Source organism: Streptomyces sp. NPDC091377 (assembly GCF_044757045.1).
Lineage (GTDB): Bacteria > Actinomycetota > Actinomycetes > Streptomycetales > Streptomycetaceae > Streptomyces.
The window spans coordinates 113200-156311 of sequence record NZ_JBIVUE010000019.1 but is presented as its reverse complement, the minus strand read 5'-3'; the positions used below and the strand labels follow the sequence as shown (position 1 = coordinate 156311).

Genomic DNA, 43112 nt, shown 5'->3' with positions numbered 1-43112 from the left:
GGCGCCGTTGGGTCCGAGGAGTGCGAACACGGATCCGGCGGGGATGTGGAGGTCGATACCGTCCAGGACGGTCTTCTCGCCGTACGACTTACGCAACCCGAGAGCGGAAATGGCGGCCGGTGCCGTCGGGCCACCACCGGCTCGGCTGGGCGTGGGCATGACAGATGAAGGCATGGAGCCCTCCCGTTCGAAGGGTGGAGTGGTGAAGGGCGAAGGGTGTCGTGAAGAAGGGTGTCGTGAAGAAGGGTGAGGTGAAGAGGGCGCGGGAGTCGGCGGAGCCGTTGCTCAGGCCCGGAACGCGGCGCACCTCGACGGCGGCCGGTGAGGAGAGTGAGACGGGCGCTCGCGGCCCTGTCAGGCTCGATCGCGGCGGGCTCGCCGGAGAAGACGCCACCCGTGGAAGACGTCACTCACAAAGAGGTCAGTGACACAAGACGTCACTGACAAAGACGTCACGGACAAAGACGTCACGGACAAAAGACGTCAGTGACAAAGAGGCCAGCGGCAAAGACGTCAGCAGCAAAGACGTCAGCGGTAAAGAGACGTCACTCGCAGAAGACCTGCACCTTGCCGTCGGCGCTGTCGATGTCGACGGTGATGTCGTCCAGATGCTCGACCAGTTCCTCCAGGTGCTGCGGCTTCAGTTCGGTGAGGTCGATCGGGACCCCCGCCTTGCTCAGTTCCGCGTTGGCCCTGGTGAGCGCCTGCGGCGGCACGAGGCTCGCGAGCCGGACCCCGGCACGCAGGAGTTGGAGCGGGACCTGGATGTTGATGCGGGTCGGTGCGTCGCTGTCCTCCTCGGAGAACACCACCAGCCGCAGGTACTTGGGCCGTGCCTTCGGGCGGAGCGCGGCCCCCGGCGGCGGCTCGGGCTGGTCCCGTTCGAGGGCGCTGATCAGCCGCTCGGCCTCATCCGCGGTGATCTTGCCGTCGGCCAGCATCTGCAGGACCTGGCGGCGCTGCTCGTTCATGGTCGTTCCCCTTCCCTTGGATCCTCGGGTTTCTTCGATTCCGCTGCTTTCCCGGCCCCCGGCCCCGGGCCGATGCCGCCAGTGTCAGCGGACGCTCACCAGCACGGCCGTTCCCCCCTGCTCCAGCTCGAACCGGGTGCCGGGCAGCGCCCACAGCGCGCGTCCCGCCCCGCGCAGCGCGCCCCCCGGACTCACCTGGAAGACGCGGCAGGCGATCAGTCCGCCCAGTACGGCGAGCAGCAGCAGCGGTGACAGCACCAGCAGCACCGGCAGGACGGGGACGTACAGCCGCTTCCAGCGGCCGTCGGGACGGCGACGGCGTACCGTCACCAGTTGCGGCATCACCGGGACCTGTCCAGCTCGGTCAGCGCCTCCTCGGCGCTGATCTCCCCCCGTTGCAGGCGGTCGAGCACATCGGCGCCGGCGGGTGCCGGGTCGGTGTCGACGAAGTCGAGGTGCTCGGCGATGCGCTTGAGGCGGGACTTGACCGTCGGGTAGCTGACCCCGAAGATCCGCTCCATCTCCTTGATGGAGCCGTGGGACCGGACGAACGCGGCGACGAACACCTGGTCCTCGATGCCGAGCTGGGCCAACTGCGGCGGCTCGAACTGCCCCTCGATCGCGACACCGCTGTCGGCCAGGCGGACCCGCTCGACCACGAACGGCCGCCCTTGCGTCAGGTCGGTCAGCTCCTGCCAGTCCACCCTCGGCTCCTCACACTCGGCGACTGTCTACGATTCCTTTGTACCTTGAGATTTTTGAGATCTCAACTCCCAGTCCTTAATTTTTTCAAGGTAGACCTTGAAGTCGTGGGTTCGAGGTCGGATCACCCCCTCGCTCGTGGCGCCTTATGCCGCTTAACCGGACAAATTGCCCTAGCGTGTGAACCATGCCGTCGGAAGAGAACGCTCCGGGCGCCCTGCTGGTGTGCCGCGCCCCCGCCGACTCCGTCGCCCCCGTGGCCCATCTCCTCAACGAACCCATGCTGCTGACGGCGGCGGGGCAGGAGTGGAGTGTGCTCGTGCCCGAGGGGCGGCCCTGGTCCGACGGGGCGGAACCCGTCGACCGGGTGGCCACCGGCTGGGCCACCGCGCTGGCCGTGGGCGCCCCCTGGCCCGTTCTCGCGCTGTGGTGGGACGCGGACCGCGTCGGCTACACCCTCGCCGTCGGCTTCCGCCGCCCCGTCGGCTACGTCTGGCTCACCGACGGCACCCCGGTCGGCGAGGACGAGGCCATGCGCACCTTCGCCGCCCGGCTGGGCCTCGACCCGGTGCTCGACGTCCAGTCCCTCGACCGGCTCGCCGCGCCGGACTCCGAGGCCGACGCCCGCGCCCGGCTGCTCGGCCTGGTCGCGATCCTCTCCCGCACGGGCGTCGCCCTCCCCGCCGGTCTCACCCCGGGCGCGTCCAGTGCCGAGCTGAGCGTGGCGGCCCGCGCCCTGCCCGACGTACGGCAGATCGACTGGGCCACCCTGCGCCGGACGGCCCGTACGGAACTGGAGGCCGTCCAGGAGGGACCGCTCGGCCCCTATCTCCCCTGGTCCGGGCGGCCCGAGGCCCGGCTCCTCGCCCTCGCCGAGGTCGTCGCCGGGCTTCCCCTGGTCGTCCACGGCCTACGGCGGCGCAGGGCGGGCCTGCTCAGCGCGGGCGCCCTGCTGCTCGCCCACGGCGCGCTGGGACTGTCGTACGGCCTGACCCTCCCGCGGGACTGAACCGGCTACGCGTCGTCGTCCTCGTCGTCCAGCCGTGCCAGCCAGGTCGCGAGCCGCTCCACCGGCACCTCGAAGTCCGGGTTGAGGTCCACGAACGTCCGAAGCTGCTCGGCGAGCCACTCGAAGGTGATCTCCTCCTCGCCGCGCCGCTTCTCCAGCTCCTCGATACCGCGGTCGGTGAAGTACATGGGGTCGCTCTCCTGCGTGCTCTACGGGACGGTCGTGCCGTTCCCAGCCTACGGAAAGGCCCGGCCCCGGAAATCTCCGGGACCGGGCCTCACCCTGTCCATCGCGCTCAGCGGTCAGCAGCCAGCAGCCAGCGCCCAGCGCTCAGCAGCCAGCTGATCGCGGTCTCAGCGGTTCACGCCTCGAACACCTCGCGCACCAGCTGCTCCTGCTCGGCCTGGTGGCGCTTGGCGGAGCCGACCGCCGGGGACGAGCCGTGCGGGCGCGAGATCCGGCGCAGGCGCTCGCCGTGCGGGACGTCGGCGCCGACGGCCAGGTCCAGGTGGTCGATCAGGTTGAGGGCGATGAAGGGCCAGAAGCCCTGGTTCGCCGGCTCCTCCTGCACCCACAGGTACTTCTCGGCGTTCGCGTACTTCTTGATCTCCGCCTGCAGCTCGGCACCCGGCAGCGGGTACAGCCGCTCGATGCGGATGATCGCCGTGTCCGTGACCCCGCGCTTGCGGCGCTCGGCCTCCAGGTCGTAGAAGACCTTGCCCGCGCAGAAGACGACCTTCTTCACCGCCGCCGCGTCGACACTGTCGTCGCCGATGACCGGGCGGAAGTGACCCGTGGTGAACTCCTCCGCCTTCGAGGCAGCGGCCTTCAGACGCAGCATCGACTTCGGGGTGAAGACGACCAGCGGCTTGTGGTGCGGGTTGTGCACCTGCCACCGCAGGAGGTGGAAGTAGTTCGACGGGAGGGTCGGCATGGCGACCGTCATGTTGTTCTGGGCGCAGAGCTGGAGGAACCGCTCCGGGCGGGCCGAGGAGTGGTCCGGGCCCTGGCCCTCGTAGCCGTGCGGCAGCAGCAGGACCACACCGGAGGTCTGGGCCCACTTCTGCTCGGCCGACGAGATGAACTCGTCCACGACCGTCTGCGCGCCGTTGACGAAGTCGCCGAACTGCGCCTCCCACATCACCAGCGCGTCCGGGCGGGCCAGCGAGTAGCCGTACTCGAAGCCCATGGCCGCGTACTCGGAGAGCAGCGAGTTGTAGACGTTCAGCCGGGCCTGGTCCTCGGCGAGGTACTGGAGCGGGGTGTACTCCTCGCCGGTCTGCCGGTCGATGATCACCGCGTGGCGCTGGCCGAAGGTGCCGCGCTGGGAGTCCTGGCCGGCGATCCGGACCGGGACGTTGTCCAGCAGCAGCGAGCCGATCGCGAGGGTCTCGCCCATGCCCCAGTCGATGGTGCCGTCCTCGACCATGGCCGCCCGGCGCTGGAGCTGCGGAAGCAGCCGCGGGTGGACGGTGATGTGGTCGGGGACGTTGACCTGGGACTCGGCGATCCGCTTGACGACCTCGGTGGAGACGGCCGTGGAGACCTGGACCGGGAACTCGGCCTGCGGGTCCGGCGTCTCGACCGCGGCCGGCTGCGAGGTGGCCTCGCGGACCTCGGTGAAGACCTTCTCCAGCTGGCCCTGGTAGTCCTGGAGCGCCTGCTCGGCCTCTTCCAGGGTGATGTCGCCGCGACCGATCAGGGACTCGGTGTAGAGCTTGCGCACCGAGCGCTTCTTGTCGATCAGGTCGTACATCAGCGGCTGGGTGAAGGCCGGGTTGTCCGTCTCGTTGTGACCGCGGCGGCGGTAGCAGATGAGGTCGATCACCACGTCCTTGTTGAACGCCTGACGGAACTCGAAGGCGAGCCGCGCCACGCGGACCACGGCCTCCGGGTCGTCGCCGTTCACATGGAAGATCGGGGCCTCGATCATGCGGGCCACGTCCGTCGCGTACATCGAGGAGCGCGAGGACTCGGGGGCGGCGGTGAAGCCGACCTGGTTGTTGATGACGATGTGGACCGTGCCGCCGGTGCGGTAGCCGCGCAGCTGCGACATGTTCAGGGTCTCGGCCACCACGCCCTGGCCCGCGAAGGCCGCGTCGCCGTGGATCGCCACCGGCAGCACCGTGAAGTCGGTGCCGCCCTTGTTGATGATGTCCTGCTTGGCGCGCGAGACGCCCTCCAGGACCGGGTCCACGGCCTCCAGGTGGGAGGGGTTCGCGACCAGGGAGACCTTGATCTGCTCGCCGTCCAGGCCGGTGAAGGTGCCCTCGGCGCCCAGGTGGTACTTCACGTCGCCGGAGCCGTGCATCGACTTCGGGTCGAGGTTGCCCTCGAACTCACGGAAGATCTGCGCGTACGACTTGCCGACGATGTTGGCGAGGACGTTGAGCCGGCCGCGGTGGGCCATGCCGACGACGACCTCGTCCAGCCGGGACTCGGCGGCCGAGTCCAGGACCGCGTCCAGCAGCGGGATGACGGACTCGCCGCCCTCCAGGGAGAACCGCTTCTGTCCGACGTACTTCGTCTGGAGGAAGGTCTCGAAGGCTTCGGCGGCGTTCAGGCGGCGCAGGATGCGCAGCTGCTCCTCGCGCTCCGGCTTGGTGTGGCCGCGCTCGACCCGGTCCTGGATCCACTTGCGCTGCTTGGGGTCCTGGATGTGCATGAACTCGATGCCGGTGGTGCGGCAGTACGAGTCGCGCAGCACGCCGAGGATCTCGCGCAGCTTCATCAGGGACTTGCCCGAGAAGCCGCCGACGGCGAACTCGCGCTCCAGGTCCCACAGGGTCAGCCCGTGCTCGGTGATGTCGAGGTCGGGGTGCTTGCGCTGGCGGTACTCCAGCGGGTCGGTGTCGGCCATGACGTGGCCGCGGACCCGGTAGGAGTGGATCAGCTCGAAGACGCGGGCGGCCTTGGTGACGTCGTCGTCGTGGCTGGCGTCGATGTCCTTGAGCCAGCGGACCGGCTCGTAGGGGATGCGCAGGGCCTCGAAGATGGCGTCGTAGAAGTCGTTCTGGCCGAGGAGCAGGTTGGCGACCTGGCGCAGGAACTCGCCGGAGGCGGCGCCCTGGACGACCCGGTGGTCGTAGGTCGACGTGAGGGTCATGACCTTGGAGATGCCGAGCTTGTTCAGGGTGTCCTGGGAGGTGCCCTGGAACTCCGCCGGGTAGTCCATGGAGCCGACGCCCATGATCACCGACTGGTTCGGCATCAGACGCGGCACCGAGTGGACCGTGCCGAGGCCGCCGGGGTTGGTCAGGGAGACCGTGACACCGGTGAAGTCGGCCATGGTCAGCTTGCCGTCACGGGCGCGGCGGACGATGTCCTCGTAAGCCTGCCAGAACTCGAAGAAGTTCAGCGTCTCGGCCTTCTTGATCGCCGCGACGACGAGCTGGCGGTCGCCGTTGGGCTTGACCAGGTCGATGGCGAGACCGAGGTTGACGTGCTCCGGCTTGACCAGGGTGGGCTTGCCGTCCTTGAGCTGGTAGGACCAGTTCATCGACGGCATGGCCTTGATGGCCTGCACCATCGCGTACCCGATGATGTGCGTGAAGGAGATCTTCCCGCCGCGGGCGCGCTTGAGGTGGTTGTTGATGACGATGCGGTTGTCGAACAGCAGCTTCACCGGGACCGCGCGGACCGAGGTGGCCGTCGGCACCTCCAGCGAGGCGTCCATGTTCTTCACGACCGCGGCGGCCGGGCCGCGCAGCGTCTGCAGCTCGGGACCGGCCGGGGCCTCGGCGGCCGGCGCCGCGGCCTTGGCGGCCGGCTGGGCGGGCGCGGCGGGTGCCGCGGGCTTGGCCGGAGCCGGAGCCGGAGCGGCCTGCGTGGCCGGAGCGGCCGACGCGGGTGCGGCGGCAGCGGCGGCGGGCTGCTTGGGGGCGGCCTGAGCCGGAGCCGGGGCGGCGGGCGCGGCCGGGGGGGCCGCCTGCGGGGCGGGAGCCGGAGCCGGGGCCGTCGCTGTGGTGGGGGTCTCCGCGGCGGCCGGAGCCGCGGTACCCGCCGCGGCCGGGGCGGCAGGGGCCCCCGGCTTGTAGTCGGCGAAGAAGTCCCACCAGGCACGGTCTACCGAATTCGGGTCCTGGAGGTACTGCTGATAGATCTCGTCGACGAGCCACTCGTTCGGACCGAACGCGGCAGCGGGATTGTGGCCCGCTTGGTCGGCGTCGGTCGAGATGCTCGATGCGTTACTGGGGGACTGTGGCGACACGGCGGCAACCGCCCTCTTCCGCTTCACAAGGTGATGGGACAGCGGGAATTAAGGCTACGCCCCCAAGACCGCCAAGGTCAGGTCGGGCCCGTTCAACGTCGCGCAAGTCACATCCGAAGCCGTGTTTCGGGGCTGGAAATGGCGGGAAACAAACGTGATTCAGCTGGTGGAGGAAGGGGTGACCTCAGGTTCGGCGTCGTGTCGCGCGCGAACCTGCGACGGCTCTCGCGGGCCGCGGCCCCGTTCGTGACGGGGGCTCGGACCGGCCCTAGCGGGATCTTGGGCGTCCTGTATCGGACTTTGAACGTCCCGTACCGAACTTTACGTCAACTTGGCATGGCGTTGTCGCCCGAAGGGGCGAGTCGGAGGGGCGGGGTTCGGCCGGGGGGTGGGGGTGGGGTGGTGGGGGTGGCCGGGGTCTCCTGGAAGCCCGGGCCTGGACCGCGGCGGCGCTGTACGGTGGGCCCGCCCGGACCTGCGGTGGTCTCCCCGGAGGCCCGCCCGGACCCGCGGTGGTCTCCCCGGAGGCCCGCCCAGACCGGCGGCGACCTGCCAGGAGGGCCTGGCCTGGGCCGGCGGCGGTCCTCCCGGAACCCCCGCAAGGACGGTCGGCTGCCCCGGATCCCCGCCCCGGACCAGTGGGCGTCCGCCCTAAGGGCCGCCCCGGGACATTTGCCGGCCCCCCGACGGGCCCCCGGGCCCAGTGGCCGTCCGCCCGAAGGGTCGCCCCGGATCAGTGGCCGTCCGCCCGAAGGGCCGCCATGGACCCGTTGCCGCCCCCCGACGGGCCCCCGGACCAGCGTTCGTCCGCCCGAAGGGGCCCGGACCAGTTGCCGTCCCCCCCGGACGGGCCCCGGACCAGGGGTCGCCCACCGACGGCCCCCCCGGATCAGTGGCCGTCCGCCTCAAGGTCACCCCGGCCCCGTGGCCGACGCCCCCGCCCCCGAAGGTCAGCTCGGTAGCGGGTGGTCGCCCGGGAGGGTGACCAGGATTCGGCAGCCGCGTTCGGATTCGGCCACTCCGATCCTGCCGCCGTGCAGATCGACCGCCCAGCGTGCGATCGCCAGCCCCAGGCCGGTTCCGCCGTCGCTGCCCGGGCCGTGCGGTCGGTTGACCGCTCCCCGGTTGAACCGCTCGAAGACCCGGTGCCACTCCGAGCGCGGTATCCCAGGCCCCTCGTCCAGCACCTCCAGCTCCAGCGACTCCGGGCGCGTGCCCCGGCGGGCCTTCAGCGTCACCCGGCCGTGCGGTGGGCTGTGCTTGACCGCGTTGTCGATCAGGTTGGCCACCACCTGGTGGATCCGCTCCGGGTCCGCGTGCGCGGTCAGCTCCGGCGGCGAGACGTCCAGATGCAGATGGACGTCCGTCCGCGTGTGGCTGCCCGAGCCCGACGCCATGTCCGCGCGGGCCGAGGCCACCATGTTGGCCTCCTTCAGCACCCCCGACAGATACGGCCACACCTCGAACCGGCGCTGCTTGAGCGGGACGACCCCGTTGTCCAGCCGGGACAGGTCCAGCAGGGTCTCCACCAGCCGACCCAGCCGCTCGGTCTGCTTCAGCGCCGTACGCATGGTCTCCGGGTCGGCCTGGGTGACGCCGTCCACGATGTTCTCCAGCACCGCCCGCAGCCCCGCGATCGGGGTGCGCAGCTCGTGCGAGACATTGGCGACCAGCTCCTTGCGCTGCTGGTCCTGCGCCTCCAGCTCGTCGGCCATCAGATTGATGGTGACGGCGAGGTCGCCCAGCTCGTCCCGCCGGTTCTCCCGCACCCGGCGGGTGTAGTCGCCGTGCGAGATCGACCGGGCCACGGTGTTCATGTCGTCCAGCGGCGCGGTCAGCGAGTGCGCCACGAACTGGGTGATCAGCAAGGTGGCGATCATCGAGAAGACCGTGATGAACCGCAGCTCGGTCTGGGTGCGCACCGCGATCATCGAAAGACCGGTGGTGATCAGCACCGAGGTGACCACCAGCGCGCCCAGCTTGGTCTTGATCGAGAACGGTCGTACGCCGCCCCAGGGCTCCCCGGGGCTCTTTCTCGCGGCCGGCCGTTCCTCGCTCATGGCGTCGGCGTCTCCAGCGCGTACCCCACCCCGTGCACCGTACGGATCCGCTCCGCGCCGATCTTCCGCCGCAGCGCCTTGATGTGGCTGTCGACGGTCCGCGTCCCCGACGCGTCCGCCCAGTCCCACACCTCCGCGAGCAACTGCTCACGGGAGAGCACCGCGCGCGGGGTGTTCGCCAGGCACACCAGCAGATCGAACTCGGTCGGCGTCAGATGCACATCCTCCGAACGCACCCGAACCCGCCGCTGGGCGTGGTCGATCTCCAGCTCACCGAGGCGCAGAATGCCGCTCCTCGGCGTGGACGCCGCGATCGCCGCCCGCTCGACCCGGCGCAGCAGGACATGCACGCGGGCCGCCAACTCCCGCATCGAGAACGGCTTGGTCATGTAGTCGTCGGCGCCGACACCCAGCCCGACCAGCATGTCGGTCTCGTCGTCACGCGCCGTGAGCATCAGTACCGGTACCGGCCGCTGGGCCTGCACCCGGCGGCAGACCTCCAGACCGTCGAAGCCCGGCAGCATGATGTCGAGGATCAGCAGATCGGGCTGCCATGCCTCGGCGGTGTCGACCGCCGACGGGCCGTCGCCCGCGGTCTGCACGAGAAATCCCTCGGCGCGCAGCCGGGCCGCGATGGCGTCGACGATCGTCGCGTCGTCCTCGACGACCAGGACTCGCCGCTGCGCGCCGGGCGTGGCTGTCGCCGCGCCGCTCTGGGAGGTGTGTGTCTGCTCCATCGCCCGCCCCTGCTGAAGTGTGCTTTCCGGAATCCGTGGGGATGATCCGTCGACTGCGCCCGACGCGTCGAAGATCCGCGTCAGGTAGGCAGCGTACGGGCTGTCACCACGCATTTGCTATCCAGGCCGGACGGCGAGATGTACGACGTCCGGAACTCCCCGGGCAACCGGCACCTCTTCGGTACGCACACGCTGGAATCCGGCATTCCCCAAGGTTCCTTCGAATTCGGGAGAGGGTTTCGCGGACCATACGGCGAGTACCCCGCCGGGCCTCAAGGCCCTTGCGCAGCTTGCGATTCCGGCTTCCGAATAGAGCCCGTCATTGCCCTCGGTGACGGTCCAGCCCGGCCCGTTGTCGATGTCGAGGCAGAGCACGTCATACGTGGCGCACGTCTCATTGACGTGGTCGATCAGATCGGTTTCCAGAACTTCCGTGCGTGGATCGGCCAGTGCCTCACGGGAGTAGGGGCCGAGCGGTCCCCGGCGATGCCAGTCGATGACCGCCGTCTCGCGCTCCACCACGGTGATCCTGCCCCAGCGCGGGTCGGCGGCGGCGTGTGCGAGCGAGAAGCCGACGCCCAGGCCGCCGATGAGCAACCGGGGTTCGGGGCGGTCGTCCAGGGCGGTCAGCGCCGCGTCGACCAGCAGTCGCTCCGAGCGGCCGTCCGAGGTGTCCATCAGGAAACAGCCGTTGGCGATGATCTGGAGCAACTCCCCGTGCCTGCGCAGCACGACCTCGCCGTACGGGCCGTCACGGCGGTCGAGGACCACCGGACCCTCGGACACGGCCGCGTCAGACGCCCTCGGGTCGGCCAACCTCGCGTCGGACCCGGCCGGGTCGGACGCGCCCGGTTCGGACACGGCCGGGTCGGACGCGCCCGGTTTCGACACGGCCGAGGCGGGCGTGGCCCGTTCACGTGCGGCGGGCTCGGCGCCGGGATCGGCGGGCTCGGCGGTGGACGCGGGGGAGGAGGCGGGCATCCGCCCATCCTGGCAGTTCTCCGCCGCGCGGCTGAAGGGATTTCCTACGGCGGTTTGACGGGATGTGAACGCGGGGAGGCGGATGCTTCCACATCGCCCGCCCACGGCGGCCCGGTCCGCGAACGGAGACCTCACACCGGCAGCGGGGGTGCCGGGCCGGGCCTGCCCTCCTGGCGTGGGGCGTTCAGTCGACCCACACCACCACGGCCTGTCGGTAGCGGGCCGCGATCCTGAGGAACCGGGTCAGGTCCTGGTAATGGGCGATCACCCAGTCCAACGGCTCGTCCCGTTCCCAGACGGCGGTCGGGTAGACACCGGCGGCGGCCAGGTCCGCCGGTCGGGCCCCGGCGGGGAGCGCCTCGGGGGTCACGGCGGCGAGGGCCTCGGTGGCCCGGCGGACCTGGTCGGGGGTGAGGTAGCGGGGCGGTCCGTAGCCCCAGTCGTCGGCGCCGGGGAGGTCCTCCTCGCCGTGGACGACGTCCACCGGGACGGGGTGGCGCCCCAACAGGAAGTGCAGGGCGTGCCAGGTCTTGTCCGTGCTGTGGGAGCGGGGCTCGCGCGGCGGGGCCTCCTCCTCCCACTCGTCCTCCTCGTCCCTCAGTTCCTCCACGCGCAGCAGCGCCCAGGCGGGGTCGGCGAGCGCGCGGTCCAGCTCCGCGGCGGTCAGGCGGACGTATCTTCCGATCATGCTCATGGCCGGATGCTAGGAGGCGGCACTGACATCGCCGTCCCCTCCGTCCTTCCTTCCCCACGGACCCCCGCCCCGCTTCCCGTGTACTTCGCGCTGGTCAGCGGGGCCACCACCCGCCAGCCCAGGGAGGTGTAGAGGGCCCGGCCCTCGGACGTGGCGCCCAGGACGGCCGTACGGGCACCCTGCTCGGCCGCCGCCCGGTGCAGGGCACGCATGACGGTCCCGGCCAGCCCGCGGCGGCGATGGGCGGGGTCCGTCTCGATCTGGTCGACCACGGCGGTGGCGCCGGTCGGCGCGACCTGTCCGCGGGCCGCGAAGGAACCGTCCGCCCCGGTGATCAGCACCCGGGTCACCCCGGCCCGCGTCCAGGTCCGCAGCCGGTAGCCCTCGGGGAGCGGGCGGGGCGGATGGAACGGAGAGTGCGGGTGGAGTCGGCGGACCGCCGGTTCGGGGGCCGGTTCGGGGGCCGGGGCGGGGAGCCGTAGCGACATCAGGGACGACGGGTCCGGGTCGATCCACCAGTCGGGACCCAGCCAGGACCCGACCAGCTCGGGCGGCGCGAACGCCTTCAGCCACACCCCGGGGCCCCGCACCGGGCCCGCCACCGCGCGGACCGTCTCCTCGGTCACGCCCTCGTTCACGGCGCCGAGGACATGCCGACGGACCTCCTTCGGCAGGCCGACGTCGATCGTCCAGCCCCAGGGCTCCGCCGTCGGTGCCGCCGCCCCGCGCGACACGACCCATCCGTCGATCCACGCCCGTACCGTCTCGTCCATCCCATTCCCCGTGACTGTCCTCGGCTCGCCCGCAAGAGCCAACCTGTAATGGTCCTTCGGCTGATTGATCTATTACTTTACCTGGTCGCGGCGGGGTCGGAATCCCCGGGTCCCCCCGGTCGTTCTGGTTCGTCACCAGGGGTGTCGCCGCCGATCGCTCAGAGCGAACAGGGGTCGGGGAACAATGAGGGGCTCACAAGCATTGAGTCGGCATAACTCAACTTGACTGCCGAAGGGGAGATCATGGCTGCTGAGTCCGCTGGGTTCGGGGCGTCCACACCGCTCACCCTGCCCGTGCTGCCGATCGACGACGAGGTCGTGCTGCCCGGGATGGTGGTACCGCTGGACCTGAATGACACAGACGTACGCGCTGCCGTGGAGGCCGCGCAGGTCGCGGCGCGGTCGGAGCCCGGCAAGCCCAGGGTGCTCCTCGTGCCGAGGGTCGACGGGGTGTACGCGACGACCGGTGTGCTCGGCACGGTCGAGCAGGTCGGCCGTCTCGCCGACGGCGATCCCGGCGCGCTGATCCGCGGGCGCGGCCGGGTGCGGATCGGTGCCGGTACGACCGGTCCCGGTGCCGCCCTGTGGGTGGAGGGCACCCGGGTGGACGAGACCGTGCCGGAGCCGCTGCCCGGACATGTCACGGAGCTGGTGAAGGAGTACAAGGCGCTGGCCACCAGTTGGCTGCGCAAGCGCGGTGCCTGGCAGGTCGTGGACCGGGTGCAGGCCATCGAAGAGGTGTCGGCGCTGGCCGACAACTCCGGATACTCGCCGTTCCTGACCACCGAGCAGAAGATCGAACTGCTGGAGACCGGTGACCCGGTCGCCCGGCTGAAGCTGGCCACCCAGCAGCTCCGCGACCACCTCGCCGAGCAGGATGTCGCCGAGACCATCGCGAAGGACGTCCAGGAGGGTGTCGACAAGCAGCAGCGCGAGTTCCTGCTCCGCCGCCAGTTGGAGGCCGTCCGCAAGGAACTGCGCGAGCTGAACGGGGAGAGCGGCAAGGAGGGCGAGGAGTCCGACGACTACCGCTCCCGGGTCGAGGCCGCCGATCTGCCCGAGAAGGTCCGCGAGGCCGCCCTCAAGGAGGTCGACAAGCTGGAGCGGTCCAGCGACCAGTCGCCCGAGGGCTCCTGGATCCGGACCTGGCTGGACACCGTCCTCGAACTGCCGTGGAACGAACGGACCGAGGACGCCTACGACATCCAGGGCGCCAAGGACGTCCTGGACGCCGAGCACGCCGGTCTGGAGGACGTGAAGGAGCGGATCACCGAGTACCTGGCGGTGCGCAAGCGGCGCGGCGACCGGGGACTCGGCGTCGTCGGCGGGCGGCGCGGCGGTGCCGTGCTCGCGCTCGTCGGCCCGCCCGGCGTCGGCAAGACCAGCCTCGGCGAGTCCGTGGCGCACGCGATGGGCCGCAAGTTCGTCCGCGTGGCGCTCGGCGGTGTCCGGGACGAGGCGGAGATCCGCGGCCACCGGCGCACCTACGTCGGCGCGCTGCCCGGCCGGATCGTACGGGCCGTCAAGGAGGCCGGGTCGATGAACCCGGTGGTGCTGCTCGACGAGATCGACAAGGTCGGCTCCGACTTCCGCGGCGACCCCGCCGCGGCCCTCCTCGAAGTCCTGGACCCGGCGCAGAACCACACCTTCCGCGACCACTACCTGGAGGTGGAGCTGGACCTGTCCGACGTGGTCTTCCTCGCCACCGCCAACGTCCTCGAAGCCATTCCGGAGGCCCTGCTCGACCGTATGGAGCTGGTCCGCCTCGACGGCTACACCGAGGACGAGAAGGTCGTCATCGCCCGCGACCACCTGCTCCCGCGCCAGTTGGAGCGGGCCGGGCTCGGCAAGGACGAGGTGACCGTCGCGGAGAGCGCGCTGCGCAAGCTCGCCGGTGAGTACACGCGCGAGGCGGGCGTACGCAATCTGGAGCGCTCGGTGGCCCGGCTGCTGCGCAAGGTCGCGGCCCAGCACGAACTGGGCGAGCGCGAGCTGCCGTTCACCGTCACGGACGCCGAGCTGCGCGGACTGATCGGCCGGCCGCACCATGTGCCCGAGTCCGCGCAGGACCCGGCCGAGCGGCGTACCGCGGTGCCCGGCGTGGCGACCGGACTCGCGGTGACCGGCGCGGGCGGTGACGTGCTGTTCGTGGAGGCGTCCCTGGCCGATCCGGAGACCGGCGCGGCGGGGCTGACCCTCACAGGGCAGCTCGGCGACGTGATGAAGGAGAGCGCCCGGATCGCGCTGTCCTTCCTGCGCTCGCGCGGCGCCGAACTGGAGTTGCCGGTGGCCGACCTGAAGGACCGGGGTGTGCACATCCACTTCCCGGCGGGCGCGGTCCCCAAGGACGGCCCGAGCGCGGGCGTCACCATGACGACCGCACTGGCCTCGCTGCTCTCCGGGCGGCTGGTCCGCACGGACGTGGCGATGACCGGTGAGGTCTCGCTGACCGGGCGGGTGCTGCCGATCGGCGGGGTGAAGCAGAAGCTGCTCGCCGCGCACCGGGCCGGGGTGACCACCGTCATCATCCCCAAGCGCAACGAGGCCGACCTGGACGACGTCCCGGCCGAGGTGCTGGACACGCTCGACGTCCACGCCGTGACCGACGTCCGCCAGGTGCTGGAGCTGGCGCTGGCGCCGGCCAGGAACAGCGCGGCGCCGGAGGTTCCGGTCGCGGCGTGACGGACGTGGCCGGGAGGGCAGGGCCCGGGGTGCCCCCTGAGGGAGACCCCGGGCCCTCGTCGTAGGGCGACGACGTGCTCAGGTATGGCCACGACGGGCGGGCTCAGGTACGTACGGCTACGACGGGCGGCCTCAGGTACGTACGGCCACGACGGGCGTCCTCAGATACATACATACGGCTGCGACGGGCGCCCACAGGTACGGCCACGACGGCGTCTCTACCGGACAGGTGGCCGTACGGCCAGGCCGGTCGGTGTTCAGCCGTTGGCCAGGGCGATCACCCGGTCCAGCGCCCCGTTGAACCGGTTGTGGTCCCCGACGGTCGGGCCGGTGGAGGTGTACTGCCACATCGTGTAGTACGCCCAGCCGGCCGGCAGGGTGCCGACGGTCGCGGCGTAGCGGGCGATCCACAGCGGGTTGGCGGCGGCGAAGCCGGAGTGGTTGCCGGTGCACTGGGTCCACCAGCTGGTGGCCGTGTAGATGACGGCGTCCCGGCCGGTGCGGGCCCGGTAGGTGGTGAGGAAGTCGCGGATCCAGCCGACCATCTGGCTCGGTGTCTTGCCGTAGCAGGCGTCGCCGTACGGGTTCCACTCGATGTCGAGCGCGCCCGGCAGGGTCCTGCCGTCACGCGACCAGCCGCCGCCGTTGTCCACGAAGTAGTGGGCCTGCGCGGCGCCGCTCGTGGTGTCGGGGGTGGCGAAGTGGTAGGCGCCACGGATCATGCCGACGCCGTAGGAGCCGTTGTACTGCTGGGCGAAGTAGGGGTTGGTGTAGTACGTCCCCTCGGTCGCCTTGGCGTAGGCCCATCTGACGCCGCTGTTCCACAGCGTCGACCAGGCCACATTGCCCTGATGGCTGCTGACGTCGACGCCCTCGGTCTGGGCGGCCCGGCCGGGGGCGGGGGTGCCGTGCTGTCCGTCGTGAGGGATGACGCCCATGCCCATGTGGGCGGTGCCGCGGGCGGGGACGGGGTCCGACGCGGGGGTGGACGCGGCGGCTCGCGGGCCGGTGAGCAGCACGGCGAGGAGCGAACAGGCCGCGAGCAGGATCGCGGTGGGGGTGAGGTGCCGGGGGCGGGCCGTTCCGGATCTGTGCACGGGCATGGTGGACGTGCCTCCGAAGACTCGATGGTGCCCGGTGGGGGGAGTGGGAGGGGGGTGGGGAGAGAGAGGTGCGGGCAGGCCCGGGGGTGGACCGTGGGGGCAGGGCGTCGTCGGCCCGCCCCCGCGGATAGTGTTGAGGTGGGCATGCCAGTGAGGGTCTGCTCATGAAGCTACGCACGTAGAACACCGGGTGGGAAGGGGCGCCGGAGGCTGCCGTTGGTCTACGCCTGAGAAATACTGACGGAGCTGCGGAGATGACGGCTCCTGGCGGAAACTTTCACGAACGGGAAACCGGGCAGGGGTGCTGACGTGCACGAGGGCGGAAACGGCGACGGACATCGCGGCGAATCCGGCGTGGCGGTGAGTGGTGTGGACCAGGAGTTCCTCGCGCTGGAGCGGGAACTGACGATGTTCATGCGCCGGGCCCGGGCCAACCAGGGCGAGATGGCCCGCGAGGTCCACCCCGATCTGGAGTCGTCGGCGTACGGGCTGCTGGTCCGGCTGGACGAGGGCGGGCGGCAGCGGGCCACGGACCTCGCCGGGTACATCGGTGTCGGCAAGGCCACCATGTCCCGTCAGTTGCGCGCCCTGGAGGAGCTGGGTCTTGTGGCCCGCGAACCCGACCCGGCGGACGGCCGGGCCTGGCTGGTCCATCTCACCGAGGAGGGCCGCAGACGCGTCGGCCGGGTCCGCGAGGCCCGCCGCGCCCGCTACGTCAGCAAGCTCGCCCACTGGGACCGCAGCGAGGTGGCCGAACTCGCCCGGCTGCTCCAGCGGCTCAACCACGAGATGGAGAAGCAGCCCTGACGGGCGCCTCGGCAGGCGCCCGAAGCACCCCAAGCGCCCCGCCTGGGCACCCCGAGCACCCCAAGTGCCCCGCCCGGGCACCCCGGGCACCCCAAGCGCCCCGCCCCAAGCACCCCAGGCACCCCGGACACCCCAGGCGCCTCACGGCTCCACGTACACCACCGTCGCGTCGTCATGCGTCTTGCCGCGCCGCAGATACGTCCGCTCCTGCGCGTCGGCGTGCTCCAGCGTCCGCACCTGGTCGATCAGGGCCTGCGGGCCGTTCTTGCGGACGTAGGTGAACAGGGCGGTCCAGTCGCCCTCGCGGAACTTCTCGGTCCAGCGGGTCGCCCCGTCGGTCAGGGCGGCCAGGGCGCGCACCTCGGAGCGGGGCACGGTACCGGTCACCGCGCGCGCCGCCACGGTCGGGTCGGCGGCGGCGGTGAAGAAGCCGCCCTCCTTGTTGCGGACCGTCGCGTCGGCCAGCGCGTCCGAGGTCAGCGAGGTGCGCGGCAGCCGGTCGAGCCGGTCGTCCAGCACCGGGGTGACCAGGCCGTCGGGCGCTTGCAGCAGCAGTGCGGAGTCGGAGAGCACCAGGTACTCGACCTGCTCGGCGGTCCACCGGACCGTGACCACCGTGGCCTGTGGGGTGCGAGGGTGAGAAAGGTCACAGGTTTCGGAGTGAGCTGACGCGGTACGTGCGATGGCGAGCGACAAGGCTTCCACAAGAGGGATATCGGGGAGTGAAACGGTCAGTTCGGTCAGAGCGCCACCCAAGCGCGCGGTGTACCACGGGACGGAATGCAGACAACCCGTCCCGTCTCGCGGTGGTGTCACCCCGTCGAGCACGACGAGCGAACCACCCTGTCCCGCAGCGGGTAGTCCGACACTCGCGAAGTCCTCGTTGGGCCGCTCCCGGTCGCCGGGCTCCGAAACCAGTTCCGTACGCATCACGCCAGTCTGCACGACCCCTTCACAACGTGCGCGAACGGCTGGTAACCGGTGCCCGAACAGCGCCGCGCCGCAGGTCAGCCGCCGGTTTTGCGGGAGAATGCACGGGTCCGGGAACTGGTGACGGCGAATCCTGTCAAAGCAGGCCCCCGACGTCCAACTGGCGCGCTGTGGAAAGCCGTCAGCATGCGCCGGAGGAACTTGCCCGCCAACTCCCCTCCGATGTTCACTCCTTCGGGTGGCGGGTCCGATGATGCGCGACCACCACCCAACGGCACTGGGAGGGTCGGTCACCGAAACCGGGTGAGGTCGCACCAGTTGCACCGAATTGACGGAACGTCACCCGGCCCCTTACAGCGAGTCAGGAATGCGAGCACCGGTGCAGAAGACGCGGCTTCGGCGCAAAGACAAGCGGACGGCCTCCCAGGGAGGCCCGGAGCACACGCCCGGCACCACCCCCGGCATCACCCCAGGCGCTGTCCCCGGCGCCACACCCGGCACCACCCCGGGCACCCCGCCCGGCACCGGCACACCTGGCACACCTGGCACGCCAGGCGCACCCGGCACGCCAGGCACACCCGGCACGCCAGGCGCACCCAAGACGCCAGGCGCACCCGGCACTCCCGCGGGCGGCCCTCCCCCGGGAATCCCCACGGGACCCCTCGCCGGGATCCAGGCGGGCCCCCCGGTCGGCCGGGGCAGGCCCACCCATGTACGCAACCGGCTGATCATCGCCGTGGCCGTCGTCGCCGCGGCGATCGTCGGCGCGGGCGCCCCCTCGGTGCTCGCCGCCTCCCAGCAGCTCAGCGACACCCAGGACCTGGTCACCCTCTCCGAGCAGACCGGGAACGCCCTCACCCTCGCGCACTCCCTCGCCGACGAGCGCGACGAGGTCATCGCCTTCGTCGCGGCCGGCCGCCCCGAGTCCAAGGCGCCCTCCGAGGACCGCGGCGCCCGGGTGGACCGCCAGGTCGCCGAGATGCACGCCGACACCGACCTCCCCGTCGCCCTGCGCGAGGACCTCGACGCCATCGCGAGCGTGCGCCGCGCCGCCCTCACCGGCAAGAGCAGCGCCCTCGAAGCGCATCAGGCGTACTCCGCGGCCATCGCCGAACTCCACCGGCTCGCCGAGCAACTGGCCGAGGAGATCCCCCCGCGCGCGGGCTCCGGCGCGCACGCCCTCGCCGACCTCGACACCGCCGTCCAGCAGGCCGCCGCCACCCGCGGACTGCTGCTCGCCGCGCTCAGCGTCCCGACCACCACCGAGACCGAACTCGACCCGCTCACCGGTCTGCCCGTCGAGACCGACGTCACCTCCGAAGCCGACGCCAAGGTCCGCGAGGCGCTCACCGCCGCCGCCCAGCAGGCCCGGCTGCGCTCCGACGCCGCCCTCGCCGGCTTCCGGGAGACCGCGCCCGACCGCGCCAAGTCCTCCTACGACTCCACCGTCACCGGTCCCGAGGTCAATTCCGCCGAGAAGTACCTCGCCGACCTCACCGACCAGCCCGTGCTGGACGAGGACGACATCGGCACCGGCACCAAGAAGCTGGACGCCGCGCTCTCCGCCCGGATCGAACTGATGCGCGGCGTCGAGTCCGCCCTCTACGAGCGCCGCACCACCGACCTGGAGGCCCTGCGCGACGACGACGTCACCGCGCTGGAGATCCGGATCGGCGCCCTCGGCGCGCTGCTGCTGCTCGCCGTCGGGATCGCCACCGCCATGGCCCGCACCCTCACCCGCCCGCTCGCCGTGCTCCGCCTCGGCTCCAAGCGGCTCGCCGGGACCGAGGACCCGCGCACCGCCGAAGCGGTGAAGTTCACCGGCCGCAACGATGAGTTCGCGCAGGTCGTACGGCACGTCAACACCCTGCACGCACAGGCCGTCGCGCTGCACGAGCGGCTCGCCACCCTGGAGTCCGACCGCAAGCACCTGATCGCCCAGCGGCAGAAGATGGCCGACGCCCGCGAGGTGCTGCGCGGCGAACTCACCGACTCCACCGCCGCCCTGGAGCGGCTGCGCGGCAGCATCGGCGGCACCTTCGTCAACCTCGCCCTGCGCACCCTCGGCCTGGTGGAGCGCCAGCTCGCCGTCATCGAGGGGCTGGAGGAGCGCGAGGACGACCCCGAGCGGCTCGCCACCCTCTTCAAGCTCGACCACTTCGCCACCGTCATGCGCCGCCACAGCGAGAACCTCCTCGTCCTGGCCGGCACCGAACACGTCCAGCAGAGCAGCGGCCCCGTCCCGCTGGTCGATGTCGTCCGCGCCGCCGTCAGCGAGATCGAGCGCTACGACCGCATCCGCATCGCCGCGCTGCCGCCGCACGCGCACGCCGCCGGGTTCGCCGCCGACGACCTCTCCCATCTGCTGGCCGAACTGATGGAGAACGCCACCGCCTTCTCCCCGCCGGACGTGCCCGTGGAGGTCTCCGGCTGGCTGCTGGAGAGCGGTGAGGTGATGCTCTCGGTGCAGGACGAGGGCATCGGGATGACCGACGAGCGGATGGCCCGGCTCAACGCCCGGCTCTCCGAGTTCGACCCCGAGGCGCCCTACGAGCAGGAGGGTGAGGCCGGTCTCGGGCTCGGGCTGTACGTGGTGGCCCGGCTCGCCCAGCGGCTCGGGGTGCGGGTGCAGCTCCGCGACCAGAAACAGGGCGGCATCGCGGCCGTGGTGGTGCTGCCCAAGGCACTGCTCGCCGCCGCCCGCCCGGCCGCCGTCCCCGCCCCCTCGCCCGCCCCCGACACCACCCAGTCCGTCTCGCTGCCCGGCGCCGACGCCGAGGCCAACTCCAACGTTCTGTACGGCCGCTCCGAGGGCCAGGACCCCTTGGTGGCCCTGGCGGAGAAGGCCGTCGCGGAAGCGGAAGCCGAGACCCGGGCGGAAGCAGAGGCGGAAGCAGAGGCAGGGGCAGAGGCGGAAGCAGAGGCAGACCCGGAAGCCCCGGAGCCGGAGCCGGAGCCGTCGGCGGAGAACGAGCGGGACGCCGTGGCGGAGACCCCGTCCGCGCCCGTGTACGAGCCCAGCGTCTCCGAGACCACGATGGAGCTGCTGGCCCCCGAGGTGCCCGAGGAAGCCGAAGCACCCGCACAGGCCCAAACCCCCGAGGCATCCCAAGCCCCCGAGGCATCCGAAGCCCCCGCACGAGCCGAAGCCCCCGCACGAGCCGAAGAACCCGTACACCCCGAAGTACCCGAAGTACCCGAAGTACCCGAAGCACCCGGCGCCGCCCATGAGCCGGCGGAGCCCGACGCGCGTGAGGAGCCCGAGGAGGAGTCGGCCGGGGGGCCGGCCCCGTCCCCGGCGTCGTCCGACCGCGCACCGGCCCTGTCCGACCCTTACGCCATCGGCCCCGACACCCATGAACGCGTTCCCGACCAGCCGCTGGGGGAGGCGGCTGCCGAGGAGGCGGTCACGGCGAAGGGGCTGCCCAAGCGCACCCCGAGGATCACCGCCCCGCAGTCGGCGCCCCGCCAGCGCATGGGCTCCGTGGACGCGGAGGCGCTGCGCCGCCGGCTCGGCGGGTTCCGCAAGGGTGCCGAGGCCGGGCACCGGGACGTCCGGGCGGAGATCGCCGAACAGACGGGCCAGACCGAGCAACTGAACGGGACGCCCGGCGCAGGAACCGCAGAACCCGCAGGAACCGCAGAACCCGCAGGACCCGCAGAAGCCGAAGAATCCACGGGGGGAACCGTCGAGGAGGCAAGCAGTTGACCGCGCCCAGTACGTTCGGACTGAGCAGTGAGGCCCGCAATCTGCACTGGCTGCTGACCAACCTCGTCGAGGAGGTGCCCGGCATCCTCTCCGTCGCGGTGGTCTCCTCGGACGGGCTGCTGCTGCTCTCCTCCGACCCCGGCAGGAACGCGGAAGCGCGCGAGGCACGCGAGGAGCGCCCGACGGGCCCGCGCGGCTCCTCCGGAGACCTCGCCACCATCGTCTCCGGCATCGGCAGCCTGACCGTCGGCGCCGCCAAGGTTCTGGAGTTCGGCGGGGTCAAGCACACCATGATCGCCATGGAGGAGGGCAGCCTGTTCGTGATGTCGATCAGCGACGGCTCGCTGCTCGGCGTGCACGGCTCGCCCGAGTGCGACATGAGCGTGGTGGCGTACCACATGGCGCTCTTCGTCGGCCGCGCCGGACATGTACTGACCCCCGAACTCCGCAGTGAGCTGCGGAAATCCCTGGAGACCGAGTCGGCCGGGAGTGATCGATGACTGACGGCCCTCCCACGGGACAGCCGAACGGCGACCCACGCAGACTCCCGGTGCGCGGCGGCGACCGCAAGCCCGCCCGGGTCCGCCCCTACTCGCTGACCGGTGGCCGGACCCGCTTCGGGCACGTCCTGCTGGTCGAGACGTTTGTGGCGACCACCACGGACGCGCTGGAGGCGGGGGAGGAGCGCAAGGAACTCGCCAACGGCTCGCTCGCCCGGGTCATGCCGGAGATGCGGGCCATTGTCGAACTGTGCCGCCGGATGCGTACGGTGGCCGAGATCGCGGCGCTGCTGAAGATGCCGCTCGGCGTGGTCCGGGTGCTGCTCAGCGACCTCGCGGACCAGGGGAAGATCCGTGTGTACGGAACCGGAACCGGCCATGGCGTGGGCCGGCCGGAGCGGGCGCTGCTGGAAAGGGTGCTGAGTGGACTCCGTCGTCTCTGACGCCGCCTCGGGCGTCGCTCCGCTCCTCGGCGAGGACGGAAACCTGCGGTCCTGGGAGACCGACCGCACCCGGGCCCCCATCGCTACCAAGATCGTGGTGGCGGGTGGCTTCGGGGTCGGCAAGACCACCCTGGTCACCTCGGTGTCGGAGATCACTCCGCTGATGACCGAGGCCCTGATGACCGAGGCGAGCGAGGAGACCGACGACCTCACCGCCACGCCCGGCAAGATGACCACCACCGTGGCCATGGACTACGGGCGCATCACGCTCGACGACGACCTGGTGCTGTATCTCTTCGGCACCCCGGGTCAGCAGCGGTTCTGGTTCATGTGGGACGACCTGGTGCGCGGCGCGATCGGCGCCGTCGTGCTCGCCGACACCCGCCGTCTGAAGGACTGCTTCCCGGCGCTCGACTACTTCGAGAGCTGCGGGCTGCCGTACGTCGTCGCGGTCAACCACTTCGAGGGCAGTGACACGTTCGACCCGGACGATGTGCGCGAAGCGTTGACGATTTCCGGCCACGTGCCTGTAATGATCATGGATGCGCGGCGCCGGATCTCCGTGATCGAGACCCTCCTGGCTCTCGTCGGCCACGCGCTCGACGCCACCCCCGAGTAGCCCCGATCTAGGAGTCAGCAGCCGCATGCGGAAGATACTCGTCGTCGGAGCCGGTCAGTCCGGCCTCCAGCTCGCCCTCGGCCTCCAGTCGCACGGGTACGAGGTCACGTTGATGTCGAACCGGACCGCGGACGAGATCCGGTCCGGCCGGGTCATGTCGACGCAGTGCATGTTCCACACGGCACTCCAGCACGAGCGCGACCTCCAGCTGAACTTCTGGGAGTCCCAGGCCCCGAGGATCGAGGGGCTCGGCGTGTCGGTCGCCGCGCCCGGCTCGCACGACCCCGGGCCCACCGAGCGGATCATCGACTGGGTCGGCAGGCTCGACGGCATCGCCCAGTCCGTCGACCAGCGGGTGAAGATGGCCGGCTGGATGGAGACCTTCGCCCAGCGCGGCGGCCAGCTCGTCATCCACGGCGCGGCCGTCGGCGACCTCGACTACTTCTCCCGCACCTACGACCTGGTGCTGGTCTCGGCGGGCAAGGGCGAGCTGGTGCAGATGTTCGGCCGGGACGCCTCCCGCTCGCCCTACACCGAACCGCAGCGCGCGCTGGCCGTCGCCTATGTGCACGGGCTGGGCCCGCGCCCCGAGCACCCCGACTTCGACGCGGTCCGCTGCAATCTGGTCCCGGGTGTCGGCGAACTCTTCGTCATGCCGACGTTCACCGTGTCCGGCCGGGCCGACATCCTCTTCTGGGAGGGCATACCCGGCGGCCCGCTCGACGCCTTCCACGGCGTCAAGGACCCGGACGAGCACCTCTCCCTGACCCTGGAACTCATGGAGCGGTTCACGCCCTGGGAGTACGCGCGGGCCACCAAGGTCGAGCTGACCGACGCGGGCGGCACCCTCTCTGGCCGCTACGCCCCCACCGTCCGCAACCCCATCGGCCACCTCCCCGGCGGGGGCCTGGTCCTGGGCGTCGCGGACGTCGTCGTCGCCAACGACCCGATCACCGGGCAGGGTTCCAACTCCGCCGCCAAGTGCGCGGCCTCCTACCTCTCGTCGATCCTCGACCACGGCGACCAGGAATTCGACGGGACCTGGATGCAGGCCACCTTCGACCGCTACTGGGAGACGGCCCAGCCCGTCACCAAGTGGACCAACGCCATGCTCGCCCCGCCGCCGGAGCACATCCTCGGCCTGATCGGCGCGGCCGGACAGATCCAGCCGGTCGCCGACCGCTTCGCCAACGGCTTCGACGACCCGTCCGACTTCGAGAACTTCTTCTACGAGCCGGAGAAGACCCGGGCCTACCTGGAGTCGGTCTCCGGCTGACGGCCTCCGGCCCTCCCGGGCGGTACGGCCTTCGGCGACCGCGCCGACGCGTACCCCTCGTCCGACCCGTCCCGGGCACCGGCCGGGAGCTTCGGCGGGGTGTACGCGGTGAGCGGGGTGCCCCCCGGGTCCGGGCGTACGGCGCCCAGGACCGGGTTGGCGGCGATCGGGGAGACCTTCACGGCGGCGCCGGGACGCGGGGCCTGTACGACCAGGCCGTCGCCGAGGTAGAGGGCGACATGGGTGGCCTCGGGGAAGTACACCACCAGGTCCCCGGGGCGCAGCTCGGCCAGCGCCACCCGGTCCAGTTCCGCCCACTGCTCCTGACTGGTGCGCGGGATCGGCGTCCCCGCGGCGGCCCACGCCCGCGAGGTGAGCCCGGAGCAGTCGTACGACGCCGGCCCCTCCGCACCCCACTCGTACGGCTTGCCGAGCTGCCGCACGGCGTAGCGCAGCGCCCGGTCACCGGCCCCGGTCGGCGTGCGGGCGGTGCTGCTGAGCGCGCCGGAGGCCATGAAGGTGTCCTGGGCCTTCGCGATCCCCTTGGACTCGAACGTGGCCAGCTCGGCGAGCTGTCCCGCGGTGAGGGAGGCGAGCAGCCGCTCCACGTCGTCCAGGCGCCCCCGGACCTCGTCGCGCTGCTTCCTCCGCTCCTCGGCGAGGGCGTGCTGCCGGTCGAACGCGGTGCGTGCCTGGCGGGCGAGGGTGTCGGCCCGGCGCTCCCCCTTCTCCAGCCGTTCCACGGTCTGCGCCCGCTCCCGCGCCACCTGCCCGATCACATGCCCCTGGTCGAGGGCGTGCTGGGGATCGCGGGCGAGCAGCAGCTGTACGTACGGGGAGATGTCGGTGCTGGACTGGTACTGCTGGCGGGCGAGGCGGCCGGCCTCGGCCCGGCTGTCGTGGAGGGAGAGCCGGGCGCGGCCCAGCGCGGTCTCCAGCCGGCGCACCTCGGCCCGCTGTCCGCGCAGCTTCTCCTCGGTGGCGTTGTAGCTTTCGGTGGCCCGCTCGGCCTCGCGGTACAGCCGCTGAAGGTCCGTCAGCAGCCGTGCCACGGACCGCTCACCGGGCGCCGCCGGCTCGGGGGCCGCCGCCGCGGGGAGCGGGACGCACAGCGCCTGGGCCGCCACCGCGACCGTGCAGGCCAGCCGCAGAAGGCTTCCTGACACCTCATCACCTCCGGTGCGGGGAGGCGTCTCCGCCCCGCACCGTGAGGATGCGCGGGCCGGGGCGCGGGCGCGCGTCCAGCGGGCGCGGGATGGCGTGACTGGCGTAACGAGGTCACCCGTGCGCGTCGTCCGGCTTCGACCAGGGCCACCGGCGGCGGGTGCGGGGCGCCCCGTCGGGGGCGTGGACGTACTTCCAGCGGTCGCGCAGTCCGACCCGGCCGGAGGCGGAGCGCGGCACCCGGACGTACACCAGCACGGTGGGCTCGCCGCCGGCCGGGTCCGGGACCGGGACGCGGTACGTCTTCGGCGGGTGCCCGGTGACGCCGAGCAGCACCGGCAGCACCCGGCCGTCCAGGGGTCCGCCCTCGAAGGGGGTGTCTTCGCTCTTCACGGCACCAGTGTCAGCCATCGCCGGCGGCGAGGGCGGCGAGCACGCCCGCGGTCTGCGGGTCCCGGGCCGCCGTCACCCCGAGCATCGCGACGAACTGCTCCACCAGCCAGTCCCGCAGCTCGGCCACCGGGGGCTGCTTCTCCTCGTCAAGCCAGATGAGGGAGGCCGCCTCCACCGCCGTGATCCACATCCGGACGGTCATCCGCAGCCGGGGCCCCGGTTCGGCGACGCCGAAGTGGCGCAGGATGTGCACCGCCGCGGCCCGCCGTACGCCGTCCACGATGGCGCTGGCCCGGGAGGTCTCGGCGACGCTGCCGCCGCGCAGGAGGGCGCTGAACCCGGCGTCGTGCTCGTCTACGAAGCCGAGGTAGCGGTCGAGGGCGCGGGCGAGACGGGCGAGCAGGGGCCCTTCGAGGGGTTCGTCGAAGCACTGCTCCAGCTCGTCGGCGGCGGAGTGCAGGGCGGCCTCGTAGAGCTGCTGCTTGCCGCCGGGGAAGTAGCGGTAGACCAGCGGCCTGGAGACCCCGGCCGCCTCCGCCACGTCGTCCAGGGACACCTCCTCGGGCGCCCGGTGCGCGAAGAGCCCGAGGGCGGCCTCCAGCAACTGGCTGCGGCGCTCCTCGACACTCAGCCGACGGTAGGCGGGGGCGGCGGTCATGCCCGCAGCGTATAGCCACCCCCTGACAACCCGGCCCGGGCCTACGCCAGCAGCCCCGACGACTTCCACAGGCGGCGGCCCACGCCCCGCAGCACGCCGATGTCGTCCAGGAAGTCGGTGAGGCGGCGGGCGCCGGTCTGCATGACCTCGCGGCGGTGGCCGCTCGCCCTGACCTGGGCCATGGCCTCACGGCGGTCCAGACCGACGCCGGGGTAGACGTCCGGGTTCACGAACGCCACCGAGAAGACCCGCGCGAACTCGCCCGAGGTGACCCGGGTGAACTCCTGCGACCACTTCGGCGCGGTCACCATCTGGCGCCGCAGCTCCTCGCGGGCGTAGCGCACATGCCGGGCCTCCTCCACGACGTGGATCCGGGTCACGCCCCGGACCAGCGGCTGCACCCGCTCGTCCGGGAAGGTCAGCCGCTGCATCCAGTCGAGGATCTCCTCGCCGAGCAGGGTGGCGGTGAAGGACCCCGGGGTCGTGGAGATGGTCTTGAACAGCCGGCCGAGGTTCTGGTGGGCCCGGCTCACCGGGTACCAGGGGGTCTCGCCGCGGGTGATCAGCCGCGCGAACATCTTCGAGTGCCGGCACTCGTCCTCGATCTCGGTGAGCGCGTAGCGGACATGGGCGCTCGTCGCCGCCTTGTCGTAGATGTGCCGCACCAGCAGCTGCATCAGGATGATCTCGAACCAGATGCCCAGCGAGGCCAGTGCCGCGGCCTCGTGCCGGGAGAGCAGGATCCGTTGCTCCTCGCTCATCCGCCGCCACATCGGGGTGTCGTACAGCGACACCAGCTCCGGCGGCCAGAACCACTTGCCGTCCTCGAAGGGGGCGTCCCAGTCGAGTTCCTCGTCCGGGTCGAAGGAGTGCTTGGCGGAAGCGGCGAGCAGCCGCTCGGCGACCTGTTCGCGGTCCTTGAGCAGCCCCAGCGCGTCACGCAGCCCGTCGAGCGCGTCGGCTTCCGTCAGGGTCGTCATGGTCGTCCCACCTCGTCGTGCGCAGCGCGGTTCGTGGGCGACCCCGTGACCGTGTGACGCCGGGTCACCCCTGGACCTCTTATGAGACTGCGTGTCAGCAAGGGCGTCAATCCCTTCGGCCCGACTTGTCGGCGTACGGCCTGACTCCCGTTCAGCTCCGTGGGGCGATCGGGAAAATACCCCTGGTTCCCCCCGGTTCACCCGCGTTTCGCCCCGCACGTCTGTTCACTCCGATGCGCGGCGATTCACTCCGGTGGAGTACCGTTCTGGCGTGTCCACGCCTCCACAGCCTCCTCAGAACCCGTACGGCGGTCAGCCCGGCCCCGAGGGTCATCAGCCGGGCCCCTACGGGCAGCAGCCAGGACCGTACGGGCAGCCGGCCCAGCCGCCGCAGCAACCCCAGCCGCCCCAGGGGCCGTACGGCCAGGCCCCGCAGCAGGGTGCCCCCTACGGCGCCCCGCCGCCCGGCCCGCAGCAGGGTGCCGCCTACGGCTACCCCCAGCAGGCCCAGCCGTGGGGCGTCCCGATGGCGCCGCCGCCGAAGAAGAAGCGCACCGGGCTGATCCTCGGCATCGTCGGCGGTGTCGTCGCGCTCGGTGTGATCGTCGTCGGCGGACTCGCCCTGCTCGGCAATGAGATCGAGGACAGTTTCCCCGAGGCCGAGTACCGGCTGGCCGTGCCGGAGACCCTCCTGGAGGAGCGCTACCAACTCGCCGACGACCTCTCCGACACCGAGGGCCAGGCGATCGAGGACGAGGCCGAGGGGGCCTGGGACGCCAAGGACACCACGGCCGTCGTCGCCACCTACAGCCTGGGCGGCGACGAGGCCAAGGGCACGCTGGTGGTGTCCGGCATGTACGGCCGCTTCCAGAACACCGACACGGCGCGCGGCAACATGATGGAGGGCGCGGGGGAGGCCGAGGGCACCACCGTCGCCGTACCGCCCAAGGACTTCGACCTGGAGGGCACCACGGTCACCTGCGAGGTCCTCACCCAGGACCAGCTCGGCTCCAAGATCACCATCCCCACCTGCGGCTGGGTGGACGGCAACACCGGAGCGTCGGTGGCCGAGGTGACCCCCGAGACCATCGCCATGGACCCGCAGGAGGTCGACCTGGAGGCCGCGGCCAAGGTCGCGCTCCAGGTCCGCGAGGAGATGCGCGAGCCGATCGGCTGACCCGCCCGGACCCGGCTCCGGCAGGTCCGGCCGTGGCCGGGTGGCCACCGGCGGGGCGTGGCCACGCGTCCCCGGACACGGGTACGTCGACGGCGTTGCCCGCGTCCCTCTTGCGCCGCCGGAGCCATGGACCGAACGGCAGGCCAGGAGCGCGGGTGACGGGTCCCCCCCCCGGTCCCACGGACCGGTCAGCGCCGCCCGCCCCGGGACTTCCCGCCCCCGGTCCCCAGCACCGCCTTCATGACCTCCCGCGCGATGGGCGCGGCCACCCCGTTGCCGCTGATGTGGCCCCGGTCCGCCGCCGCGTCCTCCACCACCACCGCGACGGCGACCTTCGGCTCGAAGTCGCCCTCGGCCTGCGCCCAGGAGACGAACCAGGCGTACGGGGTGCCCGTGTTGTCCACCCCGTGCTGGGCGGTGCCGGTCTTGCCGCCCACCACCGCGCCCGGGATCGCCGCGTTGGTGCCGGTGCCGTCCTCCACCACGTTCCGCATCAGCTCCCGCATCCGCATCGCCGTCACCGGGTGCATGGCCTGACGCACCGGACGCGGGCCCGCCCGGTCCACCGGGGAGCCGTCCTCGGCCGTCGTGCGCTCCACCAGATACGGCGTCCGCACCTGCCCGTTGCCGGCGACGGCCGCCGACACCATCGCCATCTGGAGCGGGGTGGCCCGGGTGTTGTACTGCCCGATGGACGACAGGGCGAGCTGCGCCCGGTCCACGCTCGTGTCGAAGGTGCTCTCGGCGACCGAGAACGGGATCCGCACCCCGGTGTCGTTGAAGCCGAACGCCTCCGCCGTGGCCGCCATGGACGCGACGCCCGTGTCCACGCCGAGCTTGGCGAACACCGTGTTGCACGACCACTCGAACGCCTCCCGCAGCGAGGCGTCCGCGCAGCTGTCCGACGCGTTGGTGAGGGTCGTCCGGGTACCGGGCAGGGTGTACGGGGCGGGGGAGTCGGTGGGGGCGTCCAGATCCCCGATCACCCCGGCGTCCAGCGCCGCCGCCGCCGTCACCACCTTGAACGTCGACCCCGGCGGGTACGTCTGCCGCACCGCCCGGTTGAGCATCGGCTTCTCCCGGTCCCCGTTCAGCCGCCCCCACGCCCGCTCCACCGCCGGCCCGTTCCCCGACAGCACCGCCGGGTCGTACGACGGCGTCGAGACCAGCGCGAGGATCCGCCCGGTCGCCGGCTCCACCGCCGCCACCGCGCCCTTGCGCGCCCCCAGCCCCGAGTACGCGGCCCGCTGCGCGCCCTCGTCGAGCGTGGTGACGACGTCCCCGCCCGCGTTCCGGCTGCGCGCGAGGTCGTTCCAGAGCGGGAACGGCGACAGCATCGGGTCGGTGCCCGACAGCAGCGGATCCTGCGCGTGCTCCAGCAGCGTGGTGCCGTACACCTGGGACGCGAAGCCGGTGACCGGCGCGTAGAGCGGACCGTCGGTGTAGGTCCGCTCGTAGCGGAGCTGCTCATGGGTGTCGGCCGAGCCGGTGACGGACCGGCCGCCGACCAGGATGTCGCCGCGCGGCTGCCCGTAGCGGGCGATGACCCCGCGCCGGTCGGCCGTGCTCTCGCCGTAGGCACGGGACTCCACGACCTGCACGCGCGTGGCGTTCACCAGCAGCGCGACCAGCAGCAGCGCGCAGAACACGGCCGCCCGCCGCACATGCCGCGTCATGTCCGCGCTCACCCGACCCCCTCCGCCCCGACCCCGCCCGCAGGGCGGTCCTTCCCGGCCTCGTCGGGCGGACGATGGCCCGCTCCGGGTTCGTCGGGCGGGCGGCGGTCCTTCTCGGCCTCGTCGGGCGGGCGATGGCCCTTCCCGGCCTCGTCGGGCGGGCGATGGCCCTTCCCGGGTTCGTCGGGCGGGCGGCGGGACGAGTCGCTCAGGCGGATCAGGAGCGCCACGATCGCCCAGTTGGTCACCACCGACGAACCGCCCTGCGCCAGGAACGGCATCGCCATGCCGGTCAGCGGGATCAGCCCGGTCACCCCGCCCGCGATCACAAACACCTGGAGCGCCACCAGCGAGGAGAGCCCGACCGCCAGCAGCCGTCCGAAGGGGTCGCGCAGCGCGAGTCCGGCGCGGAAGCCGCGCTCCACCAGCAGCCCGTACAAGAGGAAGATCGCCGACAGCCCGGCCAGGCCCAGTTCCTCGCCCGCCGTCGCCAGGATGAAGTCCGACTTGACGGCGAAGCCGATCAGCGTGGAGTGCCCGAGCCCGAGGCCGGAGCCGAGGACGCCGCCCGCCGCGAACGCGAACAGCGACTGGGCGAGCTGGTTGGGGCCCTCACCGGCCGCGATCGAGGCGAACGGATGCTGCCAGTCCTGGATCCGGGCGGCGACATGCGGTTCGAGTCGGCCGACGGCGACCGCGCCGAACGCAGCGAGCGTCAGCCCGACCGCGATCCAGCCGATGCGCCCGGTGGCGACATAGAGCATCACCACGAACAGGCCGAAGAACAGCAGCGAGGTGCCGAGGTCCCGCTCAAGGACCAGCACCCCGACACTCAGCAGCCAGATCGAGACGATCGGCCCCAGCACCCGCCCTGTCGGCAGCTGGAGCCGGGTGAACCGCCAGATCTGGCGGCCGGAGTAGGCGAGCGCGTTGCGGTTGGCGGCGAGATAGGCCGCGAAGAACACCGCGAGCAGCACCTTCGCGAACTCGCCCGGCTGGAAGGAGAACCCGGCGATCCGGATCCAGATCCGGGCACCGTTCACCGCCGGGAAGAGGATCGGCACGATCAGCAGCGCGAGGGCGGCGGCCACACTGACGTAGGCGTAGCGCTGGAGCACGCGGTGGTCGCGCAGGGCCAGGACGACCACGATGAACAGGGCGACCCCGAGCGTGGACCACACCAGTTGGGCCGGGGCCGCGCGGTCGCCCGGGGTGTCCAGGTCGAGGCGGTAGATCAGCACCAGACCGAGCCCGTTGAGCAGCACCCCGATCGGCAGCGGGAGCGGATCGGCCCAGGGCGCCCGGTACCGCACCGCCAGATGCGCCACCAGCGCGAGCCCGCCGAGCCCGGCCCCGTAGCCCACGGCGCCGGGCGGTACGGAACCGGTCCGGGCCAGCCCGACCGCGCAGTACCCGAACACCGACAGCAGCACGGCGAGAACGATCAGCGCCAGCTCCACGCCCCGGCGCCGGGGAGGACCCACGGCGGAGACGGACGCCTCCGCCGTGATCAGGGTTCCGGCGTTGCTCATGTCCGGAACTTACCTAAATGCAACCTCTTGGGGGGCGTTTTCGGTCCTCAGCACCATCGCGGTGCCGCCCCGATGTTGTCGATGTACCGGGCCGAACCCCACGCCCAGGTTCCGTCGGTGAGCAGATACCAGAGCCGGTTGCCGTCGATCCGCTCTCCCGAGGTCTTGCAGTAGATCGAGACGATGTGGCCCCGGTGCACCGAGCGGATCACCCGGCTGCCCCGGTGGGGTTCGCTGCGCAGCAGCAGCGTCGAGGCGGTCACCCGTCCCCGGTAGTGGCCGCGCGACTCATGATCGCGACTCTCGTCCTCCCGGCCTTCCTCGTACTGGCCTTCCCCGGACCGGGTGTCCTCGTGCCGGGTGTCCTCGGACCGGGTGTCCTCGTGTCGGGTGTCCTCGTGTCGGGTGTCGCCGACGCTGCCTTCGTCGGCCGCGGTGGCCGGTGCCGCGAGGACCCCGGCGGCGAGGGCGCCGGCGGCGGTCGCTATGGCGAGGCGGGTGAGGGGGGAGCGCAGGGACATGGACATGAGATGACCTCCATGAAGAGGGCGAAAGCTGACTAATCGCCACATTAGGAGGGGTCGGAGGCCGCCGCCCGTCACGATCCGCCATCGGGGCGCGGCTCCTCGTACGGGCTAAGGCCGTTCCTCCGGCACTGCCACGTCCGGGCTAGACGGTTCCTCCGGCGGCGCCCCGGGCGGGCGTTGAGGCAGTGTCAGTCGGGCCACCGCACCGCCGTCGGGCGCGTTGGTGAACTCCAGCCGCGCGCCCAGCACTTCCGCCTGGCCCAGCGCGATGGTCAGCCCGAGGCCGTGCCCCTTGGTGCCGCCCTCGGTGCGGAACCGCTGCGGACCATGGGCCACCAGGTACTCCGGATAGCCGTCCCCGTGGTCCCGTACGGTCACCAGCGGGCCGTTGACCGCCAGCACCACCGGCGGACGCGCGTGCCGGTGCGCGTTGGCGACCAGATTGCCCAGCACCCGCTCCAGCCGGCGCCGGTCGGTCTCCACCAGCGTGTCCCGCACCACCGCGACCTCGGTACCGCCGCCCGTCGCCCGGACCACCCGCCCGGCCAGCGCGCCCAGTTCCTCGGTCGTCAGATCCAGCCGCTCGCGACCGGATTCCAGCCGGGAGATCTCCAGGAGATCCTCGGTGAGCGTGCGCAGCGCCGCCACCCGGTCGCGCACCAGCTCGGTCGGCCGCCCCGGCGGCAGCAGTTCGGCAGCCGCGTGCAGCCCGGTCAGCGGGGTGCGCAGCTCGTGCGCCACATCGGCGGTGAAGCGCTGCTCGCTCTGGAGCTTGCCCTGGAGCGAGCCCGCCATCGAGTCCAGCGCGGCGGCGACCGAGGCCACCTCGTCCTGCGGGCGGGTCGAGTCCGCGGTCCGGGGGTCGTTCACCCGGGCGTCCAGATCGCCCGCGCTGATCCGCCGCGCGATCCGCGCGGTGGCGTGCAGCCGCCGGGTCACCCGGGTCACCGCGACCGCGCCGACCAGCAGCGTCGCCCCGATCGCCAGCGCGGAGGACCAGACGATCGCCTGGTCCAGCGCGTCGATGGTGCGGGCCTGCTGGGCGTAGTCGACCCGCACGGCGAGGGCCCTGCCGCCGTCCGCCGGGCCCGCCGCCCACATCGTGGGGTGGCCGCGGTGGTCGGCGACCATCGTGCCGCGCCGCCCGGAGGCGGCCAGTTCCCGCAGCCGCTCCGGCAGCCCGGCGGGGTCGATGGCCGTGCCCGGCAGCGGGGTGCCGCCGGCCTCGTACGTCCGGGTCGTGTCGGCCAGCCGGGTCAGGGCCAGCTCACGGGCCTGGCCGACGGTCTGGTTGGTGACCGACACATGCACCAGGATGCCGAGCAGCGCGGCGAGCGCGCAGCACATCACCGTGATGAACAGCGCCGCCTTGGCGGCCAGGGTCCCGGCCCACTGGGGAAGCCTCATCGCGGACTCACGGAGGACGAGGCCGAGGACGAGGGCGAGGGCGAGGAAGCCGGTGAGGACGAGGGCGAGGGTGACGGTGAGGAGGAGGGCGAGGGCAGGGGGCCGTCGCGGACCAGCTCGTCATGGGTCAGCAGCATCGACCGCTGCTGCGGGTCCCAGGTCCACTGGAGCCGGTAGTCGTAGCCGGGCAGGTCCGACGGCAGCCGCATGACCAGCGCGCGCTCGGCGAGTTCGGCCGAGCTGAACGCGTCGTCCCAGGCCATGACCCGCACGATGCGACGGTCCTCGACGGTGTACACCCGAACGGCGGTCAGCTCACCCGGCGGCAGCCGGAAGCCCAGCGTGAGATCCGCGCGTCCGTCGCCGGTCAGATCGCGGTAGTACGGCGTGAGCAACGGACACCGCTCCCGGTCCCGGCCCTCGCCCGCCCCGCACTCCGACATCCGCGCGGCTGTCTCCCGGTACGGCGCCTTCGCGCCCCGGTACTGGTCCGGGTGCGCGGCGATCTCGGCCCGTACCAGCGCCGCCGGGTCGACCTCACGGAGATCGCCGCCGGGCGCCACGACGCCCTTGACGACCTCCCGCTCCCCCTCCTCCAGCGCGTACGCCGGGGAGGTGGCCGGGGCCAGCTCCGGCCACAGCCGCTCGGGACCACTGGCGGTCGGCGCGGGCCCCGCCGCCTGGAGCCCACCCGTGTCACCGCAGCCCGACACGGCCGCCAGAGCCAGCACGGCGGCGACGGCGGCGACGACGACACGCGAACGCCGGGCGGCGCGCACCGGTCGGCTGAGGGGCACTGCACTCCTGGGAGGTGGGGGCGGGAGGACGGAGGGGAGGGGTGACGTCCCCCGTACACCCTATTCGCGGGGAAGTCCTTTTTGCGCACCGGCACCGGCGACCGCGCAGCGCCGGAGTGCCTACTCGGACAACTCCTCCAGCAGCCGTACGGTCGTCAGCCCGGTCCGCAGATATTCCACGAACAGGTCGTTGTGCAGCGCCCAGGGCGAGCGGCGGGTACGGATCAGCCGGATCGCCTGGTCCGGGCTGTGGCCCTGGTGGAGCAGCGCCTGTGCCACGACCAGCCCGGAGCGGTTGTAGCCGGCGAAGCAGCGGACCAGGACGGTACGGCCCGCCTCCAGCGCGTCGGAGGTGGCCTGCGCGAGCCGGATCACCCCGGCGAGCTGGGTGCCGTCGAGGGGTCCGTCGGGGATGGGCCACACCTGGTGCTCCACGCCGGGATCGGGGCCGTGCCCCGGCAGCCGCAGCAGCGTCTGGACGAGATCGAACTCGTCCCGCGCCACGGCGGAGCGCAACTGACCCGACGGGCCCCGGTACTCGTGCCCGCCCATCCACAGCCCCGGCACGATCTCGCTCCACGCGCTGTCCGGTGCCGGTACGTCGGCTTCCCTCCCGCGGGTACGCAACGGAGCCTCCCCACCAAGCAGTCCCCGGCCTCCCCCCAACGGTAGCCGGGTTCTTCCCCCTGGAGCACCCCGCCTGCTCCCATGGCCGGGGGGTGAGAGCGCATGAGCGCACCGCTGGACAACCCCCTAACCCCCCTGAGCCCCCAGGGGCGCGGGAAACCGCACACAGCACACACACCCCCCGACCCTGCAAACCCCACCCACCCCCACCCCCCCAGGGGCGCGGGGAACCGCGCACAGCACACACACCCCCCGAACTTCCCAACCTCGCCCACCCCACCCACCCCCCCCAGGGGCGCGGGGAACCGCGCACAGCACACACACCCCCCGAACCTCCCCACCCCGTCCACCCCCACCCACCCAAGGGGCGCGGGGAACTGCGCACCCAGCCCCCACCCACCCGCACCCACCCACAAGCCCCCTCACCCCTCACCCCCTCACCCCTCACCCCCTCACCCCTCACCCCCTCACCCCTCACCCCCTCACCCCCTCACCCCTCACCCTCACCCCCGCCCGGCAGGGCCCCCGCGTTGCTTTCCTCCAACAACGGCGCCAACAGATCCCCAACCTCCCGAACCCGTTCCGGAACATCCCCCGCCACAAAAGCCAACCCCTCCACCGCCGCCCCGCGCCCCTCCACCTCCTCCCACGTCACCGGCACGGAAACCCACGGCTCCTCCCGAGCCCGCACGGTGTACGGCGCAGCCGTCGTCTTGCGCGCGGCGTTCTGGCTCCAGTCCACGAACACCTTCCCCGGCCGCAGACTCCGCGTCATCCGGTGCACCACCAGCCGCGGCAGCGCCCGCTCCGCCTCCTTCGCCAGCCGCTTCGCGTACTCCGACACCGCCCCGGACGACGCCCCCCGCACCGCGGCCAGCAGATGCAGCCCCTTCGAACCGGAGGTCTTCACGTACGCCTCGATCCCGTCCGCCGCCAGCCGCTCCCGCAGCCACAGCGCCACCTCACCGCACTCCACGACGGTCGCGGGAGCACCCGGGTCCAGGTCGAAGACCAGCCGGTCGGCGTCCCCCGGCGCCCCGATCACCCACTGCGGCGTATGGAACTCGGTGACCAGGTTCGCCGCCCACATCAGCGACGGCAGATCCTGCACCAGCACCATCCGGGCCGGCCCCTCCACCCGTGGCACCTCGGCGGTGGTGACCCAGTCGGGCGTACCGGGCGGCACGTTCTTGGTGAAGAAGACCTGTCCGTCCGGCCCGTCCGGATACCGCAGGAAGGACACCGGCCGGTCCCGCAGATGCGGCAGCAGGACGTCGGCGACGACGGCGTAGTAGTGCAGCAGCTCGCCCTTGGTGAACCCGGTCGCCGGGTACAGCACCTTCTCCAGATTGCTGAGCGAGAGCCGCCGCCCCGCCACCTCTGTGATCGGCGTCATACGATGAGAATCACATGAAATCGCCCCAAAAGGCTCGCGGGGTCGGCCTCCGGCGGGAAAGGATCCTGAACGTGCGATCCATATGGAACGGCGCCATCTCCTTCGGCCTGGTCAGCATCCCCATCAAGCTGGTGAACGCGACCGAGAGCCACTCGATCTCCTTCCGCCAGATCCACACGGAGGACGGCGGCCGGATCCGCTACCGCAAGTTCTGCGAGCTGGAGGACCGCGAGGTCAGCCAGGCCGAGATCGGCAAGGCGTACGAGGACGCGGACGGCTCGGTCATCCCGATCACGGACGAGGACCTGGCCCAGCTCCCGATCCCCACGGCGCGGACGATCGAGATCGTGGCGTTCGTGCCGGACGACCGGATCGACCCGCTCCAGATGGGTACGGCCTACTACCTCGCCGCGAGCGGCGCCCCGGCGGCCAAGCCCTACACCCTCCTGCGGGAGGCCCTCAAGCGCAGCAACAAGGTCGCCATCGCCAAGTTCGCCCTGCGCGGCCGGGAGCGGCTGGGCATGCTGCGGGTGATCGACGACGTCATCGCCATGCACGGACTGCTCTGGCCCGACGAGGTGCGCGCACCCGAGGGCGTCGCCCCCGACACCTCGGTCACGGTCCGCGACAAGGAACTCGATCTCGCGGACGCCCTGATGGACACCCTCGGCGAGGTCGACCTGGACGATCTGCACGACGAGTACCGGGAGGCCGTGGAAGAGGTCATCGCCGCGAAGGCGGCCGGGGAGGCCCCGCCCACCGCCCCCGAACCGGCCACCGGCGGCAAGGTCCTCGACCTCATGGCCGCGCTGGAGAGCAGTGTCCGGGCCGCGAAGGAGTCCCGGGGCGAGGAGGCCGAGGTCCACCCCCTGCCCCGCCGCAAGTCCTCGGCCGCGACCCCCAAGCAGACCGGCGCGAAGAAGTCGACGTCCACGGCGAAGAAGGCGACGGCCAAGTCGGCGGCCAAGAAGACGACGGCGAGGTCCACGGCGAAGAAGACGACGGAGAAGACGACGGAGAAGAAGACGACCGCCAAGTCGGCGGCGAAGAAGACACCGGCGAAGAAGTCCCCGGCTCGCAAACGCACGGCATGACGGCCGACCGACCCGGCCCGAGGAGTGCCCCGGGGGCCCACCCCGGCCCGGGGCCAGGGGCCCGCCCCGCAAGAAGAAACCCGCCGCGACGAACACGGCGGGTGGTCAGCGGCCGAACACCCGAAGAGACCGCTCCCGTCAGTGCCCCTCCCGCCCCTGAGGTGCCGCCAGCATCGAGGCCAGCAGGTGGGAGTCGAGCAGCCCCACGTCCGCCGTGCGGTCGGCGCGGGCGTACCCGGTCAGCATGCGTTTGGTGAGCACCAGTGCCTCGGGCGCCCGCCGCAGCAGGGGGCGGATCCAGTCGTCGACCGCCCGGTCCAGTTCCTCGACCGGGACCACCTTCTGCAGCAGCCTCAGCCGCAGGGCGGTCTCCGCGTCGAAGGGTTCGCAGGTGAGTATGAGTTCACGGATGCGCGCGTGACCGGCCTCGGAGATCAGCCGGCCCATCGCCCCGCCCCAGGCGGGGACGAGGCCCAGGGCGACCTCGGGCATCCGGAATCGGCACGTGTCACCGCCCACCCGGAGGTCGCAGTAGGCGGCCATCGCCAGCCCCGCCCCGACGATCCGGCCGTGGATCCGGGCGATGGTGACGGCATGGGTGTTCTCCAGGGCCTGGCAGAGCCGGTGGGCCTTGTCCACGAAGCGCCGCAGGGCGGTGCCGGTGGGGTCGGCGGTGAGGGCGTCCTGGTACTCGTACCGGTCGGCGCCCAGGCAGAAGTTCTCGCCCAGGGACGACAGGACGAGGACGCGGATGTCGGGGCGGTCGTGCAGAGCGTCGAGGAGACCGAGCAGGGCGTCGATCGCGGCGATGCCGAGGGCGTCGTCCTGTCCGGCGGGGTTGAGCCGCACATGGAGGACGGGACCGTCCTGTTCGACACCGAGGGGACCGGGGGGACCGGGGAGACCGGGGGAGGTTGCGGCGGCGGGGGAGGAAGCGGGAGCGGGTACGGCGTTCATGCGAGGGCGACGTCCAGATTCAGCAGCCGCCGGAAGACCACCCGGCGGGGCGCCATGGTGGGCCGGCGGACCAGGGTGAGCCGGGGCAGCCGGGTGACCAGTCTGCGCAGGAGGGTGTCGGCCTCCATACGGGCCAGCGGGGCGCCGAGGCAGTAGTGGATTCCGGCACTGAAGGCGAGATGGGCGGGCTTGCGGCGCAGGTCGAAGCGGTCGGGGTCGGGGTGGCGGTCGGGATCGCGGTGGGCGGCGCCCACCATCAGGTGGACCATGTCGTCGGCCCGGATCTCCAGGCCGTTCAGGGCGCAGTCGTGGGCGGCGACCCGGCTGATGACATGGGTGGGGGCGTCGTGGCGCAGGGTCTCCTCCACGAACGCGGGGGCCAGGTCGGGGTTGTCGGCGACCAGGTCCCAGCGGTCCGGTTCCTCGACCAGGCGCAGGACCATGGTGGCGAGCAGGGTGGCGGTGGTCTCCAGGGCGGCCAGCAGGAAGAACAGCGCCAGGAAGTAGACACCTTCGTCCGCCTTGTCCTGGTCGGACTCCAGGGCGTCCCAGCGGGTGATCCACCCGGAGATCGGGTCGTCGCCCGGGCGGGCGCGGCGGTCGCGCACCAGGTCCAGGAAGTAGGCGCGCAGTTCGGCCATGGCGGCGTCGGAGCGGGCCAGTTGGCTCGCCGTCGGCAGCAACTCCTGGGTGAAGACCTGGTCGTGGGTGAGTTCCCGCAGCCGCGGCCAGTCGGCCTCGGGCAGCCCGAGCCAGGTGCCGATGGTGGCGACGGGCAGTTCCTCGGCGACCAGGGCGGCGAAGTCGGCCTCGCCGTCGCGCAACCGGTCGGCCAGGGTGTCCAGCAGCCGGTCGGTCACCCGGGTCACTGTCGGGGCGATGCCCTGGATGGTGCTGCGGTCGAAGGTGCCGGCGGCCTGGCGCACCCGGGAGTGGTCGGGTGGGTTGAGCGCCGGCAGGGTACTGCTGATCTCCCGTGCCGAGGGCGCGCTCCAGCGGGTGCGCGGCCCTTGCTTCTCACGCCATCGGCGATCGGGTTCCAGCCAGGCGGGACTGCGCAGTATGCGGTCGCACAGGTCGAAGCCGGTCACCAGATGCCCGCCCCAGGGTGCGGGGGCAACTGGTCCCAGCGAACGGAGAGCCGCGTAGATCGGGAAGGGATCATCCTGGCCCTGTGCCGATCGGAGGCGGGTGAAGAGGGAGAGAGTGGCACGACGGTCGGATGAGGTGGTCGTGACGGTCTGCACGTGGACGGCCCCTTTCTGAGCACAGCCGTCATACGTACCCCTGGGGTGTTTCAAGCATCCAATAACACGGTGTTCTTATCTGGTTACTTGCGTCACGCCTTCAACGCCCAGGTCAGAGGGGCTTCGCCCGCCGACCCTGGCCGGAAGAATGGCCGACGGACGCCCCTACTCCCCTCGGGTCCAGGCCAGGAAGCGGCTGAACAGCCCCTGCTTGGAAGGCGCCGACGCCGAGCGGGACGCACCCCCCGGGTAGCCGCCGGCCGCCGCGACGGGCTGGGGCGCCTCGGTGGTGCCGGTACGGGCCGCGGGGCTTCCCGAGGCCCGCAGGGTGCGCGGGGTGAACCGCAGCGGCAGGGTCACCAGCGACCGGGTCCACGGCGACGGCACCCACGCCAGTTCCTTGAACGCGACCCGCATCTCGATGTCCGGCAGCCGGTTGGAGAGCGTCTCCACGGCCTTGACCGCGATCATGAACGCCGGGTCCTTGGCCGGGCACGCGTGCGGTCCCGCGCCGAAGGCGAGATGGGCCTTGGCGCTGAGCTGCTCACGGTGCTCGGAGAGCTTGGGGTCGGTGTTGGCCGCCGCGAAGGAGATCACCACCGGGTCGTTCTGCCGCAGGATCCGGCCGCCGAGATCGACGTCCTGGACCGGGTAGTGGGCCGCGTAGTTGGCGATCGGCGCGTAGTTCCAGAGCGTCTTGGCGACCGCGTCCTCGACCGGCAGCCCCACCTGCCAGTCGTCGCTGAGATACAGGGCCGTGCTGGTCCCGATCGAGGCGGACAGCGGCATCGTGCCGCCGGAGAGCAGCGTCACGAGCTGGTGCAGCACCTCCTCGTCGGACAGCCCGGCCGGATGCAGCATCAGACGGGTGGTCAGATCCGGGCCCGGGGTGTGGCGCTTGAGCGCGATCAGCTCGGTGAGCGCGCCGCCCAGGATCTCGTCGGCACCGGGCGTGCCCTCGAAGATGCCACTGGTGCCGACGATCACCCGGTCGCCGATCTCCCGGGTGCAGCCGAACAGATCGCTGAAGACCAGCAGCGGCAGCGGCTGCGCGTAGTCCGCCATCAGCTCCGCCTGACCGCGTGTGCTGAACACGCTGATCAGATAGTCCGCGGACTGCTGGACCTGCCGGGCGAGCTGGAGTTCGTTGACGGTGGCCAGACTGTCGGTGACCGCCTGCCGCAGCCGGGCGTGGGCCGCGCCGTCCGCGAACAGCGCGTTGGGCCGGTACCCCATCATCGGGATCGCCGGGCTGTCCTGCGGCACCCGGCCCTCGCGCAGCGCGTTCCAGCGGCGCGAGTCCCGCACGAACAGCTCGGGGTGCTGAAGGATGGAGAGGGCGTCGTCGTACCCGGTGACCAGTTCGACCTGGACGTCCGGGGCGATGTCCACCGGGGCGCTGGCGCCCTGCGCGCGCAGATGCGCGTAGTGCCCCTCGGGGTCGGAGCCGAAGTCCGGCCCGTACAGCCGGACGTTCGCGTGCGCGGGGCAACCGGGCGGTATGTCGTGGTGCTGCTGCATGCCGTGAGCTCCTAGGCGAGTATGGACATGAGGTGTTTCACCAGCGCGATCAGCGCCTGCGCCGACGACTGCTCGTCGCGCACGTCGCAGTACACGACGGGGGTGTCCGGCGGAAGGTTCAGGGCCTCGCGCACCTCGTCGAGCGGATAGGCGGGCGTACCGTCGAAGCGGTTGACGCCGATGGCACAGGTCAGACCGAACTGCTCGACCAGGTCGAGCACGGGGAAGCTCTCGTGCAGCCGCTCCGGGTCGACCAGCACCAGGGCGCCCAGGGCACCCTTCGAGAGCCCCTCCCACATCTCCTTGAAGCGCTCTTGGCCCGGGGTGCCGAAGAGATAGAGGACCAGTTCGTCGCTGAGGGTCAGCCGGCCGAAGTCCATGGCCACGGTGGTGGTCGTCTTGTCCGGCGTCCCGGAGAGATCGTCGACGCCCTCGCTGGCCTCGGTGATCTCCTCCTCGGTCTGTAGCGGCACGATCTCCGAGATGCTCCCGATGCAGGTGGTCTTGCCGACCCCGAAGTGCCCCACGATGAGGATCTTCACGGCCTGGGAGACATCGGGATCCAGATACACGCTCACACGCTCACGCTCCGAATTTGGTCTGCAGGCCGTTGATGACGGCACTGAGCAGTTCGCGGTCCGGCCGTTCGGCGCGCGGGATGGGCGGCCTCACGAGGATCAGCCCGCTCTCGTCCATCTGTGCCAGCAGGATCCGTACGATCCCCAGCGGCAGGTGGGTGTGGCCCGCCACCTCCGCCACCGACAGGAAGCCGTTCGCCACCAGGTCCATGACCAGACGGGCCTCGGGCGACAGCGTGCGTGCCGCGGCCGGGGCGCCCTCCTTCGCGGTCACCAGCGTGGTGTGCGAGTACTCGTGCGCGGGCGGCAGGCCACGTCCCTGAGTGATCACGAACAGTGGCACCAAATCGGATGTGAGCTCCAGCTCAAGTTCCTGATCCCGGTCCTCATGCATGGCCGGCCGTCCCTCCCCGTGGGGCTCCGCTCAGCGCGGGCACCACGTCCTGCAGACGTGTAGTGAACTCCTCGATATCGCAGTCGTGCTCGGCGGCGGCGGCCAGATAGGCGCCGTCGCCCGCCGCGATCAGGAAGACCCAGCCGTGCTGGAACTCGATGACCGTCTGCCGCCAGTCGGCCTCGTCCGGAGCCCCGCTGAAGTGCGAGGTGGCCCGGCTGTAGGCGTGCAGCCCCATCATCGCCGCCGAGATCCGGTCCGCGAGATCCTTGTCCATCCCCGAGGACGAGCCGCGGGGCAGCCCGTTGACCCCGAGCAGCACGGCGTGCAGCGCACCCCGTACGCCCGCGATCGCCTTGTCCAGTTCGGGCAGCACCACCGCGGGCCCGCCCAGCCCCTCCCGCGGACCCGACCGCCGCGCGGCCTCGTCCATCAGGTCCGCGGCGCTGACCCGCGGGGCGGAGGTGAGATTGTCCCCGAGCCGGGAGACCAGCCGGTTCATCCGGTACGAGATCTGCTCGATGTCGACATCGGGCTCGGCGGCGGCGGCCAGATAGGCGCCGTCGCCCGCCGCGATCAGGAAGATCCAGCCATGGGCGAACTCGACGATGGTCTGGTTCCACTGCCGGCCCTGCCCCGGGCCCAGGAAGCCGGAGGTGGCCCGGCTCAGCGACTGCATCCCGGCCATGGCGGCGGAGATGGCCCGGACATCACGTTCGGTCAGACCGTCGGTGGCCCCGCGAGGGATGCCGTCCGCGGACAGCACGACCGCGTGGCGTGC

At 71.7% G+C, this 43112-nt stretch carries 39 protein-coding genes and 1 pseudogene (1 of these 40 running past the window's edge); 10 read left to right on the top strand and 30 right to left on the bottom strand.

The features are described 5' to 3' along the window. The 4 genes and pseudogenes from ACIQNG_RS32085 to ACIQNG_RS32070 form a co-directional block, all read right to left on the bottom strand. Positions 1–174, bottom strand: a pseudogene (locus ACIQNG_RS32085) (ABC transporter); the annotation flags it as partial. A 371-nt stretch (positions 175–545) separates the two neighbouring features. Beyond that, positions 546–971 carry an SHOCT-like domain-containing protein gene (locus ACIQNG_RS32080; protein ID WP_401489851.1) on the bottom strand — a complete coding sequence of 142 codons (426 nt, stop codon included), beginning with the start codon at positions 969–971 and terminating at the stop codon, positions 546–548. An 84-nt stretch (positions 972–1055) separates the two neighbouring features. Further along, positions 1056–1313 (bottom strand): hypothetical protein, encoded by a 258-nt coding sequence (locus ACIQNG_RS32075; protein ID WP_401489849.1) that lies wholly within the window; start codon positions 1311–1313, stop codon positions 1056–1058. Beyond that, positions 1313–1675: a DUF2089 domain-containing protein gene (locus tag ACIQNG_RS32070; RefSeq protein WP_401440108.1), complete on the bottom strand. Its 363-nt coding sequence runs from the start codon at positions 1673–1675 to the stop codon at positions 1313–1315. The genes ACIQNG_RS32075 and ACIQNG_RS32070 overlap by 1 nt, the downstream gene beginning before the upstream one ends. A 185-nt stretch (positions 1676–1860) precedes the next feature. On the opposite strand from ACIQNG_RS32070, the gene ACIQNG_RS32065 reads away from it, so the two are divergent. After that, the gene (locus tag ACIQNG_RS32065) at positions 1861–2682 is read left to right on the top strand and encodes a hypothetical protein (RefSeq protein WP_401489847.1); all 822 of its coding nucleotides are present in this window, start codon (positions 1861–1863) and stop codon (positions 2680–2682) included. Between the two features lie 5 nt (positions 2683–2687). On the opposite strand, the gene ACIQNG_RS32060 is transcribed toward ACIQNG_RS32065, so the two are convergent. The 7 genes from ACIQNG_RS32060 to ACIQNG_RS32030 form a co-directional block, all read right to left on the bottom strand. Beyond that, on the bottom strand, positions 2688–2870 hold the full coding sequence (locus tag ACIQNG_RS32060) for a DUF6104 family protein (protein WP_401440112.1): 183 nt from the start codon (positions 2868–2870) through the stop codon (positions 2688–2690). A 173-nt stretch (positions 2871–3043) separates the two neighbouring features. Continuing rightward, positions 3044–6892: a multifunctional oxoglutarate decarboxylase/oxoglutarate dehydrogenase thiamine pyrophosphate-binding subunit/dihydrolipoyllysine-residue succinyltransferase subunit gene (locus tag ACIQNG_RS32055; RefSeq protein WP_401489844.1), complete on the bottom strand. Its 3849-nt coding sequence runs from the start codon at positions 6890–6892 to the stop codon at positions 3044–3046. Between the two features lie 950 nt (positions 6893–7842). Beyond that, positions 7843–8952 (bottom strand): ATP-binding protein, encoded by a 1110-nt coding sequence (locus tag ACIQNG_RS32050; RefSeq protein ID WP_401440116.1) that lies wholly within the window; start codon positions 8950–8952, stop codon positions 7843–7845. Next, on the bottom strand, positions 8949–9689 hold the full coding sequence (locus ACIQNG_RS32045) for a response regulator transcription factor (protein WP_401440118.1): 741 nt from the start codon (positions 9687–9689) through the stop codon (positions 8949–8951). Before ACIQNG_RS32045 ends, ACIQNG_RS32050 begins: the two co-directional genes overlap by 4 nt. A gap of 117 nt (positions 9690–9806) precedes the next feature. After that, positions 9807–10475: a spermidine synthase gene (locus ACIQNG_RS32040; protein ID WP_401440274.1), complete on the bottom strand. Its 669-nt coding sequence runs from the start codon at positions 10473–10475 to the stop codon at positions 9807–9809. A gap of 379 nt (positions 10476–10854) precedes the next feature. Further along, positions 10855–11364: a YfbM family protein gene (locus ACIQNG_RS32035; RefSeq protein WP_401489840.1), complete on the bottom strand. Its 510-nt coding sequence runs from the start codon at positions 11362–11364 to the stop codon at positions 10855–10857. Further along, complete coding sequence (locus ACIQNG_RS32030; RefSeq protein ID WP_401489839.1) at positions 11361–12137, bottom strand: GNAT family N-acetyltransferase; 777 nt, start codon at positions 12135–12137, stop codon at positions 11361–11363. The genes ACIQNG_RS32035 and ACIQNG_RS32030 overlap by 4 nt, the downstream gene beginning before the upstream one ends. A gap of 243 nt (positions 12138–12380) precedes the next feature. Between ACIQNG_RS32030 and lon the strand changes: the two genes are divergently transcribed. After that, complete coding sequence (gene lon / locus ACIQNG_RS32025) at positions 12381–14819, top strand: endopeptidase La (protein ID WP_401489836.1); 2439 nt, start codon at positions 12381–12383, stop codon at positions 14817–14819. 257 nt (positions 14820–15076) lie between these two features. Here lon and ACIQNG_RS32020 read toward each other — a convergent pair whose 3' ends face one another. Then, a complete protein-coding gene (locus tag ACIQNG_RS32020; RefSeq protein WP_401440125.1) occupies positions 15077–15922 on the bottom strand; it encodes a GH25 family lysozyme in 846 nt (281 codons plus the stop codon). Positions 15923–16231: 309 nt separating this feature from the next. Here ACIQNG_RS32020 and ACIQNG_RS32015 point away from each other — a divergent pair, with 309 nt between their 5' ends. Then, positions 16232–16729, top strand: coding sequence for a MarR family winged helix-turn-helix transcriptional regulator (locus ACIQNG_RS32015; RefSeq protein ID WP_401440127.1), 498 nt, complete (start codon positions 16232–16234; stop codon positions 16727–16729). Positions 16730–16870: 141 nt separating this feature from the next. Here the strand turns inward: ACIQNG_RS32015 and ACIQNG_RS32010 are convergent, their stop codons facing one another. Further along, a complete protein-coding gene (locus ACIQNG_RS32010; RefSeq protein ID WP_401489831.1) occupies positions 16871–17659 on the bottom strand; it encodes a hypothetical protein in 789 nt (262 codons plus the stop codon). A 646-nt stretch (positions 17660–18305) separates the two neighbouring features. On the opposite strand from ACIQNG_RS32010, the gene ACIQNG_RS32005 reads away from it, so the two are divergent. The 5 genes from ACIQNG_RS32005 to ACIQNG_RS31985 are packed head-to-tail and all read left to right on the top strand — an operon-like array spanning position 18306 to position 24206. Further along, the gene (locus ACIQNG_RS32005) at positions 18306–21368 is read left to right on the top strand and encodes a nitrate- and nitrite sensing domain-containing protein (RefSeq protein ID WP_401489873.1); all 3063 of its coding nucleotides are present in this window, start codon (positions 18306–18308) and stop codon (positions 21366–21368) included. Further along, complete coding sequence (locus ACIQNG_RS32000; RefSeq protein WP_401440131.1) at positions 21365–21868, top strand: roadblock/LC7 domain-containing protein; 504 nt, start codon at positions 21365–21367, stop codon at positions 21866–21868. The genes ACIQNG_RS32005 and ACIQNG_RS32000 overlap by 4 nt, the downstream gene beginning before the upstream one ends. Next, a complete protein-coding gene (locus ACIQNG_RS31995; protein ID WP_401489829.1) occupies positions 21865–22311 on the top strand; it encodes a DUF742 domain-containing protein in 447 nt (148 codons plus the stop codon). The genes ACIQNG_RS32000 and ACIQNG_RS31995 overlap by 4 nt, the downstream gene beginning before the upstream one ends. Further along, the gene (locus tag ACIQNG_RS31990) at positions 22292–22930 is read left to right on the top strand and encodes a GTP-binding protein (RefSeq protein WP_401440134.1); all 639 of its coding nucleotides are present in this window, start codon (positions 22292–22294) and stop codon (positions 22928–22930) included. Before ACIQNG_RS31995 ends, ACIQNG_RS31990 begins: the two co-directional genes overlap by 20 nt. Positions 22931–22955: 25 nt before the next feature. Then, positions 22956–24206, top strand: a complete 1251-nt coding sequence (locus ACIQNG_RS31985; protein WP_401440135.1) for a styrene monooxygenase/indole monooxygenase family protein — start codon at positions 22956–22958, stop codon at positions 24204–24206. On the opposite strand, the gene ACIQNG_RS31980 is transcribed toward ACIQNG_RS31985, so the two are convergent. From ACIQNG_RS31980 to ACIQNG_RS31965, 4 genes are all read right to left on the bottom strand, one after another. Beyond that, positions 24182–25372 (bottom strand): NlpC/P60 family protein, encoded by a 1191-nt coding sequence (locus ACIQNG_RS31980; RefSeq protein WP_401489825.1) that lies wholly within the window; start codon positions 25370–25372, stop codon positions 24182–24184. The two genes, ACIQNG_RS31985 and ACIQNG_RS31980, sit on opposite strands and share 25 nt — an antisense overlap. A gap of 112 nt (positions 25373–25484) precedes the next feature. Beyond that, positions 25485–25781 (bottom strand): hypothetical protein, encoded by a 297-nt coding sequence (locus tag ACIQNG_RS31975; RefSeq protein ID WP_401440139.1) that lies wholly within the window; start codon positions 25779–25781, stop codon positions 25485–25487. Beyond that, positions 25774–26421, bottom strand: coding sequence for a TetR/AcrR family transcriptional regulator (locus ACIQNG_RS31970; protein WP_401489822.1), 648 nt, complete (start codon positions 26419–26421; stop codon positions 25774–25776). Before ACIQNG_RS31970 ends, ACIQNG_RS31975 begins: the two co-directional genes overlap by 8 nt. Before the next feature lie 41 nt (positions 26422–26462). After that, positions 26463–27401 carry a diiron oxygenase gene (locus ACIQNG_RS31965; RefSeq protein ID WP_401440143.1) on the bottom strand — a complete coding sequence of 313 codons (939 nt, stop codon included), beginning with the start codon at positions 27399–27401 and terminating at the stop codon, positions 26463–26465. A gap of 271 nt (positions 27402–27672) precedes the next feature. Here ACIQNG_RS31965 and ACIQNG_RS31960 point away from each other — a divergent pair, with 271 nt between their 5' ends. Beyond that, on the top strand, positions 27673–28578 hold the full coding sequence (locus ACIQNG_RS31960; protein WP_401489819.1) for a hypothetical protein: 906 nt from the start codon (positions 27673–27675) through the stop codon (positions 28576–28578). Positions 28579–28766: 188 nt separating this feature from the next. Here ACIQNG_RS31960 and ACIQNG_RS31955 read toward each other — a convergent pair whose 3' ends face one another. The 7 genes from ACIQNG_RS31955 to ligD all read right to left on the bottom strand — a co-directional run bounded on the left by ACIQNG_RS31955 (position 28767) and on the right by ligD (position 36540). Continuing rightward, positions 28767–30254 carry a penicillin-binding transpeptidase domain-containing protein gene (locus tag ACIQNG_RS31955; protein WP_401489870.1) on the bottom strand — a complete coding sequence of 496 codons (1488 nt, stop codon included), beginning with the start codon at positions 30252–30254 and terminating at the stop codon, positions 28767–28769. Between the two features lie 8 nt (positions 30255–30262). Then, on the bottom strand, positions 30263–31786 hold the full coding sequence (locus tag ACIQNG_RS31950) for an FtsW/RodA/SpoVE family cell cycle protein (protein ID WP_401489816.1): 1524 nt from the start codon (positions 31784–31786) through the stop codon (positions 30263–30265). 47 nt (positions 31787–31833) lie between these two features. Continuing rightward, positions 31834–32307 (bottom strand): SH3 domain-containing protein, encoded by a 474-nt coding sequence (locus ACIQNG_RS31945; protein ID WP_401489869.1) that lies wholly within the window; start codon positions 32305–32307, stop codon positions 31834–31836. Between the two features lie 114 nt (positions 32308–32421). Beyond that, the gene (locus ACIQNG_RS31940) at positions 32422–33720 is read right to left on the bottom strand and encodes an ATP-binding protein (protein WP_401489813.1); all 1299 of its coding nucleotides are present in this window, start codon (positions 33718–33720) and stop codon (positions 32422–32424) included. Further along, the gene (locus ACIQNG_RS31935; protein WP_401489810.1) at positions 33717–34517 is read right to left on the bottom strand and encodes a hypothetical protein; all 801 of its coding nucleotides are present in this window, start codon (positions 34515–34517) and stop codon (positions 33717–33719) included. The genes ACIQNG_RS31940 and ACIQNG_RS31935 overlap by 4 nt, the downstream gene beginning before the upstream one ends. 120 nt (positions 34518–34637) lie before the next feature. Further along, entirely contained in the window at positions 34638–35144 is a 507-nt protein-coding gene (locus ACIQNG_RS31930; RefSeq protein ID WP_401440153.1) for a protein phosphatase, read from the bottom strand. Between the two features lie 490 nt (positions 35145–35634). Then, on the bottom strand, positions 35635–36540 hold the full coding sequence (gene ligD, locus ACIQNG_RS31925) for a non-homologous end-joining DNA ligase (protein ID WP_401440154.1): 906 nt from the start codon (positions 36538–36540) through the stop codon (positions 35635–35637). A 62-nt stretch (positions 36541–36602) separates the two neighbouring features. Here ligD and ACIQNG_RS31920 point away from each other — a divergent pair, with 62 nt between their 5' ends. Continuing rightward, positions 36603–37634: a Ku protein gene (locus ACIQNG_RS31920; RefSeq protein WP_401489868.1), complete on the top strand. Its 1032-nt coding sequence runs from the start codon at positions 36603–36605 to the stop codon at positions 37632–37634. 138 nt (positions 37635–37772) lie between these two features. Here the strand turns inward: ACIQNG_RS31920 and ACIQNG_RS31915 are convergent, their stop codons facing one another. The 6 genes from ACIQNG_RS31915 to ACIQNG_RS31890 form a co-directional block, all read right to left on the bottom strand. Further along, the gene (locus ACIQNG_RS31915) at positions 37773–38483 is read right to left on the bottom strand and encodes an enoyl-CoA hydratase/isomerase family protein (RefSeq protein ID WP_401489809.1); all 711 of its coding nucleotides are present in this window, start codon (positions 38481–38483) and stop codon (positions 37773–37775) included. A gap of 104 nt (positions 38484–38587) precedes the next feature. After that, on the bottom strand, positions 38588–39838 hold the full coding sequence (locus tag ACIQNG_RS31910; RefSeq protein ID WP_401489806.1) for a cytochrome P450: 1251 nt from the start codon (positions 39836–39838) through the stop codon (positions 38588–38590). 165 nt (positions 39839–40003) lie between these two features. Beyond that, entirely contained in the window at positions 40004–41359 is a 1356-nt protein-coding gene (locus ACIQNG_RS31905) for a cytochrome P450 (protein ID WP_401440160.1), read from the bottom strand. A gap of 11 nt (positions 41360–41370) precedes the next feature. Continuing rightward, positions 41371–41931 carry a GTP-binding protein gene (locus tag ACIQNG_RS31900; protein WP_401440284.1) on the bottom strand — a complete coding sequence of 187 codons (561 nt, stop codon included), beginning with the start codon at positions 41929–41931 and terminating at the stop codon, positions 41371–41373. A gap of 10 nt (positions 41932–41941) precedes the next feature. After that, entirely contained in the window at positions 41942–42331 is a 390-nt protein-coding gene (locus ACIQNG_RS31895) for a DUF742 domain-containing protein (RefSeq protein ID WP_401440162.1), read from the bottom strand. Beyond that, positions 42324–43112, bottom strand: the 3' portion of a protein-coding gene (locus ACIQNG_RS31890; protein ID WP_401440164.1) for a roadblock/LC7 domain-containing protein. The gene runs 54 nt beyond the window's last position; 789 of the gene's 843 nt are visible here — the last part of the coding sequence; the start codon falls outside the window, past its right edge; the stop codon is at positions 42324–42326. The genes ACIQNG_RS31895 and ACIQNG_RS31890 overlap by 8 nt, the downstream gene beginning before the upstream one ends.

What these genes read in the sequence shown, in the direction of transcription:
- ACIQNG_RS32080 (WP_401489851.1), bottom strand. Translation starts at nt 971, where the DNA reads ATGAACGAGCAGCGCCGCCAGGTCCTGCAGATGCTGGCCGACGGCAAG.
- ACIQNG_RS32075 (WP_401489849.1), bottom strand. Translation starts at nt 1,313, where the DNA reads ATGCCGCAACTGGTGACGGTACGCCGTCGCCGTCCCGACGGCCGCTGG.
- ACIQNG_RS32065 (WP_401489847.1), top strand. Translation starts at nt 1,861, where the DNA reads ATGCCGTCGGAAGAGAACGCTCCGGGCGCCCTGCTGGTGTGCCGCGCC.
- ACIQNG_RS32060 (WP_401440112.1), bottom strand. Translation starts at nt 2,870, where the DNA reads ATGTACTTCACCGACCGCGGTATCGAGGAGCTGGAGAAGCGGCGCGGC.
- ACIQNG_RS32050 (WP_401440116.1), bottom strand. Translation starts at nt 8,952, where the DNA reads ATGAGCGAGGAACGGCCGGCCGCGAGAAAGAGCCCCGGGGAGCCCTGG.
- ACIQNG_RS32045 (WP_401440118.1), bottom strand. Translation starts at nt 9,689, where the DNA reads ATGGAGCAGACACACACCTCCCAGAGCGGCGCGGCGACAGCCACGCCC.
- ACIQNG_RS32035 (WP_401489840.1), bottom strand. Translation starts at nt 11,364, where the DNA reads ATGAGCATGATCGGAAGATACGTCCGCCTGACCGCCGCGGAGCTGGAC.
- ACIQNG_RS32030 (WP_401489839.1), bottom strand. Translation starts at nt 12,137, where the DNA reads ATGGACGAGACGGTACGGGCGTGGATCGACGGATGGGTCGTGTCGCGC.
- lon (WP_401489836.1), top strand. Translation starts at nt 12,381, where the DNA reads ATGGCTGCTGAGTCCGCTGGGTTCGGGGCGTCCACACCGCTCACCCTG.
- ACIQNG_RS32020 (WP_401440125.1), bottom strand. Translation starts at nt 15,922, where the DNA reads ATGCCCGTGCACAGATCCGGAACGGCCCGCCCCCGGCACCTCACCCCC.
- ACIQNG_RS32010 (WP_401489831.1), bottom strand. Translation starts at nt 17,659, where the DNA reads ATGCGTACGGAACTGGTTTCGGAGCCCGGCGACCGGGAGCGGCCCAAC.
- ACIQNG_RS31995 (WP_401489829.1), top strand. Translation starts at nt 21,865, where the DNA reads ATGACTGACGGCCCTCCCACGGGACAGCCGAACGGCGACCCACGCAGA.
- ACIQNG_RS31985 (WP_401440135.1), top strand. Translation starts at nt 22,956, where the DNA reads ATGCGGAAGATACTCGTCGTCGGAGCCGGTCAGTCCGGCCTCCAGCTC.
- ACIQNG_RS31975 (WP_401440139.1), bottom strand. Translation starts at nt 25,781, where the DNA reads ATGGCTGACACTGGTGCCGTGAAGAGCGAAGACACCCCCTTCGAGGGC.
- ACIQNG_RS31970 (WP_401489822.1), bottom strand. Translation starts at nt 26,421, where the DNA reads ATGACCGCCGCCCCCGCCTACCGTCGGCTGAGTGTCGAGGAGCGCCGC.
- ACIQNG_RS31965 (WP_401440143.1), bottom strand. Translation starts at nt 27,401, where the DNA reads ATGACGACCCTGACGGAAGCCGACGCGCTCGACGGGCTGCGTGACGCG.
- ACIQNG_RS31955 (WP_401489870.1), bottom strand. Translation starts at nt 30,254, where the DNA reads ATGACGCGGCATGTGCGGCGGGCGGCCGTGTTCTGCGCGCTGCTGCTG.
- ACIQNG_RS31950 (WP_401489816.1), bottom strand. Translation starts at nt 31,786, where the DNA reads ATGAGCAACGCCGGAACCCTGATCACGGCGGAGGCGTCCGTCTCCGCC.
- ACIQNG_RS31945 (WP_401489869.1), bottom strand. Translation starts at nt 32,307, where the DNA reads ATGTCCCTGCGCTCCCCCCTCACCCGCCTCGCCATAGCGACCGCCGCC.
- ACIQNG_RS31940 (WP_401489813.1), bottom strand. Translation starts at nt 33,720, where the DNA reads ATGAGGCTTCCCCAGTGGGCCGGGACCCTGGCCGCCAAGGCGGCGCTG.
- ligD (WP_401440154.1), bottom strand. Translation starts at nt 36,540, where the DNA reads ATGACGCCGATCACAGAGGTGGCGGGGCGGCGGCTCTCGCTCAGCAAT.
- ACIQNG_RS31905 (WP_401440160.1), bottom strand. Translation starts at nt 41,359, where the DNA reads ATGCAGCAGCACCACGACATACCGCCCGGTTGCCCCGCGCACGCGAAC.
- ACIQNG_RS31895 (WP_401440162.1), bottom strand. Translation starts at nt 42,331, where the DNA reads ATGCATGAGGACCGGGATCAGGAACTTGAGCTGGAGCTCACATCCGAT.